Consider the following 55556-nt stretch of genomic DNA (forward strand, 5'->3'; position numbering starts at 1 on the left):
GACTTCGGCTCTAACCCAGAAACCCACGGTCCCATCCGTCAGACCGTCTGGGGTGGCCACCCCAGACGGTCAACCCGAATGCAACTGCTCTCAGGTCAACCGCAAGATGCAAGAAACCTGCGCGCTGCGTTTCTCGACTTCGCTCGAAACGAACGGATCAAGGTAAAGCCATCACGCTCTAAGCCAGCGCCTATCGCAGGCCCAGATATTTATGGGCCTGCACCGTCAGCCGCCAGCGCGGACGGTCCATGACCAACGCGATCGCGGCGCGGGCATTGTCCTGCGCATGGGGGTCATCGAGCGGCTGGAGCAGATGATGGGCGAAGGCCCATTGCTCCATTACCGCGACATCGGCGAGCGAGTGACCGCCGCCGGGCTGGGGCCAGACCAGCTTCAACTCATGGCCTTCGCGCTGCACGACCTGGCTGCCCGCCTTGGGGCTGATGCAGATCCAGTCGATGCCGGGATGGACCGGCAGCGTGCCGTTGCTTTCGATCGCGATGGTGAAGCCGCGGGCATGGAGCGCATCGACCAGCGCATCATCGACCTGCAACATCGGCTCTCCGCCGGTCAGGACGATATAGCGGCCCGGCTCCCCCTCGCCCCAGAAAGCCAGCGCAGCGTCCGCCAGCGCGGCGGCATCGGCGAATTTGCCGCCGCCATCGCCATCGGTCCCGACGAAATCGGTGTCGCAGAAGCGGCAGATCGCCTGCGCCCGGTCCTGTTCGCGTCCGCTCCACAGGTTGCAGCCGGCAAAGCGCAGGAAAACTGCGCGCCGCCCGGCCTGCACCCCTTCCCCCTGAAGGGTCAGGAACATTTCCTTGACCGCATAGCTCATCGTCCGCCGCCGTTCAGGGCCGGGTGGCGTAGATGGTGGGGTCGGGCAAGCCTGCTTCCTCAAACCCCTTGGACCGCAGGCGGCAGCTGTCGCACAGGCCGCAATGCTTGCCGTCGGGCGTCGGGTCATAGCAGGACCAGCTGACCCCGGCATCCAGCCCCAGGCGATGCGCTTCGCGCACAATGTCCGCCTTGCTCATATGTTGCAGCGGGGCGTTGATGCGAATCGGGTGACCCTCCACCCCCGCCTTGGTGGCGAGGGCGGCCATGGTCTGGAAGGCGTCGATAAATTCGGGGCGGCAATCGGGATAGCCCGAATAATCGAGCGCGTTGACGCCGATGAAAATGTCACTGGCCCCCGCCACTTCGGCCAGCCCCAGCGTCAGCGACAGGAAGATGGTGTTGCGGGCGGGTACGTAGGTGACGGGAATATCGTCGCCCACCCCGCCCTTCGGCACGGCGATATCGGCAGTCAGCGCCGATCCGCCAAAGGCGGTCAGGTCAAGCGGGAGGACGATATGGCGCATGGCGTTGAGCGCCTGCGCCACCCTTCCGGCCGCGCGCAGTTCGACACGATGACGCTGGTTATAGTCGATCGACAGGGCCAGCAGATGATAGCCAGCCTCACGCGCCAGACCGCCCGCGACCATCGAATCAAGGCCGCCCGATAGCAGGACGACGGCGAATTTTCCTTCATTGGCACCCATGGCCCCGCGCTACCGCCCGCGATGCGCCAGTGCAAGCATAGTGCGCTTATTGGCAGGCACCGATGCGCCGGGCTTCCATCGCAAAGGCAAATGGTGCGCCATCAGCAATACCCTGCGAATTGATCTGGACCAGTCGGGGGGTTTCGACGCGCAGGTCGGTGCGGCCATTGCCTGCCGCCGCGCAATCATAGGTGACCGTCGCCATAGAGGCGGCGTCGCTGACGACGAAGCTGCGGCACAGCGTTCGGCCATGGCGAATCTGGAGCAACTGGCGCAGGTCCGTGACGCACAGCTTGCGTATTTCCCCGCCTTCGCCGCGTTCGTGCAATTCCCATTGCCCGGTTTGCAGCGGGCGCAGGGCCGCAAGCGTCGGGACATGCGCTGCCCCGGCCCAACTCGCCATCACCATCGCTGCCGCGACGGCCAGCGTCCGCAGTCCGTTCCTTGCCATGATCTTAGCCTGTGTCCCGCCATGGGTCGCGCGCCGGGTGAGCCGCAATCCAGTCATCCGACGCATGACCCGCAATTACGGCATTTTGATAGCGCGAACGGACGGCCTTGCCCAAATTACAAATATCGTTAGCGAAATGATTGCGCTTAATGGGTGGTGAAACTGTCGAGCGCCAGCGGGAAGATGCGCGAGCAAAAGGCGCAATCGACGCCGATAATGCCGTCGCTGTCCGCCATGTCGATCCGCTCTTCCGCCGGGAAGCGGCCGATGACATCGCGAATATGGGCAATGTCGCAGCGGCAGCCCTTGGCCAGTGGCGACGGCTCGGTGACCCGCACTTCCGGCTCCTCATGGAACAGGCGCCAGACGATGTCGGTCAACGGCAGCGTCTCATCGGTCAGTTCCGCCTTGCCCAGCGTGATGCCCAGCGCCTGGACATGCTCCCATTCCGGGTGATCGTGGCGGACATGCAGCCGCTCCCGCCCCACTTCGCCTTCGGGCAGATGCTGGATCAGCATTCCACCGGCAATGCAGCCCTGCCCGGCGTCATGACGGGTGCCCATGCGGATGATGCTGGGGATTTGTTCGGACTGGAAGAAATATTGCTCCGCCGCATCGGCCAGCGTTTCGCCGTCGAGCGGGACGATGCCCTGATAGCGTTCGCCGGTGACCGACTGGTCGAAGGTGATGGCCAGATAGCCCTTGCCGAACAGGCCGAACAGCGTGGGATCAGGGCCAAGCTCGGCCAGCCGGTCGGCGTCGAACTTGGCATAGCCGCGCAGCTCGCCATTTTTATAGTCCGCTACCAGCAGCCGCACGACGCCATTTTCGGTCTGCGCCTGTAGCGTCAGCTGGCCGCCCGCCTGTTTGAGCGTGCTACCCAGGAGGGCCGCCAGCACCAGCGCGGATGCCAGCAGTCGCTCGATCGGCGGAGGGTAAGCGTGGGCGGCCAAAACCTGATCCAGCACCGGACCCAGCCGCACGATTCGCCCGCGCGCATGACGCGACGGGATGGTGAAGCCGATGGCATGGTCGATAGGGGGAGGCATCGTCACTAAGCTGCTTTCTCCCCTCCCGATTGCGAGAGGGCGATTTGGGAACGATCAAGCCCCCGGCTTGATCTGAACAACGCGGGGCGCTGTTCACCCAAATCGGGGGAGGGTCTGTCAATCAACGGGACGGACATGCCTTCCCCTAACCCCTCCCGCAAGCGGGAGGGGGAATTTTGGATATAGGACGGCTCTAAAGCTTTCCAAGCGCCCAGAGCAGGACCGACTTCTGGCCATGGATGCGGTTTTCCGCCTCGTCCCAGATCAGCGACTGGGGGCCGTCGATCACCTCCCCGACGACTTCCTCGCCACGATGGGCGGGCAGGCAGTGGAGGAACTTGGCCTGTGGCCTGGCCCCGGCCATCAGCGCGGACGTGACCTGATAGGGCATCATCGCCGCCAGTTTTTCTTCTGCATGGGACTGGCCCATCGAAATCCAGGTGTCGGTGACGACAACGTCCGCGCCTGCAACTGCCGCCGCCGGATCGCGGGTCAGGGTGATGCGTGCGCCCTGTTTTTCCGCGACCGCGGCGAAGGCCGGATCGGGATCATAGCCCTGCGGCACGCCGATGCGGACGTCGAACTTCAACAGGCCCGCCGCCTCGATGATCGAATGGAGGACGTTGTTGCCGTCACCCAGCCAGGCCCACTGGCTGCCGGGAAGCGCCAGCCCATGTTCCACCACGGTCAGCAGGTCCGCGACGATCTGGCAGGGATGCGACAGGTCAGTCAGGCCATTGATGACCGGGACGGTGGCGTAATGGGCCATCTCCTCGATCTTGGCATGATCGTCGGTGCGGATCATGATCGCGTCGCACATGCGGCTCAAGACGCGGGCGGTGTCTGCCACCGTCTCGCCCCGGCCCAGCTGGCTGGTCGCGCCGTCGAGGATCAGTGAGGTGCCGCCCAGCTGGCGGATCGCCATGTCGAAGGAGACGCGGGTGCGGGTCGAGTTTTTCTCGAAGATCATCGCCAGCGTGTGACCCGCAAGTGGCGCATCAATGTCGACGCGGCCCTTGGGCCAGCTGGCCCGCGCGGCCTTGCGGTCGATGGCGTCGGCAATCATTGCGGCGATCGCGTCGCCGCCTGCGTTGGACAGGTTCAGGAAATGTCTGGTCATTGGTAACAACCCCTTTTTCCCAATTCCGTTCGGTTCAAGCCTGTCGAGAATAGTTCTCGACAAGCTCGAACCGAACGGAATTGGAGGATTGGTTCAGGCCACCTGGGCCTCCGCATAGCTGCGCGCGCCGGCGGACAGCTTTTCGACACATTCGGCGATATGGCTTTCGTCAATCACCAGCGGAGGCAGGATTCGGACGACATTCTGTCCCGCCGACACGGTCAGCAGGCCATGATGGTCGCGCAGATGGGCGACGAAGCTGCGCGCCTCCACCGTATCGCTCAGCTTCACGCCCAGCATCAGCCCCATGCCGCGCACGTCCTGGAACAGGCCGTCATGGTTGGGGATCAGCTGTTCCAGCGCAGCGCGCAGGCGCGCACCCATCGCCTTTACATGGTCCATGAAGCCGTCGGACATGACTTCTTCCAGCACCGCCAGCCCCGCCGCCATGGCGAGCGGATTGCCGCCATAAGTGGTGCCATGGGTGCCGAACACCATGCCCTTGGCCGCTTCCTCGGTCGCCAGGCACGCGCCCAGCGGGAAGCCTGCGCCAATGCCCTTGGCGACGGCCATGATATCGGGCGTGATGCCAAATTGTTCATGCGCAAAGAAGGTGCCGGTACGGGCATAGCCGCACTGGACCTCATCCAGGATGAGCAGCAGGCCATGCTCGTCGCACGCCTTGCGCAGGCCGGTCAGGAATGCGTGCGTCGCGGGTGTCACGCCACCTTCGCCCTGCACCGGCTCCAGCAGGAAGCCCGCCGTGTTGTCGTCAATCTGCGCCAGCGCGGCGTCCAGATCGTTGAACGGCACCACGGTAAAGCCGGGCAGCAACGGTTCGAACCCGTCACGCATCTTGGGCTGGCTGGTGGCCGAAATCGTCCCCAGCGTCCGCCCGTGAAAGGCGTTGTCGAAGCTGATGATCTTGTGCCGGTGCGGCTGCCCATTCACATAATGATAGCGGCGCGCGGTCTTGATCGCGCACTCTACCGCTTCGGCGCCCGAATTGGTGAAGAACACGGTATCGGCAAAGGTCGTGTCGACCAGCTTCTGCGCGAATTTCTCGCCCAGCGGCATCCCGTAAAGGTTCGACACATGCATCAGCGTCGCGGCCTGATCGGCAATCGCCTTTACCAGCTTGGGGTGGCCATGACCCAGCAGGTTGACAGCGATACCGCTGGCAAAGTCGAGATAGCGCTCGCCGCGCTCGCCGATCAGATGGCACCCCTCGCCTCGAACCGGACGAACATCGCACCGGGGGTAAACGGGCATGAGCGGCGTAATCGACATGAGCCTTCCCTTTCTGGGCTTGATGCGCGTCCTTGCACGAAGGACTGGTGGTACAACGCAAAAAGGCGGCCCCCGCCGGGCCGCCCTTTGCGAGCATCGCCTATACAGACGCCATGTTGGGGGTGCAACCCCGCAACACAGGCCATTCGGGTAGCTGTGGCCCTATCCGATCTGGTTCCAGGCGTCGGCAATCTCGGCCACCAACTCCCGCGCCTGATCGACCGGTTCTGCCGATCTTTCCTTGGCCCCTACCAGCAGCAGGCGACGCGCTTCGCGGTAGATTTGCGCCAGACCCACCGAAATGTCGCCGCCCTTATCGAAGTCGAGGCTCGATTCGAGCGCGAAGAGGATCGACATCGCCCGCGCCTGCTTGTCGGACACTTTCATCCGGTCGCCATTACGTTCGGCCAGTGCCGCCGCGTCCATCGCGATCAGCAGTTCGTCGAAGAGGATTTTGACCAGTGCATGAGGGGTCGCGCCTTCGGTCCGGCTGCCCGAATGGACCGCCGCATAGCGCCGCGCCGCCGTGTTGCCTGCATAACCCTGATTGTAGAACATCGTCTTGGCGTCCCCGGTTAATTGTCGCTGTTGTTCCAGATTTCAATCTGCTGATCGAGATAACTCTGCGTCGCCTTGAGCGCGGTGAGCCGCGTTTCCATCTTGGAATAGACGCTGGTGAGCTGCGCTTCGTAGCTGGCCATTTGCGTGTCGAGCTTTTCCAGCTGCTCGGTCAGCGTTTCGGCCAAAGCCTTATATTTGGCCTGGGACTGCACAAATGCGCCATCCTTCAGCTGGATCTTGTCCCTGACACTGTCCATCAGCCCGGCCAGACCCGGATTGGTCGCCGACGCGACCGTGGGGTTCAGCAATTGCGTAATCGCGGCAGGATCGGCCGCGATGGCCTTGTCCAGCGTATCGGTATCAAGTTTGAGCGTGCCGTCGCGATTGGTGGCGACGCCGATGTCGGACAGCGTCTTGTAGGTGCCGGTGGCCGACAGCGCGGTGGAGGTCATTGCCGAGAGCTGGCGGCGCATGTCGCGGATCGACGCCTCGCCGTTCAACACGCCGGCGGACGAGGAGTCCGCTCCGGTCGCCGTCGCCGTGTTCAGCGCCTTGACCAGCGTATTGTAGGCGTCGACAAATTCGACCATCAGGTCGCGCATCGACGTGGTCGGCTCGGTCGTCGCGAGCGTTACGGTCGTGCCGGGCGCGGCCTTGTTGAGGTCGATTCGCAGATTGGCGATCGCGGTGTCGATGATGTTGGTGGCATAATGCTGCTCCACCCCGTCAAGCTTGATGATCGCATTTTGCGGGCTGGCCTTCGACACCATGGTCGCGCTGTCGGCGCCAGCCCAAGCGAAGGCGGCAAGATCAACGCCGCTGACCGATGTCAGCGAGAAATCATTGGCAGCGCCGGTCGCGCCTTTCATCACCAGCCGCGTTCCCTGCACGTCGGTAACGACCGATGCGGTGACGCCCAGCCCCGATGCATTGATGGCAGCGGCAAGGCCGGTATAGCTGTTGTTGGTGGCCGTGATGGTAATGGCGGCGGTCGAACCGCCAACCGTCAGCGTCAACTCACCCTCTCCGACCGCGCTGGCCGCCGTCGCGCCGGACACCGGGGTCGAGGCCAGGGTGCGGGCGGACGCGAGTTGCTGCACTTCCAGCTGGGCGGGCAATCCTGTCGGCACGCCGCCGGGCAGGAGGCTGACCGAGGCAATGCTGGTGTCGTTGGACGCAGGCGTGCCCGCGTAGCCGGTGCCGGACAAGAGGGTGGTCAGCGCATCGGCAAAAGTATCAAGCGAGCTGGAGGCCGACGCCAGCGCGGAAATCCGCGCGCTGTTCAGGCTCTGGCGATCGGTGATCACCTTTTCCTTGGGATCGCGCGTGGCGGCAACCAGGCTGGAAACGAGCGACTGGGTGTCGATGCCCGATCCGATGCCGAGTGCGGTGGTGATACTGGAGGTGACCGATGCCATTGCGCCGTCCTTTCAGAGGAAAGAACGGCGCTAGCGGCAAGACCTTTAGGAATGATTTTCGCGGGATGACCCGCATGGATTATCCGTTGGCGGAGGCGAGCAACTGGTCGACCGTGCCGCGGCCCGGCGAACCCTGGGCGAGATGGGCATAGGCAGCCTTTTCGACCATGCGCCGGGCGATGACGGCGGCATGTTCGACCGCTTCCTTGCTCGCGGGCGGCAGAGGCACCAGGATGATCGGCACCGGCATCATCGCCTGGATGGCGCCCGCGGCGGCTTCGACGCTGGGCGGATTGGTGGCCGATCGCAGGTCAGCCAATATGTCGGCAATTTCGACATGGACCTTGGCATATTCGGCGGCGCTGGCGACGTCTTCGTCGATCGACGCAAGGTCGATCTGCGGCGCGGCGCTACGCGCGCCGGGCGCTTCGCGATCCGATCGGCCCGACGATGCAGGCGGGACGGCCTGCACCGTGGACAGCGCACGCGATGCGGCCCTGTCTATCGGCGATACTTCGCTGCGTGAACCATAGTCGCTCATGACGCACCATTATAATGCGTCCCCATGAAGAGATTACGGACAAAAGCGGCTAAACTTTAGTTCACCAAGTCAGAAAAGCTGGCACGCCTTTTATCGTTTCTTGCCGTCGGCGTCGAAGCACAGGTCGTCGGGGACGGTGATGAACGGACGGTCCATCTCGCTCGCCATGCGGTTTTCGACCCGGAATACGAAGGCCAGCACGGTCGCGACCGCCATATAGAGGCCTTCATTGACGATCTGACCAGCGCGCGAGGTGAAGTAGATGGCGCGGGCGAGTTCGGGATATTGCAGGACGGTCACGCCATTCTGGTCGGCCAGCTCGCGAATGGCGGCGGCGATCGCGTCGCTGCCGCGCGCGACCACGACCGGCGCAGCGTCGACGCCGGGCTTGTAGCGCAGTGCGACGGCAAAATGGGTCGGGTTGGTGATGATGACGCTGGCTTCGGCCACGGCCTGCCGGGTGGAGCCGTTGAGCATTTCAAACTGGCGGCGACGAATTTGGCCCTTGAGTTCGGGCGAGCCTTCGCTTTCCTTATGCTCGTCCTTGATCTCCTGCTTGGACATGCCGAGCCGCTTGGCGCGCTGCATGATCTGCGCTGGCACGTCGATGCCTGCGATCAGGAACAGCCCGCCCGCCATCACCAGGCAGGTGAGGATGAACATATTGCCAAGGTCTGCCATGGCGGGGGCAATGCCCTGCTTGCCAAGGCCGATGATCGCGGTCAGCCGGTCCCAGATCATCCACACGCCAATGCTACCGAGGAGCCCGACTTTCGCGATCGACTTGAGCAGTTCGATCAACCCCTGCGTGCCGAAAATCCTTTTGAGACCCGCGCCGGGGTTCATCTTCGACACTTTGGGCGCGAAGGCACCGGGGCGGAAGCCGAGCGACCCCAGCAGGGCGGGTGCGGCGATGGCGGCGAGGAAGGTCGCCAGCAGCACACCGGCCACCGGCAGAGCGATGCCGGTCAGCAGGTCCATCCCGCGTTCGGCCGGGGAAAAATCGACGATATCGTCACGCCGGAAGCGCAGCGCCTGGGTCAGCATGTCCGACAAGGCATCGATCATCGACGGCCCGGCCACCGCCAGCCAGCCGATGCCCGCCATCACGACCAGCGCGGTGCCCAGTTCGCGCGACTGGAGGATGTCGCCCTTCTTGGCGGCATCCTGCAATTTCTTTTGTGTCGGTTTTTCGGTCTTTTCGCCGCCGCCGGGACTGTCCGCCATGCTCTAGCGCCCTTCCGCAATCGACTGGGCGTGATCCAGCCCCGCCTTGAGCGCGGCGGTCAACCCTTCGCCCATGATCGGCGCGGCAATCGCCAGCAGGACAAGGCCGGCCATCATCGCCATCGGCATACCCACGGCGAACAGGTTGAGCGAGGGGGCGGCGCGGGCCAGCATCCCCATGACGATCTGCACCAGCACCAGCGCGAAGCCGACCGGCAGCGCCACCGTGACGCCCGCACCCAGCAACGCCCCGCCAAATTCGACCAGATGCCAGACCGTATCGTTGGACAGCATCGCCGCGCCGGGAGGGAGCGCCTGATAGCTTTTGACGACGAACCCCGCGAGCAGCAGATGCCCGTCCATGCCGAGCAGCAGGAAGGTAGCTAGGATGGAGAGGAACTGCCCCACCACCTGTGTCCCCTGCCCCGATGACGGGTCGACCATCGCTGCGAAATTGAGGCCCATGGCGTTGCCGATCGTTTCCCCCGCGACGAAGGCGGCGGCGTAACCGATCTGCACCGCAAAGCCCATGGCGAGGCCTGCCAGCACTTCGCCCGCGACCATCATCACGCCTTCAAAACTGGCGATGCCATCGGGTGGCAGGGTGATGGTGACGGTGTTGAGCGCGGCCAGACCCAGCGCGAGGCTGAGGATCAGGCGCAGTTGCAGCGGCACGGCGGGCGCGCCGAATACGGGGGCCGCGATGAAGGCCGCGCCGGGGCGGATCATGGCGATGAGCCAGACCCATAATTGGGCCTCTACCCCGGCGAAGCCCGGTGCGATCATTGCCCCTGCCTCACTGCAACAAATCCGGTATCCGCTCGAAAATCTCGCGGGTGAAATCGGCGATCAGCACCATGATCGATCCGCCGAACAGGGCCAGCATCCCGCCCACGACGATGATCTTGGGAATGAAACTCAACGTCTGTTCGTTGATCGAGGTCGCGGCTTGCACCATGCCGATCACCAGACCCGCCACCAGCGCGGGCAGCAGGATGGGCGCGGCGGCCAGTGCCGTGATCCAGAGCGCCTGCTGGGCAAGGCCCATGAAGAAATCGGCGTTTTCCATCAGCCCGGCAACCCAACGCCGTTCGTTTCGAGCGAAGTCGAGAAACCTGTGCGCAACCGTTTCTCGACTTCGCTCGAAACGAACGGAAGGGGAGTGAGCACGCAAATCATGTCGCGAACGACCCCGCCAAGCTCCCCATGGTCAGCGCCCAGCCATCGACCAGCACGAACAAGAGCAGCTTGAAGGGCATGGAGATGATGGTGGGGGACAGCATCATCATGCCCAGCGCCATGAGCGTCGAGGCGACGACAAGGTCGATGATGAGGAAAGGGAGGAAGATCATGAAGCCGATCTGGAAAGCGGTCTTGAGTTCGCTGGTGACGAAGGCGGGCAGCAGGATGGTGAAGGGTATGTCGGCAGAGGTGCGGAAGGGCGGGGCTTCGGCGAGACCCGCAAACAGCTTGAGATCGCTTTCGCGCGTCTGCTTGGCCATGAAGCCGTGCAGCACCTTGCCCGAGCGGCCGACCGCTTCTTCGATCGTAATCTGGCCCTTGCCATAGGGGTCGAAGGCCAGCTTGTTGATCTCGTCGATGGCTGGGCGCATCACGAACAGCGAGAGGAACAGCGAGAGACCCAGCAGCACCTGATTGGGCGGGGTCTGTTGCAGCCCCAGCGCCTGCCGCAGCAGCGACAGGACGATGATGATGCGGGTGAAGCTGGTCATCATGAGGATGAGCGACGGCAGCACCGTCAGCAGGCTCATGAGGATCAGGATTTGCAGGCTGAGCGAGAGCGAGCGACCGTCGCCCGAAATCTGGCCCATCGCCCGGCTCAGCGCGCCGCCATTGTCGACCGGCGCGGCGGGCGCAGCCTGGGCGAAGGCGGGGGTGGTCAGGAGCAGGATGACCAAAAAGGCGACCGTCAGCGCCAACGCAATTCTGATCCCGTCATTCCGGCGCAGGCCGGAATCCAGGGCGGCACAAGCTGTGCGCCGACGCCCTGGACCCCGGCCTTCGCCGGGGTGACGATTGTCAGGGAGCGGGAGCAAGTCAGCGAACACGAACGGCGTCGCCTTCCGCGATTTTTTCGATGCGGCCGCGGGTGACGGAGAGGAGGATTTTCTTGCCCTCAAATTCCACGACGGCAAGCTTGCCGAACGCGCCCATCGGCAGCGCTTCAAGCAGTTTGAGCGAGCGGTCGCCCTGCGCACCAATCATGCCGGGCTGATATTTGCGCCACAGCCACAGCGCGCCAAAGGCCATGCCGCCGACCAGCGGCAGGAGGATCAGCAATTTGACGAAATACCAGACCATCATGAAGCCGCCCGCAGATTATGGTTAATGCCCTGCGTTCCGCAGTTTCGGCCTTCAAGGCAAGCGTAAAATCAAAGCGAGGAGATCAACCGCGCCGTTCGATCCCCGCCAGCCGGTTTTCGGTCGCAGCGATGTCGATGATGCGGATGCCATAGCGGCCATTGACCGTCACCACCTCACCCTTGGCGATCAGCGCGCCATTGACCATGATGTCGAGCAGATCATCGGCCTGCCGGTCCAGCTCCACGATCGAGCCTTCGGCCAGGTCCATGACTTCGGCAAGGCGCAGCGAGGTCGATCCGACCTCCACCGACATGCGGACGGGAATGTCGGCCAGCAACTTGAACTGATGGTTATTGGTCATCCGCCCGACCGGATCTTCTCCACGCTCCATGCGGGGGGCTTCGCTCATGTCACTCATTGGTCGGGTCCTTGTACAATCTTTTCAATCTGGAAGGCGGCGCGGCCATCCTGTTCGCCAATGCTACCGCGCGCGACGATGCGGTTGCCCACGATCAACGGCAGGCTGCGGCCGATGGTCACGGGAATGACGTCGCCGACCTTGAGCTGCATCAGCTCGGCCAGCGAGAGGTTGGGACGGGCCAGCACGGTGCGGGCGGGCAGGCGAATGTCGCGCATCCGGCGGGCGATACGGGCCTGCCAGACGGGGTCGCTCTGTTCATCGTCGGCGGGAAGCTTGGTGCCCATCAGCGGCTCGACGGCGCGCAAGGCGGCCAGCGGAAAGACGAGATCGACCGGCCAGAGCTGATCGCGGGTGATGCTGATCATGAAGCGCTGGACCACCATCTGGTCACCCGGCTGGGCGGAGGCGGCAAAGCCGACCCCGGTTTCGCGCATGATCAGCGCGGGGTCCAGTGGCAATATGTCGGCCCAGGTTTCGACCAGGCGCGCGAGGAGGGATTCCGACAGGCGGGCGATCAGCCGGTCCTCGGTCGGGGTAAATTCGCCACGCGGGGGCAAGGGACGATTGCCGATGCCGCCATAGAAACAGTCGACCAAGGTGGAAATCATGGCCGCGTCCATGCGCAGCAGCACTTGCCCCTTGAGCGGGGAGATGCGGTAGATGGAAATGCTGGTGAAGGCGGGCACCTGTGCCGACCAGGCGGCAAAGTCGAGCAGTTGCGCATCCTGCGCTTCCACCTGCGGGCGCACGCCGCAGATCGGCTCCACCAAGGCACGGACGCGCCGGCCAAGCTTTTCGCCCAGCCGGTCCAGCCCGGACAGCATCATTGGTGCCTGCGATTCCCCCCGCCCGAAGGCATAGGTCTGAACGTCGTCCATCTTGGTCCCCTGCCCTTCGGGTCAGGGGATTTCCCGACCTTTCAGACAGGCCTATTGAATAACGAAATTGGTAAAATAAACGTTATCAACGCCGCCATAACCCGTTTTTTGCTTCAATATATCGTTAATAATGCCCTTGATCTTGCTTTGGAGCATCTGTTTGCCCTGCGGGGTGGACAAGGTCTCTTCCGGCTGCTGGGCAAGCATCATCAGCACCTGGCTGCGGATCGCCATCTCGTGCGTCTTGATCGCGTCGATGACGCGCAGGTCATAATAGGTCGATACCGCGACCGAAATCTGGGCGAAGGCGTCCGTGTCGGACATGTTCGACGTGAAGGGGGTCTGGAGCTGGAAATAGCTTGCCTGATAGGCGGCAGGGTTCGCGGGCGCGGGCAGGTCTATGCCCTTGCCATGCGCGCCATGGGCCGCCGCTGCGCCCTCGCCATGCGGGACGGCATGGGCCTTGGCGATCTCCTCGGCGCTTTCGCCGGCCAAGACCAGCACGGGCTTGTTGGGATCTTCCTTTGGCCCTTCATCCTTGGGGCTGAAGAAACCGGCGGCATAGAGACCGCCGGCCGCGCCTGCGCCGCCAATCACCATGGCGATGACGATCAGCAGGATCATTTTCATGCCCCCGCCCTTATTCTTCTTGGCCTTCGGCTCGTCGCTCATCGTTCATATCCCCCAGGATAGCGCTGGTCACGCATAGCGCGCGCGGATGGCTTGGCTGGCGGTGTCGCCAGTCTGCTCATGGTTAAGAACGGCCGGATCACCACCCGCTTTATGGGCAAGTGCGATATTTTCGCGGGGCTGCCAACGACCCTGCTGCTGCGACTGGCCCATGCCCTGCCCTGCGCCCTGCCAGTTGGCGGACTGGCCGCTTTGCTGGCCCGATTGCTGCTGGCCGGTCTGTTGCTGGGGCGACTGATCGGAGCGGCCAGCGTCGCTCGACTGCGGGGCGCGTTCGATCTTAACCTCGCTGATGCGAACCGCCGACAGGCCCGCGTCGAGGCGGAGCCGGTCGCTATCCTGACGCAGCGCGGCTTCGGCCATGTCGCTGGACACGGTCAGGCTGATCGCGGCGCCATCGACGCCCTGGCGGATGTTGACGTCGATCGGGCCGAGCTGGTCACTGCTGATCTGGAAGCGGCCCTGCGCGCCATTGGCGGACAGGCCGGCAATGTCGCGGGCCAGACCGTCAATCCACTGGCCCGACACGCCCATATCGACGACCTGCGCGCCGAGGGTGGCGGAGAGGTTGACGGTGGGGAGCGCGGGGGCGGCGGTCTGGGTCGTCAGCGTTGGCGTGACGGGCGCGGGGGCGGCCGGTTCAGCGGTCCTGGGGGGCGCGTCCGTTGTCGGGGCAAGGGCAGTTTCGGTGGGGGCCGAGCTGCCCTCAGCCACGGGCGAGGCTGCGGGATGCAGCGTCATGTGCTGGCGCGCGAACTGGAGCAGCGAGAGGGCTTCCGCCTTGGCCGACACTGAGCTGGACATAGTGACGGGTGTTGCGATCGGGACTGGGTCCGGCGCGGCTTCGGGCTGGGCTGGCTGCGCGATCGGAGCGACAGGCGTCGCGATCGCCGGGGTGCCGAGCGGCTGGGACGCGGGCGCGACCGGAGCAGCTTGTGCTGGTGCGACCGGGGCTGGCGCGGGGGTGATATCAATGGGTTGTGCGGTCGGCGGCGCGGCCTTGTTCAAGTCGGCTTTTACAAAGGCTTGCTGATCCGTCGCGCCAGTCTGGCCCATCGTGAGCGGCACGGCGGCTGTTTGCACCGTAGCGGGAGACGCGACGCGCGGCGCGGCGGGGGATGGCTGTTCGGGGGCGGCAGTCGGCGGCGTCATCACCATGGCGGACGGTGGGGGAGCGAGGGCGGACTGTTCGGGGCGCTCCGGTTCGGCGTCGGGCGACGCAGGCTCCGGGTCCGTCGCGGGAGCCGTGTCGGATGGCGCGGCGAGTGCGGCCGGCGAGGGCGCGACCTGGGCCGGGGCTGCATGATGTTGCGCCTTGGACGCCGGTTTGCCGGGCGTCGGATCGCTCTCCACCGGCAGGGCCGGTGCGGGCGGGGGCGCGATAACTGCCACCTCAACAGGGGTGATGTGCGATGCGGCGAGAAGCTGCGCCACCGAGCCAATAGCTGTTGGCAGGTCGTCGGGGCGCTGTGTGAGCGGTTCGCCGTGTTCAGCGCTACGGGCCGGTTCGGCCTCCTCTGCTGGCTCTACCGCAGGCTGGGCCGGGGGCGGCGTGATGGGCAGCGGGCTTAGCGTGAGCGGCTTCGGCGCGGCGGCGATCGGGGCGCTTTGGGTCGGCGTGAAGGTCGGCGCTGTGGTCGGGAGTGGCAGGGCTTCGCCGTCCGTCGGGACGGGCGCATCCGGCAGAGGCGCATTGTCGCTCAGCTCAGGCGCGGCAACGGGCATCGCCAAGGGCATCGCGCCATTACCTTGTTCTTCGCTCGCGACGGCAGGCGCCACGGTTGGCGTGACCGGCATCGCGACAGGCGCAGCGGTGGCGGCGTTCATCATCGCGGAGAAGTCGGGCGCGCCATCGGGTGTAGCGGCGGGCGCATCCTTGCCGGTGCCGAGTGGGGTGGTGGCGAAGAGTAGCGCCTTGAGACTGGCGATCATATTCATGTCAGGCTTCCCCGTTCCGCTGCATCCGGCGATAGCGCGGCAGCGCTGCCAGCTTGTTTTCGCGCCATTCCTCCAGAGTCGCGCGGGCGCGGTCCTTGAGGCGGGTGGCGATTTCCTTCTCGCGGTTCGCTGCAAGAGTCATGCCTTCTTTGGCCTCCACCTTGCGCCGGGCATCATAAAGGGCGCCGTCAAGCTGGCGGCCCGCCTGTTCCAAGCGGGTGGCGAGTTCCTGCATCGCCGCGAAGGATGCGCCGGTGGCGGCCCCCTCGGTCTCGAACAATTCGCCGCGCACCTTGTTGAGGCGATCGATATTGCGGGCGAGGCCATCAGCCTCGTCACGGGCGCGTGCGGTTTCGGCGACGGCCATGGCGTGCTGGACATGGCGCACGCGCAGCACGCGCTGGCGGCGGGAGACGAGACCCTTCATGCGCCGAAGCTCGCGACGAGGGCGGCGGCGCTGGTGTCGAGGTCGATACGGCTTTTCTGGTCCTGCCGGATGAAGTCGAGAATTTCCTGACGGCGCTGCACCGCTTCGTCGATCACCGGATCATTGCCGGGGCGATAGGCGCCCATCAGGATGAGATCGCGATTTTCCTCATAGGCGGCCCAAAGGCGGCGATAATTGGCCGCCGCCATGCGATGTTCGTCCGGCACGACGTCAGCCATGACGCGCGACAGGGATTTGCCGATGTCGATGGCGGGGAAGATCGCCTGTTCGGACAGATGGCGCGAGAGGACGAAATGGCCGTCGACAATGGCGCGGGCGGCGTCGACGATCGGATCGTCGGTGTCGTCGCCATCGGCCAGCACGGTGTAGAGCGCGGTGATCGATCCGCCGGTGCGGGCGTCCACCCCTGCCCGTTCGACCAGACGGGGGATGAGCGCGAGAGCCGAGGGCGGATAGCCTTTCATCGCGGGCGGTTCGCCAAGCGCCAGGCCGATTTCGCGCTGGGCATGGGCGCAGCGGGTCAGGCTGTCGATCAGCAGCAGCACCTTCTTGCCACGGGCGCGGAAATATTCAGCGATCGCGGTGGCGCGCGCGGCGGCGCGCAGGCGCAGCACCGGGGGATGATCGGCTGGCACGGCAACGACGATGCTTTTGTGCATCGTGTGCTTGAGTTTGGTTTCGAGGAAATCGCTGACTTCGCGGCCCCGTTCCCCGATCAGGCCGACGACGACCACATCGGCTTCGGCCCCGGCGATCATCTGGCCCATCAGCACGGATTTACCGACGCCGGACCCGGCGATGATGGCGATACGCTGGCCGCGCCCGGCAGTGAGCAGCGCGTTGACGGCGCGGACGCCAAGGTCGAAGGGTTCGGTGACGCGGCCCCGGTCGAGGACGTTGCCCTTGATCCCGTTCAGCGGCCAGACGCCGCCTGCGATGATCGGTCCCTTGCGGTCGAGGGGCTGGCCCATGGCATCGACCACGCGGCCGATCAGCCCTTCGCCGACCTGCACCATATTGGCCTGGCTGTCGGGTTCGACGCGGATGCCATTTTCCAGCGGCGCGTCGGCGTCTAGCGGGACCAGCAGGGTGCGGTCGCCGCGAAAGCCCACGACTTCGGCGCGGCAGATCGACCCGTCGCTGGCCATGACGCGCGCGCCAGAGCCGATCGGACGGCGAAAGCCGGTGACTTCGAGCATACCCGCGTCATGGCTGACCAGACGGCCAACCCTGCGGGGCGTGCGATTCTGGACCTGGAGATGATCGAACAGGGTTTCGGCCTGGGCCAGCGCGGCGCGGATCAAGACTTGCCCTCCATATCGTCCATCAGCGCACGCAGGCGGGCAAGGCGAACGTCCGGGCCATCCTCGACCCAGCCGTCTGCGGTTTCGAGCCGCACGCAGCCGCGATGCATCGCCTTATCGGGGACCAGCGCGACACCGATCGATTCGCCTTCGAGCAGGGCGATGTCGTCTGGATGCAGATGCAGGGCGCTCTTGCCCTGATTATCTTCGATGAAAGCGGCGACGGTGTCGCAGCGCTGCACCAGCCGTTCGATGTCGATCTCCACTTCGCCGACAATCTGTTCGACCAGACGGACGACGGTGGCGGAGAGCATGGTGGACAACATGCCGCTGGGCGCGGGGCTGAGCATTTCCAGCGCCTGGGTCAGGCGGTCATGCGCCTGCGTCGCATCGGCATGGGTCTGGGCGGTGATGCGGCAGCCTTCGTCGAAACCCATGGTGAAGGCTTCCATCCGGGCCTCCTCCATCGGATCGGCCTCTGCCTCCATTTCGATGACGCCATGGCGCATCGTGGCGGTGTGCTGGCCGGGGATCGAGGTGTAGAGGCTGCGGAAGCCGCCCTTTTCCACCTGGCGCACGCCCGTCATCGAGACCGGCGCGACATCCTGCACTGCCTCTGCACCCCAGATTTTAGACAAAGTCATTCCCCTTGCCACCCAGCATGATGGTGCCGGCGTCGGCCATGCGGCGCGCGGTGGCGATGATGAGTTTCTGTGCGTCGATTACTTCGGCAAGGCGGATCGGGCCGCGTTCCTCAATCTCGTCGGCGATCGACTGCGCCGCGCGGGCGGACATGCAGCTGAAGATCTTGCCCTTGAGCAGGTCGTTGACGCCCTTCAAGGCAACGACCAGCACGGCACTGTCGACGGTGCGCATCAGCGTGCCGAGATTCTTCTCGTCCATGTCGATAAGGTTATCGAACACGAACATCTCTTCCTCGATGGTCTGGGCGATCATCTTGTCGCGCTTGGCCACCGCCTTCATGATCCGCTGCTCATTATCCTTGCGGACATTGTTCATGATCGCGGCGGCCTCGATCGTGCCGCCGCGCTGGGATGCCGCGCCCTGCTTCTTGGCCGGGCCGCGCAGCAGCAGCTGTTCCAGATCGTCGAGCGCCTCGTTCGACACGGGCCCAAGCGTCGCGATGCGATAGACAATTTCTTCCTGATATTCGACCGGCAGCAATTGCAGCACGTCGGCGGCGATCGGCGCTTCGAGATGGGCCAGCACGATCGCCATGATCTGCGGATGCTCCGCCTCGATCAGCGCCGCGATTTCCTTGGCATCCATCCATTTGAGCATTTCCAGCTGGGTGGAGCGGGTCGGCGGGGTGATGCGCGCCAGGATGGTTTCGGCCCGTTCCTCGCCCAAGGCCTTGGTCATCGCGCCGCGAATATGACGGGTCGCGCCATAGCCGATGGTGGTGCGCTTCTTGGCCTTGTTGACGAAATGGTCGAGCGCCTCGTTCACCTCTTCAGGATCGACATCGGCGACGTCATACATGGCATAGCCCAGCTGGCGCACTTCTTCAGGTTCCAGACGCGCCAGTATCTGCGCGGCCTCATCCTCATCGAACAGCATCAGCAGGACGGCGGCGGCGGCGCTGCCCTTGAGCGCCTCTGGTCGACCGGGAACGATCTCAGGCATTTTCCTTCTTCCCCTCCTTCAAGAGGTCGCGGACGACCAGGGCAGCGCGGTCGGGGTCCTGCTTCACAAAGTTGCGAATAAGGTCGGCGCGCTGGGCATAGTCATAGGTGGAGGAGATCATATCGAGCGTGATCGGGCGGCTGGGATCGGGTGCCTCGACCGCCTGTTTGGTCAGTTCGCCGGAAATTTCGCGACCGATGCGCTGGCCATTCTGGGCGGTGTCGGCGGCGACCGCCTCCTGTGCTGCGGCGCGACGCTTGAGCAGCGGGCGACCGATGCCGAAGATGACGAGCAGGGCGACAGCCAGGGCCGAGACGTTGCGCACCAGTGGCGAGACCCATTCGGCCTCATACCAGAGGGGCTTTACTTCTTCGGTCTTGAGGAAGCTGCGCGAGGACAGGGCCACAACGTCGCCGCGCGCCTGGTCGAAGCCGATCGCGCCCTTCACCAAGGCTTCCAATGCCGCGATTTCCTGCGGCGTGCGCGCCTTGCCATCGGGGGCATTGTCCAGCGCGACGGCGACCGAGAGGCGCTTGACGGTGCCGACCGCATCCTTGGTCACGGACACTTCACGGCCCAGTTCAAAGCTGCGGTTGAACGTCTCTTCGGTCTTGAGCAGCGGGTTGGGCGGGGTGCCGGGGGTCTGCGCAGCGGCGGTCTGGCCCTGCTGGACGGCCTGACCATTGGGATTGGTCTGGGTCACGGTCGGGTTGACGGGTGCCTGATTGGAAAGCGCGCCGGGGATGCCCGATGCTTCGCCCGTACCCTGGCCCCGCGGGTCGGAGGCCCAGGTGCCCTGTTCGGTGCGCAGCCGGGCTTCGTCCTGCGGATAGGTTTCGCGGGTCGCCTGCCGCTCGGCAAAATTAAGTTCGGCATGGACTTCGGTGGAAAAATTGTTGGCGCCCAGGATCGGGGTGAGCAGCGCGACGACGGACTGGCGATAGCGGTCCTCGATCCGGTTCTGGATCGTGAGCTGGCGGTCGTCACCGGAGTCGCTGTCATTCTTGCTGAGCAGGCGGCCATTCTGGTCGACCAGCGAAATCTGGTCGGGCGACAGGTCGGCAACCGACGAGGCGACGAGATGGACGATCGCGCTCACCTGCGCATCGGTCAGCGTGCGGCCATTGGCGAGGCGCAGCATGACCGACGCGGTCGGCTTGGCCCGGTCGCGCAGGAACACGCTGGGCGGCTCGACGGCGAGGTGAACCTTGGCGCTTTCGACGCTGTCGATCGCCTCGATCGTGCGGGCGAGGTCCATTTCGCGGGCGGAGCGCAATTTTTCGCCCTCTACCGCGCGGCTGGCACCCATGGGCAGGCTGTCGATCATGCTGTTGCCGTCGGGCGCGCTCTTGGGCAGGCCTTGCGCGGCGAGCATCATCTTCGCCTTGAAATAATCGCCCTCCCCCACGGTCATCGCGCCGCTATTGTCGAAATCATAGGGGATGCCGTTCTGGTCGAGGATCTGCGCGACCGCCGACTTGTCGGTGTCGGGCAGGCCACGGAACAGGTCACGCTGCGGCGGTTCGCGCAGCGCCATCCAGGCAAGGCCAGCGACGGCAAGGACGCCGAACAGGCCGAGCAGCGGCAGGCTCTTCGCCACGGCTGGCTGTTTCATGAAGCCGGTGATCCGCGCCCGAAGCGCGTCGATCCCCTTGGCCGATCCATAGCCGGAGGAAGCCGTCGTCGGGAGGGCGGGCCGGGCGGCAGTGCCGCCATCGAGGGTGAGTGCGTTCTCGCTCATGGTTTAGACCGGCATACTCATGATGTCCTTGTAGGCGGACAGAAGTTTGTTGCGGACCTGAAGGGTCGCCTCGAAGCTGACCGACGCCTGCTGCTTGGCCAGCATGACGGCGGCGATGTCGGTGGTTTCGCCCCGCTCGAACGCGGCGGCGGCCTCACCGGCCTTGCCTTGCAGGCCGTTGACCTGTTGCAAGGCGCTGTTGAGCGCTTCGGTAAAGCCACCGGGCGCGGTGCCGGGCGTGGCATTGGCGCCGCCGACCGATCCTCCGGTCGAGGCGACGTCGCGCAGCGCGACGTTTTTTTGCAGGATGGCGTTGCGGATCGCCATCACATTGTCTGTCGGGGAAATGCCGGTCATGCCCTATCCTCCCGTCAAGCCGCCGCCAGCTCGCGCATTTCGGCGAGCCGATAGCGCAGCGTGCGTTCAGAAATGCCCAGCTTGCGCGCGGCGGCGGCGCGGTGGCCGTCGGTTTCGCGCAGCGCGGTGCGGATCGCTTCCAATTTGCTGTGATGGGCGACGTCGCGCAGGCGAACCGGTTCAGCCGGTTCGGGCGAGACGATGCGCAGACCCTGCTGCCGGGGCGCGCCCGCCAGATGCAGATCATGCGCGTCGATCCGTTCCCCATCGCGCAGCACCAGTGCGCGCTGGAGAACATTGCCCAGTTCGCGGGCATTGCCCGGCCAGGCGTGGGCGATGAGCTTGTCGAGCGCGGCGGCGGTCGGCCAGACAAAGCCGTCCTTGCCCATATCCGACAGGCGCAGCAGCATGGCGGCGGCGATTGCGGCGATGTCACCGGGGCGTTCGGCCAGCGGGCGCAGGTCGAGCGGCATGACATTGAGGCGCCAGTAAAGATCCTCGCGGAACCGACCGGCGGCACATTCGACCGCCAGATCGCGGTTGCAGGCGGCGATGACGCGGACATTGACTGGCACGGCATGGGTCGCGCCGACCGGGAGGACTTCGCCTTCCTGCAAGGCGCGCAGCAGCTTGGCCTGGAGCGCGATCGGCAGTTCGGCGATTTCGTCGAGGAAAAGCGTGCCGCCGTCAGCGGCCAGGAACAGCCCTTCGGACGCATTGGCCGCGCCCGTAAAGCTGCCCTTGCGATGACCAAACAGCATCGCTTCCATCATGGTTTCGGGGAGCGCAGCGCAGTTGACGGCGATGAAGTCGCCCGACGTGCGGCCCGACTGGGTATGGAGGAAGCGCGCCATGCCTTCCTTGCCGGTGCCGGTGTCGCCCTGAATGAGGACGGTGGCTTCGCTGCGTGCGACCCGGCCAGCCAGCGTCATCAGCCGCGCGCTGGCGCTGTCGCCCACGGCGGGAATGGCGGCGGGGCGGGCCAGTTCGGCGATGAGGGCGAAGGCAAAGCCCATATCCTCAAGGCCAAAGGCAACGCGGGCAGGCAGGCCGTTGGCGGCGGCCACCAGCGAGGGCGTGCCGTCGATCAGATTGATGAGAATATCGCGATGGGTGGCATGGCCGATTTCGGTCGCCAGCAGCACGCGGCGGCTGTCGCGTTCACGCGGCGCGGCGGCGTCCACGACCCGGACGGCGAACAGGGCGTTTTCCAGCCAATGCTGCAACCCTGGAACGAGCGCACAAACGCCTCGGCTCATATCGAGCGATGACATGACTTGGTCCCCAAATGGCTGGCCAGCTTGTACCCCCGTACGCCCTGGCCTTCTTCGATGGTCCCAATGTGCGCCACCATGGTTAGCAATTGGTTAATTGCCGGTAGGACTTGCCGGCGACCGGCAATTATTTTCCGCCGCGGCAACGGCCCGATCGCACTTAATATATAACACGCGCGCGTAGAGGGCCGTTAAGCGACGGGCAAAACACGAAAAATGCATAAAAATCGACATCGCCCCTAAAAGCCGTTCGCCCCCCGCCGTTATCCCCTTTCGAGGCCGCAAGCGCTCTAACGGATGGCAGCGACCTGATTGACACGGAAAGGGAAACACCATGACTGTTATCGGAACCAACACCGCCGCTCTGCGCTCCGCCAACGCTTCCTCGATGGCCAGCAAGGGTCTGAGCACCGCGATGGAACGCCTGTCGACCGGTAAGCGCATCAACAGCGCCAAGGACGACGCCGCTGGCCTGGCCATCGCTTCGACCATGACCTCGCAGATCAAGGGCATGACCCAGGGCATCCGCAACGCCAATGACGGCATCAGCCTGGCCCAGACCGCTGAAGGTTCGCTCGGCGAAGTCACCAACATGCTGCAGCGTATGCGTGAATTGACCGTTCAGGCGCTGAACGGCACCAACGACACCAACGCCAAGGCGAACATCACGTCGGAACTGGACCAGCTGTCCACCCAGATCAGCACCACGATGACCAACAGCAAGTTCAACGGCATCTCGCTGTTCCCGACCACCGCTGCTACGGTTTCGATCCAGGCCGGTGCGACCGCGAACGACACTGTCTCGCTCTCGCTGGGTGGCATCGACCTTTCGCCCGTCGTTGGCGCCGCGACCGCCACGGTCAGCGCCGCCACCGCCACGACGGCGACCCTGGCGCTCTATGACACGGCCCTGTCGGCTGTATCGACGGCACAAGCCAAGCTGGGTGCGGCGCAGAACCGCCTGGAATCGACGGTCAACAACCTGACCGCCAACGTCACCAACCTGACTGACGCCCGCAGCCGCATCGAGGACGCCGACTTCTCGGCCGAAACGACCGCCCTCGCCAAGTCGCAGATCCTGAGCCAGGCATCGACCGCGATGCTGGCACAGGCCAACCAGAGCCAGCAGGGCGTGCTGAAGCTGATCGGCTAAGTCAGGCCAACCCCATTGGTCGGCTGAGGTCCTGGTCACCGGACAGCCGCCCAACGTAACCCCCGGCACATCAACAGTCCCCACCGTGCCGGGGGTCACATCTTCGATCTGACGACCAGCATATGCGAAGCCCTCGTCCCCCCGGACGGGGGTTTCGTCGCATTCTTGAAAATGCGCGAAAGGGCGCATTTTGTACGGCCGCACCGGCATGTCCATCGCATAGGGATATAAGGATACGCCCTTGGCTTTGGCGGTTATGCCTTCCATGATGAAAGCCATGACCCATATCAACCGGCGCGCGATGATCGCCGCCACCGGCGCAGCGCTGATCCTTCCCCATAAGCTGATGGCGCAGACGGCCAGCGAGCCTTTTTCGTGGGAACGGCTGGTGGCGCGGGCGCAGAAACAGGCGCGCGCGCCTTTTGCCGAGACGCCCTTGCATCCCGGCGCGCAGGCGATTGACTATGATGCGCTGCATCAGGCGCGCTTTGCCGATGATCGCACGATCTGGGGCGATTTGCCCGGCGATACCGGGGTGCGGCTGTTCCCGCTCAGCCGGACGGCGGCACAACCGGTGCAGATCGCGCTGGTCGACAAGGGCCGCGCCACGCCGCTGCATTATGACCCGGCGATGTTCGACGCGCCGGGCGGAAATCCGGTCAAGAAGCTGCCCCCCGACGCGGGCTTTGCCGGGTTTCGCATCATGAATGCGGCGCGCGACGGCGACTGGCTGTCCTTTCTGGGGGCCAGCTATTTCCGTGCGCCCAGCCCGCAAAAACAGTTCGGCCTGTCGGCCCGCGCGATCGCGATCAATACCAGCATCGCGGGCAAGGAGGAATTTCCCCGCTTCACCCATTTCTGGCTGGAGCGGTCGGGGACGAGCAGCATCACCATCCATGCGCTGCTGGACGGGGCATCCATCACTGGCGCGTTCCGCTTTGTCAGCAGCCTTGGAGCCGATGGCGTGCGGCAGGATGTGACTGCGGCGCTCTTTCCCCGCCGCGCTATCCCCGAACTGGGACTGATGCCGATGACCAGCATGTTCTGGTATGATCAGGCCAACCGGCGGCAGGGAACCGACTGGCGACCGGAAATCCATGACAGCGACATGCTGTCGATCGCCAGCAGGGACGGCATTGTCAATGCCCGGCCGCTGGTCAACCCCGCCATGCCGCAGGTCAGCGCCTTTGCCGAGCGCGACCCCAAAGGCTTTGGCCTGCTCCAGCGCGACCGGGATTTTGCCCATTATCAGGATGATGGCGTCTTTTACGACCGGCGGCCATCGCTCTGGGCGACCCCTGCCCGGCCGCTGGGCGCGGGTCAGGTGCGGCTCTACAGCTTCCCGACCGACAGCGAATATACCGACAATGTGGCGGCCTATTGGACGCCGGACGCCGCGCCGGTGCCGGGGCGGCGGATCGACATGGCCTATCGGCTGGACTGGTCGGCGGCGCAGAATCCGGCCGGGACTACCCTTGCGACCGTCGCCAATGTCTGGCGCGGGCGCGGCGACAAGGGCGATGCGCAGCGGCTGGTGGTCGATTTTGCGGGCGTGCCACAAGGGGTGCGGCCGGACATATGGACCGACCTGAGCGGGGGCACGCTGATCAAGGCAGCCGGTTATCCGGTGCTGGCGCAGCCCGGCCTGTTTCGCGCTGTCATCGACCTGGAGGCGAAATCGGGCGTTCCGACCGAGGTTCGGCTGCAACTGCGCGGTGACGGTCGCCTTTTGAGCGAATATGTGCATTATCCGATTGTGGGATGAAGGGAACCGCCAGCGTAACGAGCGGTTCTTCCCTGTGGGTCAATCACAACCAGGTCTGGAAATAGGGTGACGGGAGGCGTGCTGACGGTGGATGCCGTCACCGGAGACAAGCCCATGCCACGGGCATTTGAACAAGTGCCGGCGGAAACGCCGATCGCCATGCCGGTGCAGGATTTTGGCGGGCGTCCGCCGATGATCGCGCGGCGGCGGTTCAATATCGACCTGTGGGCGCGCCGCCTGCTGGTCGTGCTGCTGGCGCTGCTGCCCGCCGCCATGGCCGCGCATGAGATGCGCCGGTCGATCGGGCTGGACGGGATTTCAGCGTGGGAGGGCGTCTATCTGGCGCTGTTCATCCCGCTGTTCGCCTGGATCGCTTTCGGTTTTGCCACCGCGTTGATCGGTTTCCTGCTGCTGACCGTGGGCAAGGGGCGCGCCGTCACGCCTCATGCTTTGACCCCCGCGACAGCGCTGGCGGGCAAGACCGCGATCCTGCTGCCGGTCTGTAACGAGGATTTTCTGGGCGTGCTGGGTCGGCTGTCGATCATGGAGAGATCGCTGGCGCAGGTGATGGGGGGCGAACGGTTCGAGTTTTTCATCCTGTCCGATTCCAACGCCGACAATGGCGAAACGGAGCGGCGCGCCTATCTGGAAATGCGAGAGTCCTTTTCTCGCCCGGTCCATTATCGCCGTCGCGCGCTGAACATCGGGCGCAAGCCAGGCAATATCGCCGAATGGGTCGAACGGTTCGGCGGCGGTTACGACTATATGGTCGTGCTGGACGCGGACAGCGTGATGAGCGGCCAGACCATGGCGCGGCTGGCCGCCGATATGGAACGGCATCCGCAGGTGGGGCTGATCCAGACCGTCCCCACCGTGGTGGGTGCTGCGACGCTGTTTGCGCGCTGGCAGCAATTTGCCAGCCGCTTGTTCGGGCCGATTTCGGCGGCGGGGATGATCTGGTGGGCAGGCTCCGAAGGCATGTTCTGGGGCCATAATGCCATCGTGCGGGTCAAGGCGTTCGCGCAGAGTTGCGGCCTTCCCGAACTGCCCGGCCGCGCGCCCTTTGGCGGGCACATCATGAGCCACGACATGATCGAGGCGGCGCTGCTGCGGCGGCGCGGCTGGGACGTGCATATGGTGAGCGCCGAGGATAGTTTCGAGGAATTTCCGCCCGCAATGCCCGACCTCTTCACCCGCGACCGGCGCTGGTGTCAGGGCAATATCCAGCATGTGCCTTTGTTCATCAAGATTGCCGGGCTGCATCCAGTCAGCCGCTTCCAGCTGCTGGTCGGGGCGTCGGCCTATTGCACGTCGCCGCTGTGGCTGGCGCTGATGCTGGTGGTGCTGGGCGGGGCGCTGGCGGGCGTGTGGCCGCCAAGCGCGGTGCTGCCGTCGGGTGGGCTGCTGGCGGTGACCGCGACCTTGCTGTTCGGACCCAAGCTGCTGGCGATGGTCTGGGCGATGATCGATCCGGCGCGGCGGATCGGCTTTGGCGGCGCGGCGCGGATGACGCGCGGGGTGATCGCCGACATTGCGCTGTCGATCCTGATGGCGCCGGTGGCGATGCTGACCCAGACGATCAACCTGTTCGGTATCTTGATGGGGCGCAAGAGCAGTTGGAACGGGCAGACCCGCGACCGCGACGGCATGGGGCTGGGCAGCGCCATCTGGCTGTTCAAATGGCATATTTTGCTGGGGATCGGCCTGACAGCGATGGCGGTGCAGGCGGGCGGGCTGGGCTGGATCACGCCGGTGGTGGCGGGATTGCTGCTGGCACCCGTGCTGGCGGCGCTGACCGCGCGCAAGGATCTGGGGCGGCGAGCGGAGCAGAGCGGGCTGTTCGTGGTCGCCGATCCATGGTGGCGCACGCAAAGCTATCGCCCGCTGCGGTTCCGCTGGCCGAGTGGCGATGAGCGGCGGATGGGGCCGTTTGCGGCGAATGATGAGTGATTTGGATCACGCCAACACCCGTTCGGGCTGAGTTGGTCGAAGCCTCGTTCTTCTTCGCAAGAAGGACAGCCCTTCGACAGGCTCAGGGCGAACGGACGTGGTGTTGGGCGTTAATCCCAGTCGCGCAGTTTCTCACGTAGCCGGTCGAGCGCGGCTTTCTTGATCTGGCAGACCCGTGCCGCGCCAATGTCCAGCGTGTGGCCGATTTCCTCCAGATTGAGTTCCTCGACGAAATAAAGTTGCAGCACCAGCGCCTCGCGCTCCGGCAATTCGCTGATGCCGTTGGCGATCGCGGCCTTGAGGGATTCGCGTTCCAATATGTCGTCGGCGCGGTCCTCCACATCGGCGAACCACATCGACTGGTCGGAATAGACTTCGTCCATGCTGGTGTGCTGGACCATCTCCACACTGTCGGCGAGTTCGCGATAGTCGGACGGGTCCAGCCCCATGTCGGCGGACATTTCCGCTTCGGTCGGCAGGCGACCCAGCTGCTGTTCCAGCCGGTTGCGGACCTTGGCCAGATCCTTGCGCTTGGCCATGGCCGACCGGCAGATGGTTGCCTGCCGCCGCAGATGGTCGATCATCGCGCCGCGCACGCGCAGTTGCGCATAGGCGGCAAAGCCAAGCCCGCGATCCTCGAAACTGTTGGCGGCCTCGACCAGTGCGACCATGCCGATCTGGAGCAGGTCCTCCACCTCGATGGCGGTGGAGACGCGGCCATGGACGTGCCAGGCGATCTTGCGGACCAGCGGCATATATTGGCGCGCCAGCCGTTCCGGGCTGTTGTCCCCCGGCTTGGCATAGGTGTGGGCGCCGGACGTGATCTTGTTCATGTACATCGGTCAGCCTCTCCTCAAGCGACCCGTTCGCGCTGCATCATGGGATCATGACGCGGCGCTGGATCGTGGCGCGGCGTGGGGCGTTGTTCGCCTCCGACGACGGCGGCCACCTCCACACCCTTGCCATCCGGTATTTCCAGGAAGGACAGGACCGGCGTTTCGGGCAGATGCGGCTTGAACAGCCGCGCCATCGCCCGGCGCGCGACCGGCGAGGTGACGATGGCGAAATTGCGCGCCTGGCCCAGCAAGGGTCGGGCGGCCTGCACCACCGCTTCGACGATGCGGTTGGCGAGCGCGGGTTCGATCGGGTGGCGGGCGTCGCCAGCCACGCGCATCGCCTGCGCCAGCAAGGCTTCGAGATCGCCGTCCAAAGTGATGACAGGGAGCGGCATCTTGACCGGCACCAGCCCCTGAATGATGAGCGCGCCGATACGCTGGCGGACCGCTTCGACCAGTTGTTCGTGGCTCATGTCGGGCCGCGCGGCGTCGACCATGGCTTCGCAGATGCGGCGGAAATCCTTGAGCGCTATGCCTTCGGACAGCAGGGCGCGGCAGAGCGCGCTGATCTGGGTCAGGCTGAGCGTGCCGGGGGTCAGGCCATCGACCAATTGGGGCGCGACGTCCTTCAGATTGTCGAGCAGCTTGCGCGCTTCATCGAGGCCGAACATTTCCGCGGCGTTCATCGCGATCAGCTGATTAAGATGCGTTGCCACGACCGTCGGCGGATCGACCACGGTATAGCCTGCGACCACCGCCTCGCTACGTTTGGCCTGCGGAATCCAGACCGCATCGAGACCGAAGGTCGGGTCTTTCGCAGCGCGCCCTACGACCGTGCCTTCCAGCGCGCCGCTGTCGAGCGCGAGCAGATCTTCGGGCCAGATTTCATCTTCGCCGACGACGACGCCCGCGATGGTGATGCGATATTGATTGGGTTCGAGCGCCAGATTGTCCTTCACGCGGACCATCGGCACGACGAAGCCCAGTTCCTTGGACAGTTGGCGACGGATGCCGGTGATCCGCGCCATCAAAGGCGCGCCCTTGCGTTCGTCCACCAAACCGATGAGGCCATAGCCGATTTCAAGGCCGAGCAGCGCGCCGTCCGACACATCGCCCCATTCGATCAGCGCCGGATTGGCGGGTGGTGGTGCGGGCGCGGGTTCGGCGGCCTTTTTCTGGCTCGCCTTGCGCAGGTTCCAGGCGATGAGCCAGGATATGGCAGCAGCAGGCAGCACGATCAGGTGCGGCATACCGGGCAGTACGCCCATGAAGGTCAGGATCGCCGCGACCGGCACCCAGGCGCGGGCCGACCCGAACTGGCCCGCAATCTGGCCGGACAGATCATCCTCGCTCTTGACGCGGGTGACGATGGAGGCGGCGGCGATCGAGAGCAGTAGTGCTGGCACCTGCGCCACCAGCGCGTCGCCGATGGCCAGAAGAATATAGGTTTCCGCCGCCTGCCCCATGGTGAGGCCATGGCTGACGACGCCCAATATGATGCCGCCGATGATGTTGATGACCAGGATCAGGATGCCCGCAACCGCGTCACCCTTCACGAATTTGCTGGCACCGTCCATCGACCCGTAGAAATCCGCTTCGGTCGCGACTTCGGCGCGGCGCAGCTTGGCTTCTTCCGGCGTCATCAGGCCCGCGTTCAGATCGGCGTCGATCGCCATCTGCTTGCCGGGCAAGGCGTCCAGGGTGAAGCGGGCGCTGACTTCCGACACGCGGCCCGCACCCTTGGTGATGACGACCAGGTTGATGATCATCAGGATGGCGAACACGAAGATGCCGACGACATAGTCGCCGCCGATCAGGAAATGGCCGAACGCCTCGATCACCTGCCCCGCCGAATCGGAGCCTTCATGCCCCTGCACCAGCACGACGCGGGTGGAGGCGACGTTGAGCGCGAGGCGCAGCAGGGTCGCGAACAGCAAAACGGTCGGGAAGGCGGAGAAATCGAGCGGCTTGGCGGCGTTCAATGCGACCATCAGCACGGCGAGCGAGATCATGATGTTGGTGATGAACCCGATGTCGAGCATGATCGCCGGGACCGGCACCATCATGAACAGCACGACCATCAGCGTCGCAAAGGGCAGCACCGCCCCCTTGGCGGCGCTCATCCAGATCTTCGCTTTGATTTGGTTGGGAGTCATGAGGAGCCGTTACCTTCCGAGGGTGGCGAGCATGAGATAGGCGAGACGTGCGGTCTGCGGCTGGGGCCGGATGCCGACATCGACTTGTTGCGCAAGGCGCTGGGTTTCGATCCGCACATAGTCGGCGGGCTGAACCGTTTTTGCGCCGCTAGGGAGCGATGCGTCGGCATATTGGACGTCGCCGCCCAGGCTATCTACGCCCTTCTGCAATTTCGACGCGAAGCGATCGCGAATGTCGGCGAAGCTGCGGGCGTTGCCCTGCCGATCGTAAAAGATCGAGCGGTTGGCGCGCGCCGCCGACGGGAAGAGCGAGGCTGCGGTGGCATCGGGCGCGCGGTCATGGACCGACAGAAATTTGCTCGCGCCGCCGACGCCCAGAAAATGGGCCAGGTAGAGATCGACCGGTTCGGCTTCGCGGCCAAGGCGCTTTTCAAGGAAAGCCTTGTTATCGGCCGCATGTTCGGCCGCCATCACGGACGCGGTTTCGGGATGTTTGCGCAGGTCGAGGATTTGCTGGCGCAGTTCCGGGTCCGACACATAATAACGGCCATTGCTGCCCTGGCTGATCGCGTCGGACGCCCAGCCCAAGCCATATTCGCTGCCATGCTGGTCGATGACCGCGAGCCAGCTCTGGTCGATGAACTGATAAAGGCCCGTCGCGGACGATGTCGTCGCGCGGGCGGTGGGGTTCATGCTGGATTCGATTTTCGCCTGACCCAGCAGATAGGCGAAATCGACGCCCGTACGGCGGCTCGCCATGGCGATCGCGTTCGTGACGCGATTGCCTGTCGAAATCCCCGTTGCTGTAATGTCTGGCAAAGCCGACATCGGTTCATTGTCCCCACTGGTTCTGGGGAGCATTAGAGCAAGGCTTATGCCAAGATTTGGTTAACAGGGGCGCAACTATTTGATTTTCTGCATTTGCCCCAAACGAAAAACGGCGCCGATTGGCGCCGTTTTCGAATGTAACAGAAAATGGTTTTTAGCGGCTGTAGGTCAGCGGCGCGTTGCGGGCGCCGTGGGCGGCGAGCATGGCCAGCCGCTGATTCGCATGGTCGGCGAGCAGGTTGACCCGGATGCGCGCGCTGTCGATCAAAGGGAGCATCGCGCTCAGTCGGGCGACGGTCTGGGGTTCGGAGCGCCAGGCACCGATGGCGCGCACGGCGGCGGCACTATGGCTTACCCGCTTGCTGGCGATTTCGATCGCAGCGGCATCACTGCCGTCCAGCACCTCGCGCAAATCCTCGAAGGCTTCGAACAGATCGTCCAGCGCACCAAGGCCCAGCGACATGGGACTTATCCTTATCCGGCGACCGGCAGGTCGAGCGCCACCATGCGCTCGGCAATCGCCGATGGGTTGACGGGGTAGTTGCCCGACGCGATCGCAGCCTTGATGGCAGCGATGCGATCCATGTCGACCGGCGCGCCTTCCGCCGCCATGCGCGAAGCAGGGGTGGCCGACGACGCCGACGAAGATGCAGTGGTCGAGCTGCTGGCGGACGACGCACGCGTCTTGGTCCCTTCCCGCAGGCGGGTCGCCTCTATGGCGGCGCTGATGCTCTGGCCAACTGACTTAATCATGGGTTCAATCCTTCATTCGTCCCTTAAACGCTATAACGGACAAGTTCAGAAATCCTTAAATCCGGGAATGCGCACAAGCCCCATTTCCACAACTTGGGCAAAAATCGGTGCGGATTTCTTGTCCTCACGCACCCGGATGGTCTCGCCGACCGCGCCATCTTCATCCGCAATCATCACGCGCGAGACGCTGAAAGCCGCATTGCCAGCCATGAGCTGCACCGGATCGCCGCGCTTGACGACATGCTCGGTCGGGACGGCGCGGGCCGCAGGGGTGAAGCGGCTGGCGGCCGCGGCGCGCGGCACCGGGCCGGACGCGGCGGCTGATGCGCCTGCGACCAGCGGTACGCGAATCCGCCAGCCCTGCGCGTCGCATTTGACGATCGCGGCACCGAAAACCGGGCCATCGATTGAAGGGGTGGAGGGGCAGGCTGCCAGCTTCAGGCGGCGATCGACCGGGGCGACCGGGCCGCCCGGTTCGCCCAGATTGGCGCCGACGGTCATCGCGACCAGGCTGTCGATCCGGTCGAGATTCTCGAACTTCTGCTGCGCCAGCGCAGGCTGCACGGTCGCGATGGCGACGGCGGCGAGAAGGATCGGTTGGAAGCGAAACACGGTATGTCTCCTGAAAAGACGGAGGGTCTTTCCGGGGGTATCAGCAAGAGGCGTGCCAGTTTGCACTATTGTTGGGGCTTAACTCCCGCCGCGATGCGGATGATCTGGCCCTGCCCGCCCTTGCCGTCGGCCTGATCGAGGCCGCGAATCAGCAGGCGATCCTGCGCGATGCCGTCCAGCTTGAGCGCGCGGGCAACCGCGCCGATGCGGGCGGCGGCGAGATCCCAGTCGTCGAAACGCTGCTGCGCGCGATCGCTGCCATGGCTGCGAATCTCTACGCCGCCCGGCTCCTTTGCATATTGGCGGGCGATGACGGACAGGCGGGCGCGGCCCTGATCGCTCAGCAGCGCTTCGCCCGGTACGAACAGCTCGACCGCGCGAATCTCTATGCCCGGCCGCATCACCCGGCCGCCAAATTGCTGCGCGACCTGCGCAAGCATGGCGTCGCGGCGCGATCCGCTGGCCTGCAACAGCACGAAGAAGGCGAGCAGGAGCAGCAAAAGATCAGCGAAACTGACGGCCCAGCGGTTGCGCCGCGCGGTGGCGAGGGTGGAAGCGCTCATGCGACTTCGCGGATCGACGCCCGGCGCAGCGGCGCATTTTCGCGCCGTGCGATGGCAAGCATCCGGGCGACGACCTCCTGCTGCCAGGCCAGTTCGCGTTCGGACAGGTCGGCCAGCCGCGCGGCAATGGGCGCGGCGATCATGTTGGCGATAATCACGCCGTAAAAGGTGGTGAGCAGCGCCAGCGCCATGGCAGGGCCAAGCGCTGCGGGATCGTCCATCGCTGCGAACATGCCGACCAGGCCGATGATCGTCCCGGCCATGCCCAGCGCGGGCGCAGCGTCGGCAACCGATAGCCAGACGTTGCGCGCGCCGGCATGGCGCTGCGCCCGGTCGGCCAGCGTCTGCGCCGCCCAAAGCTCGAACAGGTCGGTGCGTTCGCTATTGGCGAGTTTGCGCGCGGCGTCGGTCAGGAAAGGATTGGCGGTCTTGACCCGGTCGGTGCAGGACAGGCCGCGCAGCTGCGCCACCTGATCGATCTTGAGCGTTGCCGCGCGGGCCGCGTCGCGATCCCGCGTTGGATCGGCCGTGACAAGCGGCAGGAGCGCCGCGATCGCCCGACCGAGCGCGGCCGCGCCGTTCTGGAACAGCGCCACAGCCATGATGCCGACGACCATGGCCAATAATGTCAGCGGGTCGAACAGATGGCCCATCGTCGCGATCATGCAAATTCGTCCCCGTTTGTGGCCCGTTTTTGGCCGTCACCGGACAGCGGCAAGGCGGTGCCGCCGACCGGCAATTTCTTGCCGCCCTTGCCGCCCATAGCCGCCAAAGCCCCGATTTCCGGGGTTTTCCGCCCTGCCCCTGCGTCACCCACGCAAATTGGCACGGCTCTTGCGGATACACAGGCTGGATCGCCCGTATCGAACGCCATCAGGCATGAGAACGGCAGCGGTCGACCAACTTTTAGGCCTGGCAAAGGGCAAAAGGCATGTCGGTGGAAGAAAGTCTGTTCGGGATTCATGGAAAGGCGCTGGCGCTTCGTTCGCAGCGCCTGTCCCTGCTCGCGTCCAACATCGCCAATGCATCGACCCCCGGCTACAAGGCTCGCGACATTGATTTCGACGCGGCGCTGAAAAGCGCGACGTCGCAGGTGAGCGGCGGCGCTGCTGACGTGTCGAAGGCGGTCGATGACAGCATGGGCTATCGCGTCCCGCTCCAGCCCAGCCTGGACGGCAACACCGTCGAACTCAGCACCGAACAGACGCTGTTTGCGGAAAATGCCGTCAAATATCGCACGACCCTCTCCTTCCTTGAGGGCCGCATCAACACCATCAACCGCGCGCTGAAGGGTGAATGAGCATGAGTGGCTCCGGTCCCATGAACGTCTTTGACATTGCCGGTCGCGCCATGAGCGCGCAGCTGGTGCGTCTGAACGCCACGGCTTCCAACATGGCAAACGCCGGCAACGTCACCGGCAGCGCGGGCGAAGCCTATCGCGCGATCAAGCCGGTGTTCCAGTCGGTTACCGACAGTCCCGGCGTGTCGACGGTCAAGGTGTCGCAGGTGGTCACCACCGACGCGCAGCCGACCAAGCGCCATGATCCCAACCATCCGCTGGCCGATGCCAATGGCGATGTGTGGGAAGCGGCGGTCGATAGCAATGCCGAGATGATCGACATGATCGAGACGGCGCGCATGTACCAGAACAATGTGCAGGTGCTCAACACCGCCAAATCCCTGATGCTCGAAACCATAAGGATCGGCAAATGACGACCTCTACCGTCACCGACAGCGCCGGGCTTTCGGTCTATAATCCGACTGCGAAAGTCGGCACCGGCAAGTCGCAAATGGGGCAGGAGGATTTCCTGCGCCTGCTCACCGCGCAGATGCAGACCCAGGACCCGTTCGAGCCGGTCGATAACGCCGAAATGGTGTCGCAGATGGCGACCATCACCAATTCGAGCGGCATTGCCGAAATGAACGCCAATCTGGCGTCGATCAAGGAACAGCTGACCGGCACGCGCATTGGCGATGCGGCCAGCTGGATCGGCCGGTCGATGCTGGTGCAGAGCAATATCGCCGCGCCCGACGCCAGTGGCCTTTATGCCGGGCAGATCACCCTGCCCGCTGCGGTCGATGGCGCATCGGTCGATCTGGTCGATGCCAGCGGCAATGTCGTCAAGTCGATCGATCTGGGATCACAGCCAGCAGGCGATGTCAGCTTCTACTGGGATGGCAAGGACGACACCGGGGCGACGGTTTCCACCGCCGCGCTTCAGGTCAAGGTCAATGGCGCGACGCCCAGCAAGGTCGCGACCTGGGCCACCATCGCCGCCGTCCAGTCACCGGCGGACGGATCATCGTCCAAACTCATCACCGCGCTCGGCACCTATAGTCCGTCGGACGCGCTCAGCCTCAGCTAAATTTTCTTTTACAATATCCTTTTCACCCAAGGAGTTACGCCATGTCCTTCTACATCTCTCTCTCCGGCCTCAAGGGCGCGCAGGCCGATTTGTCGGCCATTTCCAACAACGTCGCCAACGTCAATTCGACCGCGTTCAAGAAGAGCAAAGCGCAGTTTGGCGACATTTTCGCGGCCGCGCCGATGCAGACCACCAATCAGGTCGCGGGTCAGGGCGTGCGCGTGCAGGGCATCACCCAGCAGTTCACGCAGGGCACGATCGAAACCACCGACAAGACGCTGGATCTGGCGATCACCGGCGAAGGCTATTTCACGGTCAAGGCAGAAGATGGCACGATCAGCTACACCCGCAACGGCGCGTTCGCGGTGGATGATGACCGCTATGCCGTCGACACCACCGGATCGCGTATTCAGGTGTTCCCAGTCAATGCCACCACCGGTGCGCTGACCACAGCGCCGACAGCGGCGACCACGCCAGCAGCGCTGACCGATCTTCAGGTGCCGACCACCTATCTGGGTCAGGCGGGCGGCGCGCAGCTGACCAGCGTGGGCGTGGCCAAGGACGGCCTGGTATCGGCCATCTATGCCGATGGCAGCACCGCCTATCTGGGTCAGGTGGCGATGGCCTCCTTCAACAGCCAGGAAGGTCTGCGGCAGGAAGGCGACGCGCACTGGTCATCGACCGTGGCGAGCGGCGATCCAATCCTGGGCACCGCCAACACAGGCATGTTCGGCGCGGTCAACTCCGGGTCGCTGGAACGCTCCAACGTCGACATCACCGACGAACTGGTGTCGCTGATCGCGGCGCAGCGCAATTTCCAGGCGAACAGCAAGGCGATCGAGGCAGCCAACACGCTGACCACCACCATCGTCAACCTTCGTACGTAAACGCAACGGGTTAGGAGGCTTCGTCCATGGACCGGCTCGTCAATACGGCACTTACCGCGATGCGCGGCGCAATGGCCCGGCAGGCGTCGATCGCGAACAATCTCGCGAACGCCAATACGGTGGGCTTTCGCGCCGAAATCGCCAATGCCGAGACGCGCTGGATCAAGGGCGATACGTTCGACACCCGCGCACAGGCATCCGAACAGGTGATCGCCGCCGACATGGCGCAAGGCGCGGTCACCCAGACGGGCAATGCGCTCGACGTGGCCCTGAATGGCGATGCTCTGCTCGCCGTTCAGGGTGCCGACGGCAGCGAAGCCTATACACGGCGCGGCGACCTGAAAATCAGTGACAGCGGCCTGCTGACCACCGGCGACGGCCTGCCCGTATTAGGCGAAGGCGGTCCCATCACCCTGCCGCAGATGGACAGCGTGTCGATCGCCCAGGATGGCAGCATTTGGGGCGTGCCGCAGGGCGGCGACGCGGCCAATCCGCAGCGGATCGATGCGCTGAAACTGGTCAATGCGGCCGGGTCCGGCATTGCCAAAAGCACCGACGGCCTGTTCCGCGAAGTCAATGGCGGCGCATTGCCGCAAGACCCGCTGGCGACCGTCACCAGCGGATCGATCGAAGGATCGAACGTCAACGCGACCAGCGCGCTCGTCCAGATGATCGAGGCGAGCCGCGCGTTTGAAACGCAGGTCAAGCTGATCGACACCGCCAAGCAGCTGGACGATGGCGGCGCATCGCTGATGCGGCTCGACAGTTAAACTGGCACGAACCTTGCTTTGATTGAGGCATCAGGCGTCCCTTCACTGCGACGCCTTACGGAGATGAGACGATGAGCAACGCCGCCCTTCATGTCGCCCGCACCGGCCTCGATGCGCAGAACACCAAGATGCGCGTGATCGCCAACAACCTGGCGAACGTCAACACCACCGGCTTCAAGCGCGACCGCGCCGATTTTGAAACGCTCGCCTATCAGCAGATGATCGCGGCAGGCGCCAATTCGGACAGCGAAAACAAGTTCGCCACCGGTCTCAACCTTGGCTCCGGCGTTTCGCTCCAAGGCACCAGCAAGATCAATACGCAGGGCACGCTGACCCAGACCGGCAATGCGCTGGACATGGCGATCGAGGGATCGGGCTTCTTTCAGGTGCAGCGCCCTGACGGCTCCATCGCCTATACCCGCGCAGGCAATTTCAGCGTTACCGCCGAAGGCACGGTCGTCACCAGCGACGGCCTGCCATTGATCCCGCAGGTGACCGTGCCCGAAGGCGCAACATCAGTGACGGTCGGCAATGACGGCACGGTCTCCGCCACGCTCCAGGGCGAAGCGACGCCCACGCAGCTGGGCCAGATCGAGCTGGCGACCTTCATGAATGCGGCGGGGCTTTCGGCGATCGGCGGCAATCTGCTGGTCGAAAGCGCCGCCAGCGGCACGCCGCAGGTTGGCGTTGCCGGTCTGGAAGGACGCGGATCGATCCGGTCGGGCAGTCTGGAAACATCGAACGTCAATGTCGTCGAGGAACTGGTCGACATGATCGAGACCCAGCGCGCCTATGAGGTCAACAGCAAGATGATCAAGGCCACCGACGAGATGCTCCAGTACGTCAACCAGAATATGTGATCGGACTGATGCGCACCATCCTCATCGCCTTCACGGCCACATCGCTGGTCGCTCTGGCCGCCGCCCCCGCTTATGCGGGGAAGAAGCGCGAGGCAGAGCGGGCGCTCTATGCGCCGACCGTCCTGGCGCAGCCGGTCGCGCCGCCATCCAACGGTTCGATCTTTCAGGCCTCCATGGGCTACACCCCGCTGACCAGCGGCGCGCGCGCCACGGCGGTGGGCGACATCATCACCATCGTGCTGGTCGAACGGACGCAGGCGACCAAGAGCAACAGCGCCGACACCAGCCGCGACGGCAATCTGGGCCTGACTCCGCCATCGACCGGCGTGCTGTCCAAGCTGTTTTCGGCGAGCGACGTCGCCATGGGCGGCCAGAATGCCTTTACCGGCAAGGGCGGAGCAACCCAGTCCAACGCGCTGTCGGGCGAAATTACCGTGACGATCGCGGCAACCTACCCCAACGGCACCATGCTGGTGAAGGGGGAGAAGGCGCTGACGCTCAATCGCGGCGACGAGTTCATCCAGATCAGCGGCCTTGTCCGTCAGGCCGATATCGGCCCGGACAACCGCATCGCATCGACCCGCGTGGCCGATGCCAAGATCATCTACACCGGCAAGGGCGAGATTGCCCGCGCCAGCAAACAGGGCTGGTTGCAGAGTTTCTTCTCAAAGATCAGCCCGTTTTGATGGAGCGTTTCCCAGCCATGATCCTTGCCCTGCATCCGATCCGCTTCCTGACGCTGCTGGTGCTGGCCGTGCTGGCGTCCTTCGCCGTTCCCGCACAGGCGGAGCGGGTGAAGGATCTGGGGACGTTCCAGGGCGTACGCCCCAACCAGCTTACCGGCTATGGCATCGTCGTGGGTCTGGCCGGCACTGGCGACGACAGTCTGCAATATGCGACCGAGGGCATGAAGGGCGTCGTATCACGCTTTGGCCTGACGCTGCCGCAGGGGATCAACCCCGCGCTCAAAAATGCGGCGGCGGTGCTGGTCACCGCCGATCTGCCCGCCTTTTCCAAGCCCGGCCAGCGGCTGGACATCACCGTGTCGGCGCTGGGCAAGGCCAAGTCGCTGCGCGGCGGCACGCTGATCCTGACCCCGCTCCGCGGCGCGGACAATGAAATCTACGCCATGGCGCAGGGCAATCTGGCCGTGGGCGGCCTGGGCGTATCCGGCGCCGATGGCAGCCAGGTTTCGGTCAATATTCCCTCTGCCGGGCGCATCCCCGGCGGCGCTACGGTGGAGCGTGCGGTCGCGACCGGCTTCGATACCGCGCCGACGCTGACCTTCAACCTCGCTGAAGCGGACCTCACCACCGCGCTGCGCGTTGCGGACGGGATCAACCGCGCCTTTGGCGATCGCCGCGCCCGCGCCATGGATGCGGTATCGGTGACGATCGACGCCATTCCGGGGGCGGAGGACCGCATCCTGATGATGGGCATGATCGAGAATATCGAGATTTCGCCGGCCGATGCGCCCGCCAAGGTCATCGTCAACGCGCGCACCGGCACGGTCGTCATCAATGGCGCGGTGCGCATCCATCCCGCCGCCGTCGCCCATGGCAAATTGACCGTCAGCGTCAATGAAAGCCCGCGCATCGTCCAGCCCGCGCCATTCAGCCGGGGCGAGACGGCGCAGGAAGAGTCGAGCAACATCAGCATCGACGAGCAGAAAAAACCTATGGTTAATTTTAAAGGTGGGGCGTCGCTGGCCGATATAGTCAAGGCGGTCAACGCCATCGGTGCATCTCCTGCCGATATGGTCGCGATCCTTGAAGCCCTCAAACAAGCGGGCGCGATGAAAGCCGAATTGGTGGTATTGTGATGCAGGTTAACTCGACATCCTCCGCGACCGCCACGTCCGGCGCAGCGTCCGCGAACAAGGCCAGTCTGGAAAAGACCGCGCAGCAGTTCGAGGCGATCTTCCTGCGCCAGATGATCGGCGCGATGCGATCGGCCAGCCTGGCCGAGGGTATTTCCGATTCCAGCGCGACCGAGCAATTTCAGTCGATGGCGGATTCCCGCACCGCCGACGCCATGGCGAGCGGCAACAGCATGGGTATCGCCCAGTTGCTGATCAAACAGTTCGGCGCGAAACCTGCGCCTGACGCACCCGCTGGAACGATCGCGCCATGAGCGACCTGTTCATCATCGGGGCGTCCGGCACCCGCGCCTATCGTACCGCGATGGCAGCGATTGGCGAGAATATCGCCAATGCCAGCACCGACGGCTATGCCCGCCGGTCCGTGACGACCGCGGAATCCGGCGCGTCTACCGCCACCATGGCCATGTATGTGTCGAAAGGGAATTTCGGCGGCACGCAGGTGGTGAGCATCAATCGCGGCACCGACCCCTATCTGGATGCGACCGTGCGGATGACCGGCATGGCGCTGGGCAGCTCGACCGCGCGGTTGCGCTGGCTGAGCGATGCTGAAAATGCGCTCAACGACACCGGCACCGGCATTGGCGCGCTGATGACCGGCATGTTCCAGAATATGGAGAAGCTGGCCGCCAGCCCGTCCGACACGTCCTTGCGGGTGACGACACTCGACAGCATCAGCCGCGTCGCGCAGGCCTTTACCCAGACGGCAGCCGATCTGAAAGCGGTGTCGGAGGGGATCGCGACCGAGGCGGATGCATCGGTCAGCACGATCAATCGCTCGCTTGAATCACTGGCCGATATCAACAACAGCCTGTTGCGCGCGCAGCCGGGCACCTCTGCCTATGCGCAGTTGCTCGACAGCCGCGACGCCGCCTTGCAGGATCTGACCGAAAATCTGAACGTCACGATCAGCTTTGGCGCGCATGACAGTGCGCAGATCAGCTTTGACGGGCAGACGCTGGTGCAGGGCGATACCGCCACCAGCCTGGCGGTAGCCAGCAATGCCGACGGCACGCTGAACCTGACGCTGGCCGATGGCACCGCGCTGGCGACGCCGGCCAATGGCACGCTGGGCGGCCTGTTTTCCGCCGCCGATACGGTGGCCGACCGTCGCGCCAGCCTGGACACGATCGCCGAGAAATTCGTGACCGACATGAACGCCTGGCACGCGCAGGGCGTGACCGATGCCGGGGGTGCAGGCGCGCCGTTGCTGTCCTATGGCGGCGGCGCGGCCAGCGTTGCGGCGCTGATCACCGATCCGGCGGAACTGGCCACCAAATCGGCCAACGGGACGCTGAACGGCAATCTGCTGACCGTCACATCCACCCTGCGCGGCAATGGCAGCGTCGAACAGGACTGGACTGCGCTGATCGCCACGCATGGCAATCTGCTGGCGGGGGCGAAGGCGGACAACACCACCGCGCAAAGCCGCAGCGACCAGGCGGTTGCCGCGCGCGAAGCGGTGAGCGGGGTCGATCTCGACATGGAAGCGGCCGACCTTCTGCGCATCCAGCAGGCCTATTCGGCCAGTGCCAAGATTTTGCAGGTCGCCAAGGAAACCGTCGATTCCATCCTTCAGATTCTCTGAGCCGCGAAAGGGCTGAGCCATGGTAGGTATCACCAACAAGATCATGCTCGCCGAAATCCGCCGGCAACAGCAATTGTCGCAGAATATCGTCGACGGGCAGACCGCCATTTCCACCGGCATCACGCTCAACAAGCCGTCGGACGATGCACTCGCCTGGGTGCAGGTGTCCGATGTGGGCCGGGCGCAGGCGCAGCAGTCGGCATGGCAGGCCAATATCAGCTATGGCAAGACTCGCGCCGCGAACGCCGAAGCCAATCTGGACGAGGTCAATAATCTTTTGACCCGCGCGCAGGAACTGGTGACGTCCGCGCGCAACGGATCGCTCAACGACACCAGCCGCATCGCGATCTTCGAAGAAATGGCGACTATCCGCACGACGATCAACGAATTGCTGAACCAGACCGACTATCAGGGCGTATCGGTGTTCGACGACCAGCAGAGCGTGCTGGTGCCGGTCAGCCGTGGCCTCAATCTGGCGGTCGTCGCGACCCGGCAGGACGTGTCCGAAGGGATCGACGTCAACGGCACGCCGATGTCGATCGACGGGATATTGGCCCAGAGCATCGCCGCGCTGCAAAATGGCGACGATGCCGCCATTGGGGCGGGCCTGGATGCGATCAAGGTCGGGCAAAGCCATATCACGGTCGAACTGGCGCGGCAGGGCGTGCGGAGCAACCGGCTGGATGTGGTCGGCGAACGGCTGACCGACATCGACCTGGACCTCACCGAACGGCGCGCCGCGCTCGAATCGACGGACCTGACCGAAGTCATATCCAATGTGAAGGCACAGCTGATGCAGCTGGAAGCCGCGCAATCGGCCTTTGCCCGGATCAACCAGCAGACTTTGTTCGACCTGATCAGCTGATCTGACGAAAATAAATCGTCGTCCTAAACCGGACGCTAACCAGTCCGTATTAACCACATGACAGGCGCCCCTGGTGGCGCCGCCGGGGCTTACCGCTTCCGGGTGCTTATATCGGGGATAGTTTCATGTTCGCTGCCATTGGACTGGTCGTCCTGCTCGTCATGGTGTTCGGCGGCTTCGCCTTCACCGGCGGCGATCTTGGCCCGGTGCTTCATGCCCTGCCCCACGAAATGCTGATCATCGGCGGCGCGGCCGTCGGCGCGCTCATCATCGGCAATAGCGGATCGGACCTCAAGGCGCTGGGCGGCGGCCTGGGCAAGGTGTTCAAGGGTGCCAAATATAAGAAGCAGGATTTTCTGGACTGCATCTTTCTGGTGTCCAAGCTCATGAAAACGCTGCGGGTCGAAGGGCCGGTGGCGCTGGAGCCGCATATCGAGGACCCTTCGACCTCCACCATCTTCACCGAATATCCCAAGCTGATGAAGGACAAGGCGCTGGTCCACCTGATCAGCGATACGCTGCGTCTGGTCGTCATCTCGTCCGGCACGCTCGATCCGCACGCGGTGGAAGAGGTGATGGACAACAGCCTCAAGACCCATCACCACGAAGCGATCAAGCCGGCGGACAATCTGCAAGGCCTGGCCGACGCGCTGCCGGCGCTCGGCATCGTTGCGGCGGTGCTGGGCGTGGTCAAGACGATGGGGTCGATCGATCAGCCACCCGCGATTTTGGGTGCGATGATCGGTTCGGCGCTGGTCGGCACCTTCCTGGGCATCCTGCTCGCCTATGGCATGGTCAATCCCTTCGCCAACCGCTGCCGCAGCGTGATCGAGGCGGACGGGGCGATCTATCATGTCGTCAAGCAGATCATCGTCGCCTCGCTCCACGGTCACCCGCAGCCGCTGGTGATCGAGGCGGCCCGTTCCGGCCTGACCCATGCCAACCAGCCCGGCTTTGCCGAAGTGTTCGACGGTATGCGGGGCAAATAAGCCATGGCGGAAAAAAAGCGCGGCGCGAACGAGCCTGAACCCCGGCCAATCATCGTCAAGAAGATCATCGTCGATGGCCATGGCGGCCATCATGGCGGCGCATGGAAAGTCGCCTATGCCGACTTCGTGACGGCGATGATGGCGTTTTTCCTGCTCATGTGGCTGCTGGGCGCGACCACCGAAAAGCAGCGCAAGGGGCTGGCCGACTATTTCACGCCCACTTTGGTGCAGACCAAGGAAAATTCGGCCGGGTCGAATGGCATGTTCGGTGGCGACAGCATGATGGCGAAGGAAAATTACCCGACGACCGGTGGTCAGGGCAGCCTGGCCATCACCATTCCGCGCGATGCCAGCGGCACGAAGGACCAGGGCGGCAAGGCGATGAAAGCCGCCGACCGGCAGAAATTTGAATCGATCAAGAAGGATCTGGAAGCGCGCATGGCGCGGCAGAAGGGGATGGCGAAGCTGCGCAAGAATGTGCGCTTCACCGAAACCCGCGAAGGGCTGCGCATCGACCTGATCGACGAGGCGGATTTCGCGATGTTCGCGATGGGCACCGACCGGCTGGTGCCGCAGGCCCGCGCGCTGATCAGCGAAGTCGCGTCCGTGCTGCAAACCATGCCCAACCCGCTGATCGTGCGCGGCCACACCGATGGCCTGCCCTATGCGTCGGGCCGGACCATGAACAACTGGCTGCTGTCATCGACCCGCGCCGAATCGACGCGCAGGGCGCTGGCCGACAGCGGCATCGGCAATGCCCGCTTCGCCCGGATCGAAGGGGTCGCCGACCGCGAACCCTTCATCAAGAACGACGCCTATGATCCGCGCAACCGGCGCATGTCGATCATCCTGGGCTGGACCCGCGGTGGCAACAGCGCTGATGACGAGGATATGGACGCGGAAACCAAGGCCGCGATCAAGGAACGGGACGACCCGGCCCGCGTGGCGAAAAAGGCGGCACAGAGCCTGGACATGGGCGGCACCGGCCTGCCCGGCGGCGCCGCGCTGCTGAACCCGACAGCGCCTGGGACTTCGAACAAGCCGGGGAAGCATTGAGAATGGTTGGGTGACGCGATGGGTGGTTAGGGGACTGTCGGCCATCGGGCAGCGTTTTCAACTAGCTGACAATATCGTCCTAATTCCAAATCCAGTAAGCCGTTCCAATAATCACAATCAGCACAAGTAGCGATCCCAATGCCGGGCGGAACAAGCCGACTTTAGGTTGGTGTCCATTTCGGATAATGGTCGGCCGAACCACAGGAGGGATCGCGCACCCTGCGCCAGTGGAAACGCTTTTCCATCGGCCATTAATTTGGAGCTGCACTTCCGTCCAATATGGCTTTGACCATCCAACTGCCTTGTACAGGACCAGCCTAGCATCGCCGTTTATCAGCCCTTCGACCAACTGAACGATTAGACCCCATTTATTTTCGTCATCGGCTGGCGAGAGGCTCGCATACCATTGATCGCCGGAGCAAACGAACTCGTCGGCGTTCAACGATAGCCATAGATCAAAATCAAGCCCGCTCTGAGCAGGATAAATACAGGCCACTCCCACTGGCGATGTCTCATCCCAATCGTATTGGAGGTCGAAACGTCTAGCGGTGTCGATGAATAGGCTGCGAGCGCGCTCGATCAGCACATTATCCCATCCGATCTCGCGTTCAGATCTTGCCATTTAGTCGGCTATAGCCACCTGCCCAACGTCCGCAAATGGGCTTTTCCGATCGGCGGCAGAGTGGCAAAAAAATGGTCGTTAGCGAACTCCCCGCTACCCCTCTCTCTTGTGGGAGAGGGCTGCGCAGAGTTGGATGCTTGCAGCCTTAGTCGTGGCTGGGAGAGGGTGTCACGGCCTCATGCGAGCGCGCGCGACTCGCGTCGATTCCCCTCATCCAACTTCGCCTAGACGGCTTCGTCGCCAAGGCTTCGTATCCTTCTCCCCCAAGGGAGAAGGGCGTGTTGCTTCTCGCCACCATCATCCGCCCGGCGCACAAAAAAGGGGCCGACTTGGCGGCCCCTTTTGTCTCATCGGCTTTTCACGCCCTTAGCGGGGCGGCTGGGCGCCTGCTGCGCCTTGCTGTTGCTGCATCATCTGCTGCATCTGCATGATTTCGGCGCGCGACTTGAAGTCGTGGAGGGTGACGTCGAAGATCAGGATCGAGCCGGCGGGGATCGGCCCTGCGGCCTGATCGCCATAGCCAAGCTGCGGCGGGATCCAGAGGCGGTATTTGCCGCCCTTCTTCATCTTTTGCAGGCCTTCGGAGAAGCCGGGGACGACGCCGTCGATCGGCATCGGTGCCTGCGGATTCTCGTCGAACACGGTGCCGTCGAGCAGCGTACCCTTATAGCCCACCAGCGCCACGTCGGCGGTGGTCGGGCTGGGCCCGGTGCCTTCGGTCAGCACCTGATATTGCAGACCCGATGGCGTGGTGATCACGCCGTCAGCATCGGCATTCTGCGCCATGAAGGTGGACGGCGAGGCTTCGATGCCCTGCTGCCCGGCCCAGGCCAGACCGCCAGCCGCCAGCGCAAGCGCAGCGACACCAATCCAGAGGCGCGTCAAAGACCCCCTGGCGATAGGACGAAGGGGAACGGCCGTTGTGGACATGGCGAAGCTTCTCGCAATTATGAGCGGACAGGCAGCAGGAAAGCGGGACGGCGCGGGCCGCCCCGGCGGCGCTTACTTCGCGCCGTCGCGCTCGGCGCGCTTGCGGTCCATCTTGCGGGCGCGGCGCACGGCAGCGGCCTTTTCACGGGCGCGCTTTTCCGAGGGCTTCTCGTAGTGACGACGCAGCTTCATTTCGCGATACACGCCTTCACGCTGCAGCTTCTTCTTGAGCGCGCGGAGGGCCTGGTCGACATTGTTGTCGCGAACGATGATCTGCATAAGTCCGTCAATCTCCAATCGAAAACGAGCGTTGTGCCGGGATTTTCCAATCCGTCCCGACAGCCCGTCGCAATAGCAAAGCCTGTGAGTCGTCGCAGGTCACCCTACGCCGTGTGGGGCGCGCCCTACCAGCAGAGTCGCGGCAATTCAACCCTAAAGCCCGCGCTCTAGACTTACGTGCGCGGAAGGTGGATAATATTTGCCACTATATAAGAGAGGATCGCCCATGGCCAGCGCCGCAAAACGCCCCGACATATCCCCCGCCGAATGGGAGGCGCGCCAGCAACTGGCCGCCTGCTACCGCATATTCGACCATCTCGGCTGGTCCGAACTCATCTATAACCATATCACCGTGCGCGTGCCGGGCGAGGACAGCGCGTTCCTGATCAACCCGTTCGGACTTGGCTATCATGAGGTGACCGCGTCCAACCTGGTCAAGATCGACATTGACGGCACGGTGCTGGACGGCAGCCCCTATCCGGTCAACCGGGCGGGCTTTGTCCAGCATAGCGTGTTCCACCGTCATTTGCCCGACGCCCATTGCATCATCCATACCCATACGACAGCGGGGATGGCTGTGAGCGCCACGGTCGAAGGGCTGCGCCCGATCAGCTTCTACGCCGCCGCCTTTGCCGGGCGGATCGCCTATCATGATTTTGAGGGCGTCACGATTCGCGGCGAGGAAGGCGAGCGGCTGATCGCCAATCTGGGCGACAGGCGGGTGATGATGCTGCGCAACCATGGCACGCTGGTGATGGCGGAAAGCCTGCCCGAAGCCTTTTTGAAGCAATGGATGCTCCAGCGCGCCTGCGAGATTCAGGTGGCAGCGGGCGCGGCGGGGACGCCGGTGGAACTGAGCGCAGACGTGATCGCTGTGCATCAGCGCGATCTGGCGGGGGTGCAATTGCCGGTCGGGCCGGGCGTGCCGGATTTTCAGGCGATGGTAAGGCTGATCGACCGGGTGGACCGGAGTTGGCGGGATTGAGGGTGGTTCTACAGCCGTTCGTCCCCCGCCTTCGCGGGGGCAGGCTCTGAGTAGCCATTGAGCGAAGTCGGAGTCGCAGACGGCCGTAGGTCAAATGGCGTATCGAAGGATCAAGCGCCGCGTGTGATGCTTCGATACGGGCCTTCGACAAGCTCAGTCCCTACTCAGCACGAACGGATATATTTTCGTTCGGCATCAAGGCCGCGGACAACTCGCGCCCTCATCCGCCAGCCGTCGTACCTCCTGCGCGGCGACCTGGGCCAGCCAGGCGCGGCGTTCGGCCTTGTCGGCATTTTCTTCCGCCAGTTTGCGCGCAGCCTGCGCCTCGTTGCGCTGTTGCACCGCCATGCGGGCATAGGTGAAGGCAGCGATCGAGAGGCCGCTCAGCACGACGATCAGCAGGAAGGCGAAGGCGCCGAGCGCCGCGGCGATCCGGCGGCTGCGGCGCTGGTCGCGGCGGTAGAGGCTGGCATAGGGGGTGCCGAGCAGCCCGGCGATCAGCTTGAGCTTGACGATATTGCGGTCATTTTTCTGGAGATCGGGCGCAAGCGGTTCGAGCGGCTGGCTGCGATCGAGTTCGCCCTTGGCGTCGAGGGCGAACAGCAGGGGCGCTGGAAAACAGTCGGTGGCCGGATCGCCGGGTTTGCCCGCCGCGATCAGCGCGAACACCGAAGCGTCCGGGTTGATCGTCTTGAAGCTGCGAATTTCCTTGTCGACCCAGATCGATCGGGCCGCGCTTGGCGAGCAGATGACGATCAGCGCGTCGGAGCGGGCGAGCGCCCCCTGCAATTTGGGGCCGAGTTCGGCGGCCCCGGCCAGTTCATCCTCATCGCGGAAAATCGGGCGCAACCGGGCGGGGATCGGGCCGCGATCGCCCGGCGTGCCGACCAGCGCCTTTGGCACGCGATAATTTTCGATCGCGCGGTGCAGCCAGCGGGCGACCTTCATATCGGCATGGCTGTAGCTGATGAAGGCGGCATAGCGCCCTGCCCCCGCGCCGCCGACCAGAGCGGTCAATTGTTTGGCCAGGTCCGCGCCACCGCTCAGCACTGGCTTTCCGACCATGGCGGCAGTATCCACGGGAATGGAGATGATCTTGCTGAAAGGGTTGGACATGAAGCGCAAAATCCTAATCGCAAGTGGGGCGATGATGCTGGCGGCCAGCGGGGCGATGGCGCAGGATGCAGCGCCTGTTGCCAAGACACCCGCCGACCCCTTCGCGCAGGCGATTGCCGCGCGGCAGGTTGCCGACTTTGCGCGGCGCGAGGGCGATCCCCATGCGATGCTGACCGCAGCAAGGATGCTCAAGCAAGTGCCGATGACCGATGGCGCGACTCCGGCGGAGGGCGACGCGGCCTTTTCGCCCGATGCGCTGTTTGCCGAGGCCAAGGCGCTGGCGCGCGACGACCAGGCGTTGCTGTTGCAGATACGGCTGGCCCAGTCGGCGGCGGGGCGCGGCGTGACGGAGTCGGCGTTCGGCAAGGGGCTGGTGCGGCGGGTGCAGGATGTCGGCGCGCGCAACGCCTATCGCTTCACCGTGACGGCCAAGGGTGGCGAACCGCTGCGCATCGGCGCGATCGGCGACATCGGCACTAGCATGTATATCCGCCTGCTCGATGCGTCGGGCAAGCAGTTGTGCCTGGACGATAATGCCGATTATGCGCCGGTCTGCGCCGTGACGCCGCGCGCGTCGGGCCAATATCGCATCGACATCGGCAATAAGAGCGCGGCCAAGAGCCGGACGGTAATCCTGAGTAATTGACAGCGGCATCGTCAGTTGCCGGTATAAAGTTCGCCGATCGACAGGCTGGCCTGCCCCTGCGCCTTGGCCAGCAGATCGCGGATCGGCGCGACCAGCCGGGCGGCGGCGCGCTGATTTTCAACCGTACGCAACAGGACCCGGAAGGCTTCGGGCGGCTGGGGCGTCACCAGGGCGACCACATGGTCTGCGCCATAGGGGGCGATGACCTGGCTTTCGAGGACCGGGAGCGACTGGCCGGGTGCTAGGCGACCGTCACCGTCAGAGGGGGCGGATGGGAAGAGGCGCTGGACGGTGCCGTCCGACGCTATGTTGAACACTGTTGCATATTGGGGCGCATATTGGGACGCGGCGACTGGCTGAGCGGTCCCCTGCTGCGCCAGCGCCAGCGTGACGGGCGCGCCGGACGGATAGCGCGCGCCATTGTCGAGCGGGCCGACCATCAGCCGGGTGCGCTGTTCCGACAGGAGCGGGCGCAGCGCCTCGATCGCGGCCCATTTGTCGATGACGCCGCGCAGTTGCGGCAGGGTTTTGACATTTTGCGCGACCATGTCGCCAGTGCGGCGGAGCATGGCGTGACGACCAGTGTCCCAGACGAAATCCGCGCCCTTGCCATCGGTCAGGATGCGCCAGGGATGGTCATTACCGGTGACGCTGGCGCGCGCCTTCACGTCCGCGACATAGAGGCCGGGCAGCGGGGGGGCGACCGGGGGCGCTGGCGGCGGAGGCACGGTGGCGAACAGCCCCTGCCCTTCGCGGCCTGGCGGGATGATGCTGCTGCTTTCCTGCCGCTGGCCGCTCAACATGCGGACCTGGACATTGAGATAGGTGCCCAGTTCGCCGATGGTCAGCTTGCCATCGCCATCCTGATCGGCCGCCATGCCCTTGCCATCGGCGCGCGGTGTGGTCAGCCCCTGCTCGAACGACCAGGTGAGGAACCCGCGCGTCGGCGCGCCCTCGACCGGTAAAGCGTTTTCCCAGGCGACCTGATCGTCGCCCGCGGCGCTGATATAGAAGAGGTTGGGCAGATCATCCCGCGTGGCGGTGAGCGCCGCGCCCTCGACCGAGGCGAGCGTGCTGGCAAAGCGGGGCGCAGGGCGTGATCCCAGCTCTACATTGCGCCCGCCCAGCGTCAGGCGCGGGGTCATGCCCATGGCGCGCGGATCGACCGAGCGGTGCAATGTGCCGGAATGGCAGGTGTCGGCCATCATCAGCACCTGCACCCCGCGCGGGACATAGAGAGCAAGCCAGGTGTAGAAATCCTTGTCGACGATGAAGCGTTCGGCGTCCTTGCTGTCGGGGTCGAAACCGGGCAGCGGCAGGAACTGGTCGGTATCGCCGTCGCGCGTCCCCTTGATGCTGGCTTCGGCCAGTGCGCCATGACCGGTATAATAAAGGAAGATCCAGTCACCCGGTTTGGAGCGAAGCCCCAAAGCATGGAGCGCGGTTTCAACCGTGGTGCGGCTGACGCCGTCATTACGCAACACTGTGACATCGCTGGCACCCTGGCCGCGAATCACTGTTTCCATCGCCTGGAGATCATTTTCGGGACCGGCCAGATCCATGATCAGGGAGGAGCGGAACTGCCAGGCGCCGACCAGCAGGGCGCGTGTTTCGGCTTTGGCGATCGAAGGACATATCAATATTGTGACAAAAGTCGTTAATACTGTTGCCCAGAGTCCACGACGCCCCTTCGCCACTTGGAATCTCCCGCGCTTTTTTGTTGCCTGTTCAGTCATAACCCCATAATCTCATAATGGTTGGGGGAGCAATAACTATATCATGACTCAGGGGGGAACGATGATAATAGTCAGAAGCTTCTTAACCATTGCTTCTGCGGGACTTTCGCTGGGCATGGCGTCTGCCGCGCTGGCGCAGGCCAACCCACCCGCGACACCGCCGCAGGATCAGCCGGGCCACGCGACCGATGGCGCGGCGGGACGCGGCGTGCGCATCATCGCCCCCGAAGCGCCGCCCGCCAATGTTGTTGCGAACGGGCAACAAACCGCTCCCGCAATTAAACCTCCTGCCGCCAATGCGATTGCGCCAGTGAAGCTGCGTCCGGCCGATCCCGTCAGTACGCGGCCAGCCCCCGTTCCTGCGCCCGCCGTGCTGAAAGCCTGCGACCGGCCGGTGGCCAAGCCCACGCTTCGCTTTGCCGATCCTGCCCGGTTCGACCGCGCGCTTAAGGGCGCGTTGCGGCGGGGCAAGACCGTCGTGGTCGATCTCGATTCGCCCTATCCTGTCGCCAATGAAGCGCCCGCGCCGCTGGGTGCCTGGCTGAACGAGGTTGAAAAGAGCGGCGGCATGGTCACGGTCAGCCCCTATTGCCAGAAGGGGCGCGGCCTTGGTGGCTTCCTTGCCAAGCTGTTCGGCGGCGGCCCGGCCGAACCGTATAAGGCCGCGCGCGCCTATGACGCAGTGCTGCATGTCGATGCGGTCGACCAGATCGTCACTCAAGTGGAATTCGCGCCGCGCAAGGCCACGAAATGATCGCGCGCGCTGCTTTGTTTCTTGCGCCCCTGTTCCGCGCCATGGCCGCGCTGGGCCTGCTGGGCGCGCTGCTGGCTGGCGGCGGAGCGGCGCAGGCCGCGGACGAACCCCGGCTGGCGCTGGTGATCGTCAATGGTGCCTACCAGTCGTTCGACAGGCTGGCGTCCACCTATGCCGATGGCGACAAGATCACCACTGCGCTCAACGCCACCGGCTTTGTCGATGCGAGTGGCGAAGGACCGGTGCAGGTGCGCCGCGACCTGTCGCGTGATGCGATGCTGGCCGCGATCGCCGATTTTCGCGCCAAGCTGACGGCCGCCGGTCCCAAGGCGTTCGGGATGCTCTATTTTTCCGGCCATGGCGCGGCGCTGGGCAGCTATGGCGATGTCATGCTGCTGCCGGTCGATGCCGGGCGCGACGTGACGGCGGAGACGGCGACGCTGACCCGCGCCGCACTGACCCGCAACCTGCTGGGGTCGGGCGCGAAAACGATGCTGATCGTGCTCGACATGTGCCGCAACGTGCTGGCCGCGCCGCCGCCGTCGCTGGCGCAGATGATCGCCGACCAAACCGGGGTTGAGACGAGCGCCGTAGGTGAGCTGGCCGGGAGCAAGGGGCTGCGCCGGATGGTGCGCGCGCCTGCCGCCGCGATCCGGCCCGACCAGGGCTATCTGGTCGCTTTTTCCACCAGCGCCGACCAGTTCGCCTTTGACGATGGCATTTTTTCCAAAGTGCTGGCCGAGGAAATCCGCCGCCCCCAGCAGAATATCGCCGATGCCTTGAAGCGCGTATCGGATCGCGTCGCGCTATCGTCTGGCAAGAATTTCCAGAAGCCGACCTTCGACTATGGGCTTCAGGGCGCGCCGCCTTGCTTCATTTCCTGCGACCGGGCGGCGAACGACCGTTTCTATGATTGCGCCAATTGCCCGTGGATGCGCGCCATTCCCGCCGGCACCACCCCGTTCGGGTCGCCCCCATCGGAGCCGGGACGTGGCAATGACGAGCCGGTGCAGACCAATATGCGGATCGAGCGGCCCTTTGCGATCGGTGTCTATGAAGTGACGATCGCGGAATGGAATGGCTGTGTCCGCGACAATGCCTGCACGAAGCTGGGCAATTGGGCGAAGGAAAATCCCAATCCGCTGATCCCGGCGACCGACATCAGCTATGAGGATGCGCAGGCGTTTCTGGCCTGGCTAACGGTCAAGTCCGGGCGTACCTATCGCCTGCCGACCGAGGCGGAGTGGGAATATGCCAGCCGGGGCGGCACGCCGAGCGCCTTTCCGTGGGGCGATGACATCAGCCCAAGCCAGGCCAATTATGACCATACCGCCCGTTATCGCGGATCGGACACCGCGCCCTATCGCGGCTATCCCGAAAGCGTAAACGGTTACCCCGCCAACGCCTTTGGCCTTAACCAGATGCAAGGCAATGTGTGGGAATGGACGTCGGGCTGCACCGACCAGTCGTGCCGGACGCGCGTGATCCGTGGGGGATCGTTCGAAAGCGCGCCCGATGCGCTGCGATCGGCCAATCGCTTCACCGTCGCGCCATCCAAGCGACGGCAGGATGCCGGACTGCGGGTCGTACGTGATCTGGACCCGGACGAGATACTCGGCACGTCCTGACAGTTTTTCAATGAGGGTCAGGAACCGGTCAGGGAAGCCGGTTCCGCAACAGGGGTGAGATGATGAAGAAATATCTGGCGACGGCGGCACTGATGGCAGTTGTGCCGGGGATGGCGCAGGCGGCGCCCTATCTGGCGACGGTGGGCAGTCCCAACAGCCTGCAACATAGCGCGGTGACCACGGCGCTGAACCTTAATGACCTGGACTATGACGATGACCCGGACACGCCCGGTTTCGACATGGAGGGGGATGCCGATACGATCGGCGCGGCGATCACCTATTGGGGTGCCTATGGCAATGAAGGCCAGCGCTACGAGCTGCGCTATCAAAAGGCGCTGCGCCCGTTCGAGGGCAGTCGCGCGCGCGTGCTGATCGACCCGGTGCTGAACGTCCTGCACGTCAACAATGGCGCGACCGCGACGATGGGGACGCTGTCCACCGGGATCGAGATACCGGTCCAGCCCAACTGGCTGATCACCCCGCGCATCGCCTATGGCGTCACCGACGCGGGTGCCTTTTTCGGATCGACCAGCAGCGACCTGATCACCGTGTCGGCCAGCAGCCGCTACAAGATCGCGCAAGTGGGGCGTGGCGACCTGACCATCGGCAATATGATCGGCTGGTCCACCACCACCGATTGGGGCCTGGGGCGCGATCCGGCCTTCTATCTGAAGGAAAATGTTTTCACCTTCCGCAATGGCGTGGCCTATCAGCTGCCGTTCAAGGGGCGGATGTTCGGCGGGCGGCAGGGATCGCTGCGCGCCAGCTACACCTGGACCAAGCTGACCGACGATCCGCAATCCTATGAAAATGTCCATGAAGCGGCGCTGAGCATCGGTGTCCGCACCCGCGAGGCGGAACAGAAGAGCAAGGCGGAGCAACTGCGCATCGGCCTGATCTACACCCATGGCACGAGCAGCTTTTCGCATGATTTCGATTATGACGCGGTGACGCTGACCATCGGCTATCGCTTCTAAAAGCGGCACATCCAAGGGGAGGAACGGGCGATGACGCATGGGGCCAGAAGCTGGGGTGTTGCGGCATTGCTGGCGCTATCGGGGGTCGGCCTTTCGGCGCTATCGGCGCAGGAGGCGGACGATCCGCACTTCATGACCGGCGCGGAACCCGTTTCTCCCGAAGACTATGCGAAACTGCCTAAGCAGGGGCGGTTTCGCGCCTATCTGCCCAAGCGGGTGGACCTGTCCAACGCCTATCCGCCGCCCGGATCGCAGGGACCGCAGCCCAATTGCGTCGCCTGGGCGACCACCTATGCCGCGCGCACATTCCTGAACTTCCGCGACAAGACGGTGCAGCCCGCCACCCCCGCCGACCAGATGAGCCCGGCCTATGTTTACAACCGGCTGCGCCCTGCCGGATCGCCGTGCAGCGGGACGATCAGCATCGTCCAGGCCCTGACATTGCTCAAGAACGAGGGGACGGTCAGCCTGGCCGACTTCCCAGACGATATGACCAAATGCGCGATCCCCGCGCCCGAAGCGCTGAAAGCCAAGGCGGGCAATTATCGCCTGCTCGACTGGCGCGCGGTCGACCGCGAAGTGAAGGACGACTGGCGCACGCCGATCATATTGGACGACGTCAAGGGTGCGCTGGCGCGCGGCGCGCCGGTGATCTTCGCCATGCCGGTGCCTGCCGATTTCAAGGCGCATCGGGGCAATGGCATCTATGCCCGTGCCGACAAGCCGGACAAGGCCAGCTATCACGCCATGGCGATCGTGGGCTATGATGAGGAGCGGCAGGCGCTGCGCATCATGAACAGCTGGGGTCCGATCTGGGGCGACAAGGGCTATGCCTGGATCGACTATGCGACCTTCCGGCTGCTGACCGGGGAAGCCTATTCGCTCGAAGCGCCGGTCGCACCGGCAGCGCCCGGCGCGCCGCCGCCTGCGCCCAAGAGTGCGGCGCAGATGGTGACTGAGCATGCCGCTGCCATGCCCTGCGGCGCCGTCAGCGTGAAGGGCGCTAGCCTGTCGGGCTTTTCCGGCGACCTGAACGCGATCGCCGCCTTGCGCGAAGCCGCGTTGAAGGCGGACCCCAGGACCAAGTTCGAGGTGCGTCATTTGCCCTGGCCGCAATGCGAGGCGGCGCTGACGCTGGCCGCTCCGCTGGCGCGCGCGGGGACGCGGATCGCGGCGCTGACCGAAGCAGGGGCGTTGCGCGAGGGCGATCCGGTGACGATGAAGGAGAATGAGATTTTCGGCGTCAGCGCGACCACCATAGCGGCGCGGCCATATCTCAGCATCATCTATCTGCAGGCCGATGGCAGCGCGGTGGAACTGCATCGCGGCCATCCCGAACCCGACCGCAAGGGGGTGCGGCAAGTGATGATCGGTCTGTCCAAGGCCGCGCAGCGCTATGCCGTCGCCCCGCCCTTCGGCCCGGAGTTGATCGTCGCGCTGGCGTCCGACAAACCGCTGTTTGGCGATGATGAGGTGGTCAATGGCACCGAACGGCAGTTTCTGACGCGGCTGCGCGCCAAGCTGGTCAGCCATCCCGGTGACGGCGTGTCCGCCGCCTTCGTCCGCCTGCACACCAGCAACTGACCGCCACGATGCGCGGGGGCAAGCAGGGCAAGGGGTTGAGGCTGCCGCCGGTCGCGCCGATCGTGCGGTTCGGGGCGATGGGGGTTGCTTTCCTGCTTGGCACATGGGGTTTTGCGCAGGCCTATGGGCAGGCGGGAATCGCGTCCTCCCTGGCACAGGATGCGTTCCGGTCGCTGCGGCTGATCGTCGGCAATTTTCC

Annotated in this window: 61 protein-coding genes (1 of these 61 running past the window's edge); 23 read left to right on the forward strand and 38 right to left on the reverse strand. The window is 64.5% G+C overall.

The features are described 5' to 3' along the window. Nucleotides 1-190: 190 nt before the first annotated feature. The 25 genes from queE to Q0D44_RS15425 all read right to left on the reverse strand — a co-directional run bounded on the left by queE (nt 191) and on the right by Q0D44_RS15425 (nt 22224). Nucleotides 191-838, reverse strand: a complete 648-nt coding sequence (queE, locus tag Q0D44_RS15305) for a 7-carboxy-7-deazaguanine synthase (RefSeq protein WP_294137656.1) — start codon at nt 836-838, stop codon at nt 191-193. Between the two features lie 13 nt (nt 839-851). Then, nucleotides 852-1544, reverse strand: a complete 693-nt coding sequence (gene queC / locus Q0D44_RS15310) for a 7-cyano-7-deazaguanine synthase QueC (protein ID WP_294137658.1) — start codon at nt 1542-1544, stop codon at nt 852-854. Nucleotides 1545-1590: 46 nt separating this feature from the next. Further along, nucleotides 1591-1995: a hypothetical protein gene (locus tag Q0D44_RS15315; protein ID WP_294137659.1), complete on the reverse strand. Its 405-nt coding sequence runs from the start codon at nt 1993-1995 to the stop codon at nt 1591-1593. Nucleotides 1996-2141: 146 nt separating this feature from the next. After that, nucleotides 2142-3044: an Hsp33 family molecular chaperone HslO gene (locus tag Q0D44_RS15320; protein ID WP_294137838.1), complete on the reverse strand. Its 903-nt coding sequence runs from the start codon at nt 3042-3044 to the stop codon at nt 2142-2144. 193 nt (nt 3045-3237) lie between these two features. Beyond that, on the reverse strand, nt 3238-4164 hold the full coding sequence (argF, locus tag Q0D44_RS15325) for an ornithine carbamoyltransferase (RefSeq protein ID WP_294137660.1): 927 nt from the start codon (nt 4162-4164) through the stop codon (nt 3238-3240). A 93-nt stretch (nt 4165-4257) separates the two neighbouring features. After that, a complete protein-coding gene (locus tag Q0D44_RS15330) occupies nt 4258-5454 on the reverse strand; it encodes an aspartate aminotransferase family protein (RefSeq protein ID WP_294137662.1) in 1197 nt (398 codons plus the stop codon). A 162-nt stretch (nt 5455-5616) separates the two neighbouring features. Continuing rightward, entirely contained in the window at nt 5617-6012 is a 396-nt protein-coding gene (locus tag Q0D44_RS15335; RefSeq protein ID WP_119749100.1) for a flagellar protein FliS, read from the reverse strand. 17 nt (nt 6013-6029) lie between these two features. Further along, nucleotides 6030-7433 (reverse strand): flagellar filament capping protein FliD, encoded by a 1404-nt coding sequence (gene fliD, locus Q0D44_RS15340; RefSeq protein ID WP_294137668.1) that lies wholly within the window; start codon nt 7431-7433, stop codon nt 6030-6032. Nucleotides 7434-7512: 79 nt separating this feature from the next. Then, nucleotides 7513-7974: a hypothetical protein gene (locus tag Q0D44_RS15345; protein ID WP_294137670.1), complete on the reverse strand. Its 462-nt coding sequence runs from the start codon at nt 7972-7974 to the stop codon at nt 7513-7515. 90 nt (nt 7975-8064) lie between these two features. Further along, nucleotides 8065-9201, reverse strand: coding sequence for a flagellar type III secretion system protein FlhB (locus Q0D44_RS15350; RefSeq protein WP_294137672.1), 1137 nt, complete (start codon nt 9199-9201; stop codon nt 8065-8067). A gap of 3 nt (nt 9202-9204) precedes the next feature. Next, nucleotides 9205-9987, reverse strand: coding sequence for a flagellar biosynthetic protein FliR (gene fliR, locus Q0D44_RS15355; protein WP_294137674.1), 783 nt, complete (start codon nt 9985-9987; stop codon nt 9205-9207). 10 nt (nt 9988-9997) lie between these two features. Next, nucleotides 9998-10270, reverse strand: a complete 273-nt coding sequence (fliQ, locus tag Q0D44_RS15360) for a flagellar biosynthesis protein FliQ (RefSeq protein ID WP_017182874.1) — start codon at nt 10268-10270, stop codon at nt 9998-10000. A 106-nt stretch (nt 10271-10376) separates the two neighbouring features. Beyond that, nucleotides 10377-11141: a flagellar type III secretion system pore protein FliP gene (gene fliP / locus Q0D44_RS15365; protein WP_294137675.1), complete on the reverse strand. Its 765-nt coding sequence runs from the start codon at nt 11139-11141 to the stop codon at nt 10377-10379. Nucleotides 11142-11259: 118 nt separating this feature from the next. Continuing rightward, nucleotides 11260-11523, reverse strand: coding sequence for a flagellar biosynthetic protein FliO (locus tag Q0D44_RS15370; RefSeq protein ID WP_037490358.1), 264 nt, complete (start codon nt 11521-11523; stop codon nt 11260-11262). Nucleotides 11524-11608: 85 nt separating this feature from the next. Then, nucleotides 11609-11944 (reverse strand): flagellar motor switch protein FliN, encoded by a 336-nt coding sequence (gene fliN / locus Q0D44_RS15375; protein WP_119749112.1) that lies wholly within the window; start codon nt 11942-11944, stop codon nt 11609-11611. Next, the gene (locus Q0D44_RS15380; protein WP_294137677.1) at nt 11941-12825 is read right to left on the reverse strand and encodes a FliM/FliN family flagellar motor switch protein; all 885 of its coding nucleotides are present in this window, start codon (nt 12823-12825) and stop codon (nt 11941-11943) included. The genes fliN and Q0D44_RS15380 overlap by 4 nt, the downstream gene beginning before the upstream one ends. A gap of 51 nt (nt 12826-12876) precedes the next feature. Beyond that, complete coding sequence (locus Q0D44_RS15385; protein WP_294137678.1) at nt 12877-13497, reverse strand: flagellar basal body-associated FliL family protein; 621 nt, start codon at nt 13495-13497, stop codon at nt 12877-12879. 27 nt (nt 13498-13524) lie between these two features. Next, complete coding sequence (locus Q0D44_RS15390; protein ID WP_294137679.1) at nt 13525-15453, reverse strand: flagellar hook-length control protein FliK; 1929 nt, start codon at nt 15451-15453, stop codon at nt 13525-13527. A 1-nt stretch (nt 15454) separates the two neighbouring features. Continuing rightward, entirely contained in the window at nt 15455-15880 is a 426-nt protein-coding gene (locus tag Q0D44_RS15395) for a hypothetical protein (protein WP_294137681.1), read from the reverse strand. Beyond that, entirely contained in the window at nt 15877-17205 is a 1329-nt protein-coding gene (locus Q0D44_RS15400) for a FliI/YscN family ATPase (RefSeq protein ID WP_294137687.1), read from the reverse strand. The genes Q0D44_RS15395 and Q0D44_RS15400 overlap by 4 nt, the downstream gene beginning before the upstream one ends. Then, complete coding sequence (locus Q0D44_RS15405; RefSeq protein WP_294137690.1) at nt 17202-17849, reverse strand: flagellar biosynthesis protein; 648 nt, start codon at nt 17847-17849, stop codon at nt 17202-17204. Before Q0D44_RS15405 ends, Q0D44_RS15400 begins: the two co-directional genes overlap by 4 nt. Continuing rightward, a complete protein-coding gene (gene fliG / locus Q0D44_RS15410) occupies nt 17836-18852 on the reverse strand; it encodes a flagellar motor switch protein FliG (protein WP_006957285.1) in 1017 nt (338 codons plus the stop codon). The genes Q0D44_RS15405 and fliG overlap by 14 nt, the downstream gene beginning before the upstream one ends. Then, on the reverse strand, nt 18845-20593 hold the full coding sequence (gene fliF / locus Q0D44_RS15415; protein WP_294137707.1) for a flagellar basal-body MS-ring/collar protein FliF: 1749 nt from the start codon (nt 20591-20593) through the stop codon (nt 18845-18847). Before fliF ends, fliG begins: the two co-directional genes overlap by 8 nt. A 3-nt stretch (nt 20594-20596) precedes the next feature. After that, nucleotides 20597-20950, reverse strand: coding sequence for a flagellar hook-basal body complex protein FliE (fliE, locus tag Q0D44_RS15420; protein WP_294137709.1), 354 nt, complete (start codon nt 20948-20950; stop codon nt 20597-20599). Nucleotides 20951-20964: 14 nt separating this feature from the next. Beyond that, nucleotides 20965-22224, reverse strand: coding sequence for a sigma 54-interacting transcriptional regulator (locus Q0D44_RS15425; RefSeq protein ID WP_294137712.1), 1260 nt, complete (start codon nt 22222-22224; stop codon nt 20965-20967). A gap of 334 nt (nt 22225-22558) precedes the next feature. On the opposite strand from Q0D44_RS15425, the gene Q0D44_RS15430 reads away from it, so the two are divergent. The 3 genes from Q0D44_RS15430 to mdoH all read left to right on the forward strand — a co-directional run bounded on the left by Q0D44_RS15430 (nt 22559) and on the right by mdoH (nt 27092). After that, nucleotides 22559-23377: a flagellin gene (locus Q0D44_RS15430; RefSeq protein WP_294137715.1), complete on the forward strand. Its 819-nt coding sequence runs from the start codon at nt 22559-22561 to the stop codon at nt 23375-23377. A gap of 277 nt (nt 23378-23654) precedes the next feature. Beyond that, the gene (locus Q0D44_RS15435; RefSeq protein WP_294137717.1) at nt 23655-25142 is read left to right on the forward strand and encodes a glucan biosynthesis protein; all 1488 of its coding nucleotides are present in this window, start codon (nt 23655-23657) and stop codon (nt 25140-25142) included. A gap of 114 nt (nt 25143-25256) precedes the next feature. Next, on the forward strand, nt 25257-27092 hold the full coding sequence (gene mdoH / locus Q0D44_RS15440; RefSeq protein WP_294137720.1) for a glucans biosynthesis glucosyltransferase MdoH: 1836 nt from the start codon (nt 25257-25259) through the stop codon (nt 27090-27092). A 110-nt stretch (nt 27093-27202) separates the two neighbouring features. Here the strand turns inward: mdoH and Q0D44_RS15445 are convergent, their stop codons facing one another. From Q0D44_RS15445 to Q0D44_RS15480, 8 genes are all read right to left on the reverse strand, one after another. Continuing rightward, nucleotides 27203-27931, reverse strand: coding sequence for a FliA/WhiG family RNA polymerase sigma factor (locus tag Q0D44_RS15445; protein WP_294137722.1), 729 nt, complete (start codon nt 27929-27931; stop codon nt 27203-27205). Nucleotides 27932-27945: 14 nt separating this feature from the next. After that, nucleotides 27946-30084, reverse strand: coding sequence for a flagellar biosynthesis protein FlhA (flhA, locus tag Q0D44_RS15450; RefSeq protein WP_294137723.1), 2139 nt, complete (start codon nt 30082-30084; stop codon nt 27946-27948). A 9-nt stretch (nt 30085-30093) separates the two neighbouring features. Further along, a complete protein-coding gene (locus tag Q0D44_RS15455) occupies nt 30094-30912 on the reverse strand; it encodes a lytic transglycosylase domain-containing protein (protein ID WP_294137725.1) in 819 nt (272 codons plus the stop codon). 154 nt (nt 30913-31066) lie between these two features. Next, a complete protein-coding gene (locus Q0D44_RS15460; protein ID WP_294137728.1) occupies nt 31067-31375 on the reverse strand; it encodes a hypothetical protein in 309 nt (102 codons plus the stop codon). Between the two features lie 11 nt (nt 31376-31386). After that, nucleotides 31387-31665: a flagellar biosynthesis anti-sigma factor FlgM gene (flgM, locus tag Q0D44_RS15465; RefSeq protein ID WP_294137730.1), complete on the reverse strand. Its 279-nt coding sequence runs from the start codon at nt 31663-31665 to the stop codon at nt 31387-31389. 45 nt (nt 31666-31710) lie between these two features. Then, nucleotides 31711-32277, reverse strand: coding sequence for a flagella basal body P-ring formation protein FlgA (locus tag Q0D44_RS15470; RefSeq protein WP_294137733.1), 567 nt, complete (start codon nt 32275-32277; stop codon nt 31711-31713). A 65-nt stretch (nt 32278-32342) separates the two neighbouring features. Continuing rightward, nucleotides 32343-32840, reverse strand: a complete 498-nt coding sequence (locus tag Q0D44_RS15475) for a flagellar motor protein MotB (protein WP_294137737.1) — start codon at nt 32838-32840, stop codon at nt 32343-32345. Next, on the reverse strand, nt 32837-33505 hold the full coding sequence (locus Q0D44_RS15480; protein WP_294137740.1) for a MotA/TolQ/ExbB proton channel family protein: 669 nt from the start codon (nt 33503-33505) through the stop codon (nt 32837-32839). The genes Q0D44_RS15475 and Q0D44_RS15480 overlap by 4 nt, the downstream gene beginning before the upstream one ends. A 266-nt stretch (nt 33506-33771) precedes the next feature. Here Q0D44_RS15480 and flgB point away from each other — a divergent pair, with 266 nt between their 5' ends. The 13 genes from flgB (at nt 33772) to Q0D44_RS15545 (ending at nt 44100) form a co-directional block, all read left to right on the forward strand. Beyond that, nucleotides 33772-34140 (forward strand): flagellar basal body rod protein FlgB, encoded by a 369-nt coding sequence (gene flgB / locus Q0D44_RS15485; RefSeq protein ID WP_217675497.1) that lies wholly within the window; start codon nt 33772-33774, stop codon nt 34138-34140. Nucleotides 34141-34160: 20 nt separating this feature from the next. Continuing rightward, a complete protein-coding gene (gene flgC, locus Q0D44_RS15490) occupies nt 34161-34553 on the forward strand; it encodes a flagellar basal body rod protein FlgC (protein ID WP_294137745.1) in 393 nt (130 codons plus the stop codon). After that, complete coding sequence (locus tag Q0D44_RS15495; protein WP_294137747.1) at nt 34550-35206, forward strand: flagellar hook capping FlgD N-terminal domain-containing protein; 657 nt, start codon at nt 34550-34552, stop codon at nt 35204-35206. Before flgC ends, Q0D44_RS15495 begins: the two co-directional genes overlap by 4 nt. Before the next feature lie 41 nt (nt 35207-35247). Beyond that, on the forward strand, nt 35248-36093 hold the full coding sequence (locus Q0D44_RS15500; protein WP_294137750.1) for a flagellar hook-basal body complex protein: 846 nt from the start codon (nt 35248-35250) through the stop codon (nt 36091-36093). 26 nt (nt 36094-36119) lie between these two features. Further along, the gene (locus Q0D44_RS15505) at nt 36120-36863 is read left to right on the forward strand and encodes a flagellar basal body rod protein FlgF (RefSeq protein ID WP_294137755.1); all 744 of its coding nucleotides are present in this window, start codon (nt 36120-36122) and stop codon (nt 36861-36863) included. 71 nt (nt 36864-36934) lie between these two features. Further along, nucleotides 36935-37723 carry a flagellar basal-body rod protein FlgG gene (gene flgG / locus Q0D44_RS15510; protein ID WP_294137757.1) on the forward strand — a complete coding sequence of 263 codons (789 nt, stop codon included), beginning with the start codon at nt 36935-36937 and terminating at the stop codon, nt 37721-37723. 8 nt (nt 37724-37731) lie between these two features. After that, a complete protein-coding gene (locus Q0D44_RS15515; RefSeq protein ID WP_294137760.1) occupies nt 37732-38409 on the forward strand; it encodes a flagellar basal body L-ring protein FlgH in 678 nt (225 codons plus the stop codon). 17 nt (nt 38410-38426) lie between these two features. Beyond that, on the forward strand, nt 38427-39545 hold the full coding sequence (locus tag Q0D44_RS15520) for a flagellar basal body P-ring protein FlgI (RefSeq protein ID WP_294137762.1): 1119 nt from the start codon (nt 38427-38429) through the stop codon (nt 39543-39545). Further along, the gene (locus Q0D44_RS15525) at nt 39545-39856 is read left to right on the forward strand and encodes a rod-binding protein (protein ID WP_294137768.1); all 312 of its coding nucleotides are present in this window, start codon (nt 39545-39547) and stop codon (nt 39854-39856) included. The genes Q0D44_RS15520 and Q0D44_RS15525 overlap by 1 nt, the downstream gene beginning before the upstream one ends. Next, nucleotides 39853-41190: a flagellar hook-associated protein FlgK gene (gene flgK, locus Q0D44_RS15530; protein ID WP_294137770.1), complete on the forward strand. Its 1338-nt coding sequence runs from the start codon at nt 39853-39855 to the stop codon at nt 41188-41190. Before Q0D44_RS15525 ends, flgK begins: the two co-directional genes overlap by 4 nt. Nucleotides 41191-41209: 19 nt before the next feature. Then, entirely contained in the window at nt 41210-42055 is an 846-nt protein-coding gene (locus Q0D44_RS15535) for a flagellin (protein WP_294137772.1), read from the forward strand. 125 nt (nt 42056-42180) lie between these two features. Continuing rightward, nucleotides 42181-43044 carry a flagellar motor stator protein MotA gene (gene motA, locus Q0D44_RS15540; protein ID WP_217675505.1) on the forward strand — a complete coding sequence of 288 codons (864 nt, stop codon included), beginning with the start codon at nt 42181-42183 and terminating at the stop codon, nt 43042-43044. Nucleotides 43045-43047: 3 nt separating this feature from the next. Then, nucleotides 43048-44100 (forward strand): flagellar motor protein MotB, encoded by a 1053-nt coding sequence (locus Q0D44_RS15545; RefSeq protein WP_294137774.1) that lies wholly within the window; start codon nt 43048-43050, stop codon nt 44098-44100. A 79-nt stretch (nt 44101-44179) separates the two neighbouring features. On the opposite strand, the gene Q0D44_RS15550 is transcribed toward Q0D44_RS15545, so the two are convergent. The 3 genes from Q0D44_RS15550 to rpsU all read right to left on the reverse strand — a co-directional run bounded on the left by Q0D44_RS15550 (nt 44180) and on the right by rpsU (nt 45931). Then, entirely contained in the window at nt 44180-44722 is a 543-nt protein-coding gene (locus tag Q0D44_RS15550) for a hypothetical protein (protein WP_294137777.1), read from the reverse strand. Between the two features lie 366 nt (nt 44723-45088). Next, the gene (locus Q0D44_RS15555) at nt 45089-45652 is read right to left on the reverse strand and encodes an FKBP-type peptidyl-prolyl cis-trans isomerase (protein WP_294137780.1); all 564 of its coding nucleotides are present in this window, start codon (nt 45650-45652) and stop codon (nt 45089-45091) included. Between the two features lie 72 nt (nt 45653-45724). Then, the gene (gene rpsU, locus Q0D44_RS15560; protein WP_006957190.1) at nt 45725-45931 is read right to left on the reverse strand and encodes a 30S ribosomal protein S21; all 207 of its coding nucleotides are present in this window, start codon (nt 45929-45931) and stop codon (nt 45725-45727) included. A gap of 226 nt (nt 45932-46157) precedes the next feature. Between rpsU and Q0D44_RS15565 the strand changes: the two genes are divergently transcribed. Beyond that, nucleotides 46158-46916: a class II aldolase/adducin family protein gene (locus Q0D44_RS15565; RefSeq protein ID WP_294137787.1), complete on the forward strand. Its 759-nt coding sequence runs from the start codon at nt 46158-46160 to the stop codon at nt 46914-46916. A 195-nt stretch (nt 46917-47111) separates the two neighbouring features. Here Q0D44_RS15565 and Q0D44_RS15570 read toward each other — a convergent pair whose 3' ends face one another. Continuing rightward, the gene (locus Q0D44_RS15570; RefSeq protein ID WP_294137788.1) at nt 47112-48032 is read right to left on the reverse strand and encodes a toll/interleukin-1 receptor domain-containing protein; all 921 of its coding nucleotides are present in this window, start codon (nt 48030-48032) and stop codon (nt 47112-47114) included. Between Q0D44_RS15570 and Q0D44_RS15575 the strand changes: the two genes are divergently transcribed. Further along, on the forward strand, nt 48031-48678 hold the full coding sequence (locus Q0D44_RS15575) for a hypothetical protein (RefSeq protein ID WP_294137790.1): 648 nt from the start codon (nt 48031-48033) through the stop codon (nt 48676-48678). The genes Q0D44_RS15570 and Q0D44_RS15575 overlap by 2 nt on opposite strands. An 11-nt stretch (nt 48679-48689) precedes the next feature. Here the strand turns inward: Q0D44_RS15575 and Q0D44_RS15580 are convergent, their stop codons facing one another. Then, nucleotides 48690-50318 carry a caspase family protein gene (locus Q0D44_RS15580; RefSeq protein WP_294137797.1) on the reverse strand — a complete coding sequence of 543 codons (1629 nt, stop codon included), beginning with the start codon at nt 50316-50318 and terminating at the stop codon, nt 48690-48692. A 211-nt stretch (nt 50319-50529) separates the two neighbouring features. On the opposite strand from Q0D44_RS15580, the gene Q0D44_RS15585 reads away from it, so the two are divergent. The 5 genes in view from Q0D44_RS15585 to Q0D44_RS15605 are tightly spaced (at most 59 nt apart) and all read left to right on the forward strand, a layout consistent with a single transcriptional unit that may run on beyond the window. Beyond that, nucleotides 50530-51168: a hypothetical protein gene (locus Q0D44_RS15585; RefSeq protein ID WP_294137800.1), complete on the forward strand. Its 639-nt coding sequence runs from the start codon at nt 50530-50532 to the stop codon at nt 51166-51168. Then, entirely contained in the window at nt 51165-52796 is a 1632-nt protein-coding gene (locus tag Q0D44_RS15590; RefSeq protein WP_294137803.1) for an SUMF1/EgtB/PvdO family nonheme iron enzyme, read from the forward strand. Before Q0D44_RS15585 ends, Q0D44_RS15590 begins: the two co-directional genes overlap by 4 nt. Nucleotides 52797-52855: 59 nt before the next feature. Continuing rightward, complete coding sequence (locus Q0D44_RS15595) at nt 52856-53773, forward strand: hypothetical protein (RefSeq protein ID WP_294137805.1); 918 nt, start codon at nt 52856-52858, stop codon at nt 53771-53773. A gap of 30 nt (nt 53774-53803) precedes the next feature. After that, on the forward strand, nt 53804-55357 hold the full coding sequence (locus Q0D44_RS15600) for a C1 family peptidase (RefSeq protein WP_294137809.1): 1554 nt from the start codon (nt 53804-53806) through the stop codon (nt 55355-55357). Nucleotides 55358-55365: 8 nt separating this feature from the next. Then, nucleotides 55366-55556: the start of a RyR domain-containing protein gene (locus Q0D44_RS15605; protein WP_294137811.1), read on the forward strand. 1930 nt of this gene lie beyond the right edge of the window; the window shows 191 of its 2121 coding nt (coding positions 1-191); it begins with the start codon at nt 55366-55368; the stop codon falls past the right edge of the window.

Source organism: Sphingobium sp. (genome assembly GCA_023266575.1).
Classification (GTDB): Bacteria; Pseudomonadota; Alphaproteobacteria; order Sphingomonadales; family Sphingomonadaceae; genus Sphingobium.

Coding starts and splice junctions, on each gene's coding strand:
- queE (WP_294137656.1), bottom strand. CDS start 838: ATGAGCTATGCGGTCAAGGAAATGTTCCTGACCCTTCAGGGGGAAGGG.
- queC (WP_294137658.1), bottom strand. CDS start 1,544: ATGGGTGCCAATGAAGGAAAATTCGCCGTCGTCCTGCTATCGGGCGGC.
- Q0D44_RS15315 (WP_294137659.1), bottom strand. CDS start 1,995: ATGGCAAGGAACGGACTGCGGACGCTGGCCGTCGCGGCAGCGATGGTG.
- Q0D44_RS15320 (WP_294137838.1), bottom strand. CDS start 3,044: ATGCCTCCCCCTATCGACCATGCCATCGGCTTCACCATCCCGTCGCGT.
- argF (WP_294137660.1), bottom strand. CDS start 4,164: ATGACCAGACATTTCCTGAACCTGTCCAACGCAGGCGGCGACGCGATC.
- Q0D44_RS15330 (WP_294137662.1), bottom strand. CDS start 5,454: ATGTCGATTACGCCGCTCATGCCCGTTTACCCCCGGTGCGATGTTCGT.
- Q0D44_RS15335 (WP_119749100.1), bottom strand. CDS start 6,012: ATGTTCTACAATCAGGGTTATGCAGGCAACACGGCGGCGCGGCGCTAT.
- fliD (WP_294137668.1), bottom strand. CDS start 7,433: ATGGCATCGGTCACCTCCAGTATCACCACCGCACTCGGCATCGGATCG.
- Q0D44_RS15345 (WP_294137670.1), bottom strand. CDS start 7,974: ATGAGCGACTATGGTTCACGCAGCGAAGTATCGCCGATAGACAGGGCC.
- Q0D44_RS15350 (WP_294137672.1), bottom strand. CDS start 9,201: ATGGCGGACAGTCCCGGCGGCGGCGAAAAGACCGAAAAACCGACACAA.
- fliR (WP_294137674.1), bottom strand. CDS start 9,987: ATGATCGCACCGGGCTTCGCCGGGGTAGAGGCCCAATTATGGGTCTGG.
- fliQ (WP_017182874.1), bottom strand. CDS start 10,270: ATGGAAAACGCCGATTTCTTCATGGGCCTTGCCCAGCAGGCGCTCTGG.
- Q0D44_RS15370 (WP_037490358.1), bottom strand. CDS start 11,523: ATGGTCTGGTATTTCGTCAAATTGCTGATCCTCCTGCCGCTGGTCGGC.
- fliN (WP_119749112.1), bottom strand. CDS start 11,944: ATGAGTGACATGAGCGAAGCCCCCCGCATGGAGCGTGGAGAAGATCCG.
- Q0D44_RS15380 (WP_294137677.1), bottom strand. CDS start 12,825: ATGGACGACGTTCAGACCTATGCCTTCGGGCGGGGGGAATCGCAGGCA.
- Q0D44_RS15385 (WP_294137678.1), bottom strand. CDS start 13,497: ATGAGCGACGAGCCGAAGGCCAAGAAGAATAAGGGCGGGGGCATGAAA.
- Q0D44_RS15390 (WP_294137679.1), bottom strand. CDS start 15,453: ATGAATATGATCGCCAGTCTCAAGGCGCTACTCTTCGCCACCACCCCA.
- Q0D44_RS15395 (WP_294137681.1), bottom strand. CDS start 15,880: ATGAAGGGTCTCGTCTCCCGCCGCCAGCGCGTGCTGCGCGTGCGCCAT.
- Q0D44_RS15405 (WP_294137690.1), bottom strand. CDS start 17,849: ATGACTTTGTCTAAAATCTGGGGTGCAGAGGCAGTGCAGGATGTCGCG.
- fliG (WP_006957285.1), bottom strand. CDS start 18,852: ATGCCTGAGATCGTTCCCGGTCGACCAGAGGCGCTCAAGGGCAGCGCC.
- fliF (WP_294137707.1), bottom strand. CDS start 20,593: ATGAGCGAGAACGCACTCACCCTCGATGGCGGCACTGCCGCCCGGCCC.
- fliE (WP_294137709.1), bottom strand. CDS start 20,950: ATGACCGGCATTTCCCCGACAGACAATGTGATGGCGATCCGCAACGCC.
- Q0D44_RS15425 (WP_294137712.1), bottom strand. CDS start 22,224: ATGTCATCGCTCGATATGAGCCGAGGCGTTTGTGCGCTCGTTCCAGGG.
- Q0D44_RS15430 (WP_294137715.1), top strand. CDS start 22,559: ATGACTGTTATCGGAACCAACACCGCCGCTCTGCGCTCCGCCAACGCT.
- Q0D44_RS15435 (WP_294137717.1), top strand. CDS start 23,655: ATGACCCATATCAACCGGCGCGCGATGATCGCCGCCACCGGCGCAGCG.
- mdoH (WP_294137720.1), top strand. CDS start 25,257: ATGCCACGGGCATTTGAACAAGTGCCGGCGGAAACGCCGATCGCCATG.
- Q0D44_RS15445 (WP_294137722.1), bottom strand. CDS start 27,931: ATGTACATGAACAAGATCACGTCCGGCGCCCACACCTATGCCAAGCCG.
- flhA (WP_294137723.1), bottom strand. CDS start 30,084: ATGACTCCCAACCAAATCAAAGCGAAGATCTGGATGAGCGCCGCCAAG.
- Q0D44_RS15455 (WP_294137725.1), bottom strand. CDS start 30,912: ATGTCGGCTTTGCCAGACATTACAGCAACGGGGATTTCGACAGGCAAT.
- Q0D44_RS15460 (WP_294137728.1), bottom strand. CDS start 31,375: ATGTCGCTGGGCCTTGGTGCGCTGGACGATCTGTTCGAAGCCTTCGAG.
- flgM (WP_294137730.1), bottom strand. CDS start 31,665: ATGATTAAGTCAGTTGGCCAGAGCATCAGCGCCGCCATAGAGGCGACC.
- Q0D44_RS15475 (WP_294137737.1), bottom strand. CDS start 32,840: ATGAGCGCTTCCACCCTCGCCACCGCGCGGCGCAACCGCTGGGCCGTC.
- Q0D44_RS15480 (WP_294137740.1), bottom strand. CDS start 33,505: ATGATCGCGACGATGGGCCATCTGTTCGACCCGCTGACATTATTGGCC.
- flgB (WP_217675497.1), top strand. CDS start 33,772: ATGTCGGTGGAAGAAAGTCTGTTCGGGATTCATGGAAAGGCGCTGGCG.
- flgC (WP_294137745.1), top strand. CDS start 34,161: ATGAACGTCTTTGACATTGCCGGTCGCGCCATGAGCGCGCAGCTGGTG.
- Q0D44_RS15495 (WP_294137747.1), top strand. CDS start 34,550: ATGACGACCTCTACCGTCACCGACAGCGCCGGGCTTTCGGTCTATAAT.
- Q0D44_RS15500 (WP_294137750.1), top strand. CDS start 35,248: ATGTCCTTCTACATCTCTCTCTCCGGCCTCAAGGGCGCGCAGGCCGAT.
- Q0D44_RS15505 (WP_294137755.1), top strand. CDS start 36,120: ATGGACCGGCTCGTCAATACGGCACTTACCGCGATGCGCGGCGCAATG.
- flgG (WP_294137757.1), top strand. CDS start 36,935: ATGAGCAACGCCGCCCTTCATGTCGCCCGCACCGGCCTCGATGCGCAG.
- Q0D44_RS15515 (WP_294137760.1), top strand. CDS start 37,732: ATGCGCACCATCCTCATCGCCTTCACGGCCACATCGCTGGTCGCTCTG.
- Q0D44_RS15520 (WP_294137762.1), top strand. CDS start 38,427: ATGATCCTTGCCCTGCATCCGATCCGCTTCCTGACGCTGCTGGTGCTG.
- Q0D44_RS15525 (WP_294137768.1), top strand. CDS start 39,545: ATGCAGGTTAACTCGACATCCTCCGCGACCGCCACGTCCGGCGCAGCG.
- flgK (WP_294137770.1), top strand. CDS start 39,853: ATGAGCGACCTGTTCATCATCGGGGCGTCCGGCACCCGCGCCTATCGT.
- Q0D44_RS15535 (WP_294137772.1), top strand. CDS start 41,210: ATGGTAGGTATCACCAACAAGATCATGCTCGCCGAAATCCGCCGGCAA.
- motA (WP_217675505.1), top strand. CDS start 42,181: ATGTTCGCTGCCATTGGACTGGTCGTCCTGCTCGTCATGGTGTTCGGC.
- Q0D44_RS15545 (WP_294137774.1), top strand. CDS start 43,048: ATGGCGGAAAAAAAGCGCGGCGCGAACGAGCCTGAACCCCGGCCAATC.
- Q0D44_RS15550 (WP_294137777.1), bottom strand. CDS start 44,722: ATGGCAAGATCTGAACGCGAGATCGGATGGGATAATGTGCTGATCGAG.
- Q0D44_RS15555 (WP_294137780.1), bottom strand. CDS start 45,652: ATGTCCACAACGGCCGTTCCCCTTCGTCCTATCGCCAGGGGGTCTTTG.
- rpsU (WP_006957190.1), bottom strand. CDS start 45,931: ATGCAGATCATCGTTCGCGACAACAATGTCGACCAGGCCCTCCGCGCG.
- Q0D44_RS15565 (WP_294137787.1), top strand. CDS start 46,158: ATGGCCAGCGCCGCAAAACGCCCCGACATATCCCCCGCCGAATGGGAG.
- Q0D44_RS15575 (WP_294137790.1), top strand. CDS start 48,031: ATGAAGCGCAAAATCCTAATCGCAAGTGGGGCGATGATGCTGGCGGCC.
- Q0D44_RS15570 (WP_294137788.1), bottom strand. CDS start 48,032: ATGTCCAACCCTTTCAGCAAGATCATCTCCATTCCCGTGGATACTGCC.
- Q0D44_RS15585 (WP_294137800.1), top strand. CDS start 50,530: ATGGCGTCTGCCGCGCTGGCGCAGGCCAACCCACCCGCGACACCGCCG.
- Q0D44_RS15590 (WP_294137803.1), top strand. CDS start 51,165: ATGATCGCGCGCGCTGCTTTGTTTCTTGCGCCCCTGTTCCGCGCCATG.
- Q0D44_RS15595 (WP_294137805.1), top strand. CDS start 52,856: ATGATGAAGAAATATCTGGCGACGGCGGCACTGATGGCAGTTGTGCCG.
- Q0D44_RS15600 (WP_294137809.1), top strand. CDS start 53,804: ATGACGCATGGGGCCAGAAGCTGGGGTGTTGCGGCATTGCTGGCGCTA.